Consider the following 56,977-nt stretch of genomic DNA (forward strand, 5'->3'; position numbering starts at 1 on the left):
GGCTGAAGGGATCGGTCTTGAAAACCGACAGGGGTGTTAAAGCCCGCGGGGGTTCGAATCCCTCTTCCTCCGCCATACTATTGTCTATTCAAAGCTTCTTTTGAGAAAAAGAAGCTTTTTTTTATGTTTAAAAGAATAGCGAATGGGAATTAGGTAAATATAAATCATGGATTAGGTACTTTTTATTTGAAAGAGTAGGGTAAATTTGCTAATCTAAACGTATATGGTGCTTTTGCGCCAAAATGCTTACATATTTTGAAGGAGGAATTATTCATGGCTTACAAATTACCAGAACTACCTTATGCATACGATGCACTGGAACCACATATCGACAAAGAAACAATGAATATTCACCACACAAAACATCACAACACATATGTTACAAACCTAAACGCTGCTGTTGAAGGCAAAGCGGATTTAGAAAGCAAAAGTATTGAAGAGTTAATTTCAAACTTAGATGCTGTTCCTGAAGATATCCGTACAGCAGTACGCAATAACGGTGGCGGTCATGCGAACCACTCATTATTTTGGACAATCCTTTGCCCTAACGGCGGCGGTGCTCCAACTGGTGAATTAGCAGACGCTATCGCTAGCAAATTCGGCAGCTTTGATCAATTCAAAGAAGAATTTGCAAATGCAGCTAAAACTCGCTTCGGTTCTGGCTGGGCTTGGTTAGTTGTAAACAACGGCGAATTAGAAGTAACAAGCACACCAAACCAAGATAGCCCATTAATGGAAGGCAAAACGCCAATTCTTGGTCTAGACGTTTGGGAGCACGCTTACTACTTAAATTATCAAAACCGCCGTCCAGATTACATTTCAGCATTCTTTAATGTTGTAAAATGGGACGAAGTTGCTAAGCGTTACGACGCTGCAAAATAAGCTGAAGACGTATTTAAGAGCCAGTAAAGTAATTATTACCTTTACTGGCTTTTTTGTTTTCCAATTCTTTTACATATCTCCTTTTCTTTTTCACACACTAGGTGTAGAAGAGAAAAGGAGTTTTTTGATATGCCTTTATTAAAAAAAGTAGTTGGAGATGTAGAAGTTAGTAAAGATTTACTTTTGCTTTTAATTATAGGCGGTCTTTATGCCTTGGCTATTTCAATTTCCAATTCGTTTGTTAACATTTATCTGTGGAAACAATCAGGCGAATTTTCGGATCTCGCTATTTATAATTTAGCGGTAGTGGTGCTTCAGCCGCTTACGTTTATTTTAGCAGGTAAATGGGCCAAACGAATTGACCGGGTTGTGGTTTTAAGGTTAGGCGTATCTTTTTTAGCTGTTTTTTATATCGCTGTATTGGTCAGTGGAGCTAACGCAGCCGAGTATTTAGTATTGCTTGGTGGACTGCTGGGTATAGGATATGGCTTTTATTGGCTAGCTTTTAATGTGCTAACTTTTGAAATTACAGAACCTGATACAAGAGACTTTTTTAACGGATTTTTAGGGATCTTAAACTCTTTTGCAGGGATGATTGGTCCTTTAGGAGCGGGCTTTGTTATTTCCGCTTTGTATGAATCACTTGGGTATAAAATTGTGTTTGGTGTATCTCTGCTATTGTTTGTCGGTGCCGTTGTGCTTAGTTTTTTTATTACAAGACGCGCAGCTGAAGGAGTATACAAATTTAAAGAAGTGTGGGCTGAACGAAAAGTCAACAAAGACTGGAATCGAATATTACAGGCTCATTTCTTTCAAGGATTGCGTGAAGGTACGTTCATTTTTGTCGTATCCGTTATGGTATTTATTACGACGGGAAGTGAATTAGCTTTAGGAACTTATGGACTGGTGAATTCAGCGGTGGCGTTTGTAGGATACTATGTAGCCTCAAGATTTATTAAGCAAAAAAACCGCCTTCGATTTATTTTCACCGGGGGCCTCCTTCTCTATGGAGCAGTCTTTTTGCTTATCTTTAACTTATCGTATCCAAAGTTAATTATATATGCTGTTTGTATTGCCATTGCCTATCCTATTTTGTTGGTTCCATTCATTTCTCTAACGTACGATGTGATTGGACGAGCAAAGGACGTTGTTTCAAAAAGAATCGAATACATTGTTGTCAGAGAAGTATTTCTGAATATTGGGCGCGTTGTTTCCATATCTTTATTTTTAATAGCCGTACTATTTTTTGATGAAGCAAAAAGTATTCCCATTTTATTAGCTATTGTTGGAGCAGGGCATACGATCATTTATTTTTGTGTAAGACATATCTCACAGCCTCTGCACAAAAAAGAAACGACTGTTACTCCTCCAGTATTAAATGAAGGAGACGGAGAGTCTCCAGCTTAGAGTATTATCAGCTCCTTCATTTGTACTATGGAAAATGCCTCGCTTTTCTTTTAGAATAAATACGTTGTGTAAATAGGCACCTGCCAGGTGTCTATTTATTTGCTAAATGTCTGATTTTATGGTGTTATGGTATATATGTTTTATAAAGTGTAGGTGTTGGTATGAAAAAGAAAAAAAGAAGAAAAAGTCACGTGCCTTTTCGTGTGAACTTACTTTTCTTGACCGTATTTGCCCTATTTTCCGTATTAATTTTGCGGTTGGGACTTGTTCAAATTGTGTACGGTGAGAATTACGAACGAGAAGTCGAAAAAACACAGGACGTTACAGTCAGTACGCCTGTTCCTCGAGGGGAAATGTACGATCGGTATAACCGCGTAATTGTAGATAATACCTCTTTAAATACGATTACATATACTCGTTTTCAAGGAAATACAGCTGAAGAAAGGCTGCGCATCGCTAAAAAGTTAGCCACTATGATCGATGTTCCTTACACCACAAATGTGATTGATATTCCAGAAAATAGAAAGAACAAAGATGCTAAAAACGTGGTAAAAATTACAGAACGCGACATGAAGGATTATTGGATTATGCTTCACCCTAAAGAAGCGGAGCAGAAAATTACGAAAGCTGATCGTAAAAAAGTTCAAGATGGTGAAATGACTGATGACGAACTGTATCAACGTCAGTTAGACCGCATTTCTAAAAAAGATTTAGAAAGTTTAAAGAGTGATTTAGAAGTTCTAGCTATTAAGCGCCAAATGGAGGCAGGGTATTCTAACACCCCGCAAATTGTTAAAAGCGGTGTGACAAATGAAGAGTATGCCGTTGTAAGTGAGCATTTAGATGAACTTCCGGGTGTTGATACAACAACGTATTGGGATCGCTCATACCCAGAAAACAGCACTCTCCGTACTTTGCTTGGAAATGTATCCTCTGCCAACGAGGGTCTGCCCAAAGATAAAGTACAGTATTACTTATCAAGAGGCTATAGTCGAAATGACCAAGTTGGGACGAGCTATTTAGAGAAGCAATACGAAGCTCAGCTCAGCGGTCAAAAAGAAAAAGTCCAGTATGTAACAGATGATAAAGGAAATCTCCTTGATACAATTCAAGTGTCGAAAGGCGAACGCGGCAGTGATTTAGTTTTAACTATTGATATGGAGCTTCAAAAAGCGGTAGAAAAACAAATTACGGACCAGCTTTTAGCCAAAAAGAAAATGAAAGGAACGCAGTTTTTAGACCGTGCTTTTGTGATTATGATGGATCCTCACACAGGAGAAATCTTAACAATGGCAGGTAAAAAATACACCATTGATAAGAAGACTGGGGTACCTAAAATAGAAGATTTTGCATTAGGGAATATTTCAACATCGTATACAATGGGCTCTGTTGTAAAAGGGGCAACGGTTCTAGCTGGCTTAGATTCAGGAGCTATTAAGCCAAACACAGTGTTCGTTGATGAACCGTTAAAAATTAAAGGAACACCAATTAAGAAATCAGCTGAGGCTGAGGGGTTAGGACCCTTAACGTATTCATCCGCGTTAAAATATTCATCCAACGTATTTATGTTTAAAACGGTAATGGCGATGGCTGGATTACAGTACCACAAGAACATGACTTTACCGATTAAACCTGACACATTCAGCGAACTGCGTTCGTACTACAGTCAGTTCGGCTTAGGCGTATCAACAGGCATAAACCTCGATAACGAATCAACAGGTGTACAAGGCGGAAGCAATGTTCCAGGTACAGCGCTTGATTTAGGAATTGGCCAGTATGATACGTACACGCCGCTGCAGCTTGTTCAATATACTTCTGCAATAGCTAATGGAGGGTATCGCATCAAGCCGCAGCTAGTAAAAGAAATCCGAAAGCCAACGATAAAAACCGATGAAATTGGCGGTACGCAGCATTCATTTGAACCTGATGTGTTAAATCGTATCACGATGAAAGAAGAATACATTAAAGATGTTCAAAATGGCTTTAAGCGGGTTACGCAGGAACAAGGCGGTACAGGGTACGCAGCTTTCCATACAGCGAACTATAATCCTGCTGGTAAATCTGGAACGGCACAAGCCTATGAGAAAAACCCAAGCGGAGGGGATCCAATTAAAGTTAATAATTCAAACTTTGTGGCCTTTGCTCCGGCAAATGATCCTGAAATTGCAGTAGCTGTCGTGGTACCATCGGCATTTGTGCCAAGTGCACCAAATACCATTACAAAAGAGCTTGCTCGTTCTGCGCTCGATACGTATTTTGATTTAAAGAAAAAAGGTGAACAAGAAGTAAAAGATCAAGAAGAGAATCAACAGGCTGTCATTGCAAACGACGCCAATTAAAGAGGCTGGGAAAAAGCATATTAGTTGAAGTAAGATCCGAACGACGTTGATTAAGAATCAACGCTGTTCGGATTTTTTTATTGAGAGGGTGAACGTAGATTTCATGTAAGTAGGTGCTTTAAGCGGTTGATTGGAGGGCAGGGCGAAGACTTCTGCCGGAAAAGCGGAAGAAGTGAGACCCCGCAGGAGCGGAAGCGACAACGAGGCTCACCGGCCGACTGCTTGCACGGAAATCAACAGTGGTGTCAGAAGAAGTGATTCGTACTGGCTTATTTATCTAATTTACTTATCTTTATATCAAATTAATTTAGTTATGTCTCAACCTCTTCTTTTTTGTTAGAAATCTTTACATATATGGTTTTTTATTGAATTTAAGGGTCGTAAGAACTAGTTTTTTACCTAAAAAACACGCAGATAGGCCTTCATTTACAAAAGCTTTACATTGAGTTAAAACACAATTAATAGTCGGCTATTATTCTGTAAGTGTAAGGATTAATAGAAATGATCAAAATAAGGGGAAGCGTTCGGCTTCTCGTATGTATTTACACTAATAGTAAACAATAGATATTAAATAGACATAGAGAGACTTTTATTGTGCTCAAAACGGTTAAAGACGATGAAGGAGGATTATCCAATGGCAATAACAATGGAATTGACTAACAAAGAAAAAGTGAATACTCCGCAAACAAAAGAAATTGTATATAAAACAAAAGGTTTGAATTTATGGTATGGCAACACACATGCCTTAAAAAATATTGATTTAGACATTCATGCTAACGAAGTTACCGCGATCATCGGTCCATCGGGCTGCGGAAAATCAACATATATTAAAACGTTAAATCGTATGGTAGAAATGACGCCAATTGTCCGTACATCAGGTGAAATTGAGTATAGAGGAAAAAATATTTTTGATAAATCGTACCATGTGGAAGAGCTGCGCACGCAAGTAGGAATGGTTTTCCAAAAACCAAATCCGTTCCCAAAATCTATTTATGATAATATCGCGTACGGTCCAAGAATTCATGGCGTTCGCAACAAGAAAAAACTAGATGAAATTGTTGAAAAAAGTTTACGAGGAGCAGCTATTTGGGACGAAGTTAAAGATCGTTTGAATCAAAATGCGAATGGGTTGTCAGGTGGACAACAGCAGCGTATCTGTATTGCGCGCTGCTTGGCTATTGAACCCGACGTTATTTTAATGGATGAGCCTACTTCTGCACTCGATCCAATTTCGACATTAAAAGTAGAAGAGTTAGTACAAGAATTAAAGAAAGACTTCAGCATTATTATTGTTACACATAATATGCAGCAAGCGGCACGTATTTCAGATAAAACAGCATTTTTCTTAAATGGAGAAGTGGTAGAGTACGCAGAAACAGATAAAATCTTCTCAATGCCATCTGATAAACGCACAGAAGATTATATTACAGGTCGTTTCGGTTAAGACATACAAGGAGATGGGATGAGTGGTTGTACGCGAAAAGTTTCATGGTGATTTAAAGATATTACGTGAAAAATTATTAGAAATAGGGCGCTTAACGCATGAGGCGTTATCAAAATCAATTGAAGCGTTGCAAACAAGTAACGTTGAGCTGGCGCTAGAAATTATCGACGGTGATTCATACGTGGATGACTTAGAAGAAGAAATTAATGACCTAGCTATCCTACTGATTGCAAAGCAGCAGCCCGTGGCTATTGATTTAAGACGTATTATTGTGGCAATTAAAATTGCTTCGGATGTTGAGCGTATGGCAGATTTTGCCGTTAATGTAGCAAAATCAGCTATACGAATTGGAAACGAAGAATTAATTAAGCCGTTAGAACATGTAAAGAAAATGCACGATATTTCGATTGAAATGCTGAGCCTTTCGTTAAAAGCTTATCACGAAGAAGATCTTGTGTTGGCTAAAAAAGTAGCGGAAATGGACGATCAAGTGGATGAGCTTTACGGAATAACAATTAAAGAACTTTTAAGTCTTGCTAAAGAAAAGCAGGAGGCTATGAATCAAATTACACAGCTTTTATTTGTAGCCCGTTATTTAGAGCGTATGGCTGATCATACCACTAACGTAGCAGAAAGCGTATTTTACCTTGTAAAAGGCAAACGCTACGATTTAAATGAATAGTGGAAAAAGAGGCTGGGACAAAAGTGTTTTAGTTGAAGGAAGATCCGAACGATGAATCGTTCGGATTTTTTTCATTGTATCGAGAAACGTAGGTTTAATGTAGCTGCTTCTAGCTGTTAATGAGAGGGAAGGGCAAAGACTCCTGCAGGAAAAGCGGAAGCGACGAGGAGGCTCATCGCCGCCCTCGGAAAGCGACATTTTGCACGGAAATCAACAGCGGTGTAACAAACGATTCATACAGGCTCATGCATCCAATTTGCTGGCCTGGATTTTTTAACACAAATCGACAAATTGCGTTTATTGTGGCAACTTTTTCTGAATGGTAAGATGTTAATAAGTTTATACGGCATTTATATGTAGAAAAAACAATCTAAGAAACGAAGTGATAAAACAGTGGCTCCTAATCTTATTCAAAACTTAAATGTGTGTATAGCTACTCAGCTTGACTCATCTCGTATTTATGTTCACTGGTCGTTTTCAGAGCATATTCGAGAAATGGTAGAAAGTATGTTTTCGACACGATGGGAAGAATTGAATCTAGCTATGTGTACGTATGATATAACAGGCCTTCATTTTAACGGCCATGAATCAAACCGCTATTATATGAAGGGTCTTACTCCTAAGCAAGACTTCATATTTATGAATAGCTTGGAAAGTGAGCGCACGTATGTAATAGATATTGGTATTCAAGATAAAGAAGGAAGTTTTTTTTCCCTTCTTCGTTCGAATCCGGTTTATTTGATGAAAGAACAGCATGAACAAGTGAATGTAACGTCGTTGAGCTGGATGTACGAACCTGTAAAAGTTCACCAGGGTGTTCAAAATGAATTTAGCACATATTCCTTATATTCAAATGACTTGGAGCAGGTGAAGAAGCAATATGAATAGTGATGACTGTATTCTTTTAACTTATATGCATTATCCGTTGCTACATGTACTTCAAGCAGAGAGTGAGTATCCGCTGTTTGAACAAGTAACGAACGAATTCATCCCTTTTTTAGATCAAATTGAGTCTGAAAAATTGATAGGTGCAACAGCTGTGATGTCTTGTGTATTTTTGAACGTATTAAACGACGAGGAGTTTAATACTCGTTACGCTCAGTATTTACACCAGTTTTCAAGCCGGCAGCATCAGAGAGCACTCACTTTTTTAAAAAAGTGGGACGGGAGCTTGTTCTCAGCCTGCAAATATTTCTTTCAGCATGACATGCTGGAATGTATTCCTACTACCGTAACGAACGCGTTCGTTTCCATCCTTAAAACAGAACAAACATTAAATCTCCAAATTACAGAAGCAATACGTGTTTTTCAACAGTTTTTTGAAAAAAAGCCCGTCGGTTTTTTTATACAGCAAGGAGAGTATACTCATCAAGTAGATATGCTCCTGAAATCTCATGAAATGCGCTATACCTTTGTGAAGTCATCAACAGATGAACTAAAAAAGTCCCCTGCTGGTATTATCTTGTTTCCATATCCTAAGCAAGGAAAACAAGTTGAGGAAGGAACAATGAATAAAGCGAGCGCTGTTTTGGATTTGAAAGCGAAGGACACACTTGGCTTTCAGCGAATGCAAGCAGCAAGCGGTACATTTCAATATCCTTTAGATTACGCGAGGGATATAGAGTTTTATCAAAATGAAACTCTTGCACTCTACGGTGCAACAAAAAGCGCCGAATTTGTCAGTGAGAACAATCAATTGTTTATTTCAACCGTACAGAAGTCAGAGGCGATGCTAGGTGTGATCGATTTTAAACATCCTAGCGTGGTGAATGCCATCTACCGACAGTGGCTCCTTTTAAGTAGCAGCGATTGGCTTTATACTTTTGAAAAAGTCAGGGGTGAATACGAAAGGCAAATAAAGCTGTTTGATTTTCTCTGTCACGAAGAGAATCCAAGGATGGATAGTGAAAACAGTTTTCTTTCAGGAAGTTCTTTTTTATACCCTGTAAAAGAGATAGAGCCGTCGGCTTTATCAGTAAATCAATATAAAGGCGGTCTCTCCATTTTAATGCTTGCATGGGAATTCCCTCCTCTAGTTATCGGAGGACTTGCACGACATGTATTTGATTTATCCAGAGCGTTAGCTAGAGCGGGTCATCACGTTAGTGTATTAACGACGTATGTAGAGGGGCTGCCGGAATATGAACGTTTATACGGTGTTCACGTTTACAGAGTTAAAAGCCTGCAGCCTCATCATCCGGATTTTTTGACATGGGTAAACAGTTTGAACGTGGCTATGGCTCTTAGAGGACTGGAGTTAGGCTACAAGCTGTCTTTTGACGTTATTCATGCTCATGACTGGCTTGTTGCATCCGCAGCAAAATGTTTAGCAGATAAAACGGATAGGCCGCTAATTACGACCATTCATGCGACAGAACATGGGCGCAATAATGGTATTCATAATGACATGCAGCAGAAAATTCACTTGCAAGAAGAGGAGCTGATTCGACAATCAAGCTCAATCATTGTCTGCAGCGACTATATGAAGAAAGAATTAATCACTTTATTTCACGTAGAACAGGATAAAATTGCTATATTTCCAAATGGAATTGACAAGCAGCTGGTAGTCGACGCAGTAAATGAACGGTTAAAAGAAAGTTTACAAAAGAAATATAATTTTAGAAAGGCCCCTATTATTTTTTCAATTGGACGAATTGTATATGAAAAAGGATTTCAGCTATTTATTGAAGCAGCGGAACTATTTAAGAAAAAACAAATAGATGTTCAATTTGTTGTGGCGGGAAAAGGGCCTTTACTTCATGAATTTCGAACACAGGTAAGTGAAAAGCAATTAGACAAATACGTGTATTTTATTGGATACATTACCGATAACGAACGAAATCAACTTCTTCAAGCTTGCAAAATGGTTGTTTTTCCAAGTCTATATGAACCTTTTGGAATTGTGGCTTTAGAGGGGATGGTAGCCAAGAAGCCAACCATCGTTGCCGATACAGGAGGTCTAAGCGATATTGTTTCACATTTCGACACGGGCCTGACGTTTGCCAGAGGAGATACGCTCGAATTAATCAACTGTATTGAATTTTTGTTAAAAAATGAAAAAATAGCTGCGAAAATCAGCGAAAATGGGTATAGAAAAGCAACAACGATGTTTAGCTGGGAGAAAATCGCTATCGATACAAGTAAGCTGTTTCAACATCACATTTGCCAGGATAAAAAAAGGAGGGAGGCAAAAAATTGAAAGCCATTATACTTGCTGGCGGTAAAGGAACAAGACTGCAGCCCTTGACCTACACGATTCCAAAGCCTATGCTGCCGCTTTACGATAAACCTGTGATGGAATATAGCATTGAACTGCTTAAGAAACATGGAATTACAGAGATTGGGATTACGCTGCAGTATAGGCATGAACAAATTATTGAATACTTTGGGGATGGCTCTCAGTGGGGAGTGACGCTTACTTATTTTATCGAAAAAGAGCCTCTTGGAACAGCGGGCGGAATTAAGCGAGCAGAGGCCTTTATTGAGGAAGACTGTATTATTATTAGTGGAGATGCCTTAACAGAAATTAATCTTCAAGACGTTATTCATTTTCATTATGAACAAAAAAGCGAAATGACCATTGTTACAAAAGAAGTAAACGACGTGCGGGGTTATGGAGTGGTGACGATAGATGAAGGGAATCGAGTCACGGGATTTGTAGAGAAACCGACCTACGAACAGGCCAATAGCCGATTGATTAATACGGGAGTGTATGTGATCAAAAAATCCGTTCTTGATTACGTGAATTCTTATGGTCCTACAGATTTTAGCTTTGACATTATCCCGCTTCTTTTGGAATATAATCATACTGTGTGCAGTTTTGTAACAGAGGATTATTGGATTGATATTGGGCAAATCCACCATTATCGTCAAGCACACTATGATCTGTGGAGCAAGTGGTTTGGCGATAGACAGGAAAGTATTGTCTCAGATGACGCGCTTATAGAAGAAGGGGTGACTGTTTACGATCCGGTTTACGTAGGAGAAAATGTGGTGATTAGAAAAGGTGCTTCAATTGGTCCTTACACGATTATCGGAACCAATAGTATCATAGAAGCACATGCTGCAATCGATAAAACGATTTTGCTTCAAAACGTAACGGTGGGGGCAGAATCGTTTTTATACAACGCTACGATAGGTCCGTATGTAAATGTTCAAGCAATGACTACGTATGTCCAAGATACAGTAGCTGAAAATCAAGTGCTACCTCAACTTTCTGTAAAACCAGATGTTTCTATCTTCAAAAACGGTCGCCTGTATGTACATTCATCTGTTGATCGAGAAAGACTATACAATGCGTTATTACTTGTATGCAAACATCAAGGATCGTTCTGTCTAGCAAGCGATGATGAAGGAGAAGCCACTCAACTTCGCAAAGAATGCTTTTCTTTTTTACGGAGTAATCATTCAGCTGTGTATGATATTAAAAAAGAAGCTCTTCCGGTATTTCGATATTACATGATGACTTCACAAGCGAGCATTGGTATTTATATTGGTGTGGATAGCAAAAACAGCGGTCTGTTTTTAGAAATATATGATAATAAAGGACAATTAGTTAATCAGCTTATTGAAAAAAAGATTGAGCGGATGTATCTTCAAGCTAAAAAAGCAAACATAACGACTTCTGTTTCACTTAAAGAAACAAGCATAGGAAATATCAGGGAAGAATATTGTGATGCTTTAGTAAAATCAATTAATCAGCATGTTTTATTAGAAGACAGTACGCGGATTGGTGTGATTTGTTCACCGTTTATACAGGAAGTTGTCGAATTATTATGTAAGCGTCTTCGTATCCATGTGTTATTTTTAAACAAGTGGGAGAAAACAGAAGAAACCAAACGAATAATTAAACGAAATAAGCTGTCTTTTTGTATTCAGATTAAAGAAGATGGAGAAACATTTGCTCTATATGATGAAAAAGGCTGCAGCGTAAATGACTCAGAAATTATGTCGCTTTATATTTATAGCGTATACATGACAAAAAAAGTAGCATTCGTTCCTATTCCTATACACTATTCATCCACATTAGAAACATTTGCTCAATCTCTCAATCAATCATTTATGAGGACAAAAGCAAAAAAACGTGATTTGCTTAGTCTTTTGGGGCCTGTTCAATTTCAGTTAGATGCCATGTACGCTTTATGTCAGCTGATCGAATTAATTATGGTGCAGCAGCGGAAAATTTCTGAAATGATTCAATATGTCCCCCACGCTTATATGAACTGGCGCTATATTTCATGTCCGCTAGAAATTCAAGAACAAGTGATGAAGAAGTTATTAGAAGAAGCAATCGGTAAACAAGTGTATGTCATTGATGGTTTAAAAATTTACCATGATCCTCATGAATGGACGCTTATTTTGCCCGATGGTCACTTGCCTGTATTAAATATTTATTCAGAGGCGTTAAACACTCAGACTGCCAAGAAGCTGTCGGCATATTTTGTAGAAAAAATACAAGAATATCAAAGAGTGTAAATAATGGATTTTATTTAAAAGAAAGGAAGTACGCCTCTCATAAAAAGAGTTCCGCCTATTTTAAGAAACTTCATCTATATATAAGGCGTAGCAGAGAAGGAGCTCAGGACTCTAAGAGGAAAGAAAAAGTGAAGAAATGAAATTAAATGACTTTCTTCAAAAAAACAGACTGGCATTTCCTTTCGAAAAATGATATTATATTAAAGTCTGATTTATGTTTATAATGTTTGGAGGGAAAATAGATGCGCGTAAACGTTACATTAGCTTGCACTGAGACTGGTGACCGTAATTACATTACAACTAAAAACAAGCGTAATAACCCAGATCGTCTTGAGTTAAAAAAATACAGCCCAAGACTTAAAAAAGTTACACTTCATCGTGAAACAAAGTAAGCAGTAGGAGTACAATCCTGCTGTTTTTTTTTATAGGGGGGAATTAAAATGAAATCTCATCTGCGCAAAGAGATGAAGCGCGTTCTTAATTTAATTTCTGAAGAGCAGCACGAGGCACATTCAACGAGCATAGCAAATGCACTGTATGAAACTTGTTTATGGAAAGAGGCTAGAGTCATTGCAGCTACGGTTTCAAGAAATAAAGAAGTTAATACGAAAGCCATCATTGAACGGGCTTGGAAAGATGGAAAGAAAGTAGCTGTTCCAAAATGCAACCCCACAACATCTCAAATGGTTTTCTACGAGATTACGAATTTTTCACAGCTTGAAACAGTGTACTACGGGTTAGCCGAACCAATTGTTGAAGAAACGGTTCCCATTTCAAAATCTTCAATTGATTTACTCCTTGTGCCTGGCGTGGTATATAGCAAGAATGGATATCGTATCGGCTATGGAGGCGGCTATTACGATCGTTATTTAACAGATTATACCGGACAGAAGCTAAGCCTTGCGTTTGATTGTCAAGTCGTTTCAGAGGTTCCATATGAATCTCATGATATTCCCGTTGAATATATTTTGACAGAGAAGGAGCTTATTTGCTGTGAATCCGTTTGATGCTGTCATGATAATCGTGATATTACTCATGGCAGGAGCGGGCTACATAGCAAAAGCACTGACAGTATCGGGAGCCTGCATGTCTTTCATCGTAGGAGCGAGCGTTTATATCGGTTTTTCGCTTCAAGGTTTTTTACTCTTACTCTTATTTTTTAGCACTTCTACGTTGTGTAGTAAGTATAAAAAAGAAAAAAAACGCGCATTAGAAGAAAAGCTAGAGAAGCACGACAGGCGAGATTACATTCAAGTCCTTGCTAATGGAGGTGTAGCTGCTGCTTGCGGTTTGTTATATGCTGCAACAGCTTTGCCTGTTTACATGTGGATGTTTATGATTAGTATCTCAGCTGCTAATGCTGACACATGGGCATCTGAAATAGGGTCTCTTAGAAAGAAGCTGCCGTTTTACATTTGGACGTTAAAGAGAGTAGAAGCGGGTACTTCAGGAGCCGTTTCACTTTTAGGTACAGCAGCCGGAGCAGCCGGAGCTTTTCTTATTGCTGCCGCTTGTTATTTTGCTTTTCCATCCGTATCGCTGAGTAGTATATTGCTAGTTGGGTGCTTTGGTTTTATTGGAAACGCTATAGACACTCTTCTTGGAGCAAGTGTGCAAGTTCGCTTTCGCTGTCAAAGCTGCGGTATTGAAACGGAACGGAAAGATCATTGCGGCAAGCCAACCGTAAAAGAAAAAGGAATAACGTTCTTTAACAATGATGTTGTGAATCTTGCCGCTATTTTGCTTGCTGCTTTTACAGGCGGAATCCTTATCCTGCTTTTACCTATATAAGAGCATAAAATGTTCGTCATAGGAGCAAAGTAAACGTAAGGAGGCTTGAAAATGAGACATATTGTATTAGTACTTACGCTTTTAGTTGTTGGAACGCTGGGCTACCAAATGAGATACCGTGTTTTAAATTCGCTGTTTGGAAATTCATTTATCCGCAGTCTAGCTGTTCGTTCATTTTTTAATTTGCCGTTTGTTCGGGATCGTTTAATGAAGCAGGTCTTCCGCTAAGAGCGAAAGATACATAAAAAACACCTTACAGACATGTAAGGTGTTTTTTCGTAGAAAAAGAAAAAGGGAAAATCGTTGCTTTTTTCCTGGCTTTCTGCCATCTTTACATATAGAGAGTGTGAGGAGGTGACTATTTGTCTAGGCAAGATTTTTATTATTTGCAGGTGGTACAGCAATTGCTTGGCCATTCTTCATATGAGCTGATTTCGATGAAAGCTGATGCTTCAGAGCTATGGTTTCAATCTCACTATCGCAAAGATAAGTCAATAATCCGCATAGTCCGCCGTAATTTCAAATCAGTCGTTGAGCAGCAAAAAGATGTATTGTATGCATTACAAAGAGCTGAGAATGTGCGAAAGCAGAGCGGTAAATCAACGCTTACTCTTAACACAATTTACTTTGCTGATTTTGATCCTTTTTATACAGAGCAGTCCTTAGAAAGTGCGCCGAGTCCTTCTAAAGTGAATAGTTATGTTGAACAACTAACGGCAGAGAAAGCAAGCGCTTATGAACCTCTATTCGAACGGCTGGGTCTTACATTAGAAAGCGCAGACAATTTCTCTTCCGAAGAAGAAGCTCAGCGGATAGAACAGTGGAAACATAAAATTGTGCTTTTTGTGCAGAAAAAACAAAGCGAAGAACAGCAAATAGCTGGATACGGAAAGCCTATTTTTACATATATATTTTTAGCGATGCAAATCTTAATGTTTCTATTTCTGGAGTGGAAAAGCAGTACGCAAAATACGCTCACTCTGATTCAATACGGAGCTAAATATAACCCCTTAATTATAGAAGGCGAATGGTGGCGTTTTTTTACACCTATAATTTTGCATATAGGACTTCTGCATTTGCTTATGAATAGTGTAGCCCTGTATTATTTAGGAACGCTTGTAGAGAGGATATATGGCAGCGGGCGTTTTGTCTTTATTTATATATTTGCCGGGTTTGCAGGATCTCTAGGAAGTTTTATATGGAATACGTCTATTTCCGCAGGAGCCTCAGGGGCCATTTTCGGTTGCTTTGGAGCTTTACTGTTTTTAGCAAGAACAAATCCACGCTTCTTTTTTCGAACAATGGGATCGAGTTTCATTGTCATCATTGTGATTAACTTGATTTTTGGATTTGTTGCGCCGAACGTCGATAATGCAGGGCATATTGGCGGTTTGGTTGGCGGATTTTTAGCTGCAAGCATCGTCAGTTTACCGAAACAAAAAAAGCTGTATATTCAGATTCCGGCTTTCATTTGCACGCTTTTATTAGTAGGAAGTCTGCTTTTTTATGGATATCATGAGCGTTCTGTTTATCAAGATGAGCCATATGCACTCAGCGTAGCGGCTACGTATCTTCAGCAGAAGCAGTATGAAGAAGCAAAAGACGCCATCAAGCTTTTTATTGAAAAAGGGACAAGCAATAGTGACATATATTTTATCAGTGCTAGCGCAGAATTTTATCTTGAAAATTATAAAGAAGCTAAACAGCAATTGAATCAGGCTGTAAAGTATGATTCAACTTTTCATGAGGCGTATTACAATTTAGCTTTGGTGAATATAAAACTGAATGATATTACAGCGGCCACACAAAATATCGACAAAGCAATTGCGCTTGAACCACAAAGTAAAAAATATGAAAAGCTGAAGCGACAGCTAGAAAATTAAAACTGTTGAATGACGAATTTAATATTTTATACTTTACTATTGTGAGAACGTTTACTAGAATATTAATATGTAGACCTAGCAGTGGGCGTTAAATACGGCCGCTGTTTATGACTGAATGACTGTTGAGTTATCTCAAAATAAATGAATCATATCACCTAGAAAATAGGATAAAGGTGACAGAATGAATACGTTATATGATGTACAACAATTATTAAAGTCCTTCGGCATTTTTATATACGTAGGCGATCGTACTGCTGATTTAGAGCTGATGGAAGCGGAAGTAAAAGAATTATATCAGTCTAATTTGATTGATGTACGTGATTACCAAATGGCAATTCTTTTGCTTCGTCGAGAGTTAAAACAACAAAAAGAGAAAAAGGATGAATGAACATGGATGACAAATGGTTAGTTGGAGTTGATTTAGGCGGTACAACAATAAAAATGGCCTTTATTAATCATTATGGAGAAATCATTCACAAGTGGGAAATTAATACGGATGTGAGCGAGCAAGGCCGTAAAATTCCAACAGATATTGCAAAAGCAATTGATAAAAAGTTAAACGATCTTGGAGAAGTAAAGTCAAGGTTGGTGGGAATTGGTATTGGTGCACCGGGGCCTGTCAACTTTGCAAACGGTTCGATTGAAGTAGCTGTCAATTTAGGTTGGGAAAAATTCCCTATCAAAGATATCTTGGAAGTAGAAACTTCCCTTCCTGTTGTAGTAGACAATGATGCAAACATTGCAGCGATTGGAGAAATGTGGAAAGGTGCTGGAGACGGAGCAAAAGATTTGCTGTGCGTTACGCTTGGCACAGGTGTTGGCGGCGGTGTCATTGCCAACGGTGAAATTGTACAAGGCGTAAATGGAGCAGCTGGTGAGATTGGCCACATCACATCTATTCCTGAAGGCGGGGCACCGTGTAACTGCGGCAAAACCGGCTGTTTAGAAACAATTGCTTCAGCAACTGGGATTGTACGTTTAACGATGGAAGAGTTAACGGAAACGGACAAACCAAGTGAGCTTCGCACAGTGTTAGAACAAAACGGACAAGTTACATCTAAAGATGTATTTGATGCAGCTCGTTCAAAAGACGAGTTAGCTATGCATGTTGTAGATAAAGTTGCCTTTCATTTAGGCCTAGCACTAGCAAACTCTGCTAATGCATTAAACCCTGAGAAAATCGTTCTAGGTGGCGGTGTGTCTCGTGCAGGCGAGGTATTACTTGCACCGGTAAGAGATTATTTCAAACGTTTTGCATTTCCTCGCGTAGCGCAAGGTGCTGAGCTAGCAATCGCTACTTTAGGAAACGATGCGGGAATTATTGGAGGAGCTTGGTTAGTTAAATCTTATTTTGAATAATAAGCATGAATCTAACTGAGATAAAAAAGCGCTTTGACTAAATGTCAAAGCGCTTTTTTATCATGCATCTTTTCAATCTTTACATATACATAGTGTAAAGGAGTGAAGATTATGCGAATTATAGATATCCAAAAGCCTTACGATTACAAGCGAACCATAAAAGACATACAAACACTTTTGACTTATTATCCCTATGGTTCTCTTGAATGGATAGGGTGCAGCGTGCTTGGAAAGCCGATTCCTCATATTTTAATTGGAAACGGAAAGAGAAAGGTTCATATCAATGCGTCGTTTCATGCTAATGAATGGATTACGACAAATGTTCTTCTACAGTTTATGGAAGATTATTTAGCTGCTCTTCATTATGATCAGGCGTTGAACGGGCAAGATTCAAGAGCTCTTTTTAATCAAATTACGCTTTCTGCAGTTCCAATTGTTAATCCAGACGGAGTAGATCTGGTCTTAAAAGGTCCTGGTGTAGGCGAACCTTATGCGTCTTTTCTTTCTAAAATAGGGAGAGATTTTCCAGATTTTCAAAGCTGGAAAGCAAATATCCGAGGGGTGGACTTAAACAATCAGTTTCCGGCTTATTGGGAAATCGAAAAAAAGCGTAAAGAACCTAAAGCGCCGCATTATCGAGATTTTCCAGGCTATGAATCTCTCTCTGAACCTGAAGCTCAGGCAATGGTAAAACTCGTTGAGCGTCATGATTTTGATTGTGTGATTGCTTTACATACCCAAGGAGAAGAATTTTATTGGGGGTATATGAATGAAGAGCCTGAGGAAGCAGAGGAAATAGCAAGCTATTTTGAAAGGGTAAGCGGTTATAAAGCTGTCAAAACGATTGATAGTCACGCGGGATTTAAGGATTGGTTTATTTTAGAAAAGAAAAAGCTGGGGTTCACCCTAGAATTGGGAAAAGGGATTAATCCGCTGCCTTTATCTCAAATATCGCGCGTATATAATCCGACTAAAGCTATTTTAGTTGCGGCAATGGATTATCTGTCTATTTAAAAAGCCACGCAAAGCATATGCTTTGCATGGCTTTTTTAATGATGTACCGCCGGATAGCCGTGATGTATGATGGTCATCACGGTAAACCATCCGAATACACCGAATGTTAGTACCGAAAAACCAATGCCTAATATGTTTTTATTTCTCAAAGATGAAATAGCTGCAAATACGCCTAGCAATGTTGTTAGTGCAAAAATAATCATAAGACCCACTCGAAGAAACCTCCTTTAGGTAACTTAAAATTAAAGCGCTATCATTAGCTTATCCCTTCAATTGTAAAACTTTTCTAACCGTTTGTCGAGATGAAAACCAATCTTTCTTTTGCTTCTTTGGCTTAGAAAGGTCCTTACTTTCATTTATAAGATGATGTGTGTATGATAATGCATATAACGGAAATAAATTTACACAAGGAGGACACATTATGAACTATCATCGTATACCGCTAGGACCTATTCAAACGAATTGTTATGTCGTTGCTAACGAAAAAAAAGAATGTTTAATTTTTGATCCGGGAGCTCAGGGAAAACAGCTCGTTGAATTTCTCGAAAAACAAACGTATAAACCATTAGCTATTTTGCTGACACACGCTCATTTCGATCACATTGGAGGAGTAGATGAGGTGATGAATCACTACTCTATCCCGCTTTATGTACATAAAAACGAAAAAGAATGGCTTCATAATAGTGACTTAAACGGGTCGAAATTTTTTGACCTAGGAGAAATTACAGCTCCAGATGCAACCGATATTATTTCATCAGAAGGCAATTTAACAATCGGTTCATTCCAATTTGAGGTGTATGAAACGCCTGGTCATTCTCCTGGCAGCGTTTCATATTATTTCAAACCGGGTAACTTTGTAGTATCTGGTGACGCGCTTTTTGCAGGCGGCATCGGGCGCACAGATTTACCTGGAGGTAATCAAGCTCAGCTGTTAGAAAGCATCGAATCGAAATTGCTGTCCCTTCCAGAAGATACGCTTGTACTAAGCGGTCACGGACCTGAAACAACTGTGGGACACGAAATGGATCAAAATCCTTTTCTAAATGGGTTTTAAGAATACAAAAAGCGATGGAAGCCCATCGCTTTTCTCTTTACTGTCCTGGTGTCATCATAAAAGTTGACCAGTACGTGAACCCCACAAAAAAGACGGTCAAATATGCTCCAAAAACGTAAATGTACATTCTTTCAGACAGCTTTAAATAACTAAGAATTACAAAAAAGCCTGTTTGAGCTAAAAAGAGTAAAGAAGTCTTATGCATGTGACCGAGGTAAAACATTACAGTGAAAATTGCTGTCCAGAACCCCATTACACGGTACATTCGTTCCACGTCCATTTCCTCCTTTATCAAACTTAGTTAGTGTCATGATGAATGTCATCGCTGTGTAAGCACTAGAAAGCACTTATGAAACTATATCGATACTTTTCCATTATAATACATCCTTTCTTTCCTGAAAACGCTATCTTTTCCTTGAAATACGACAGAAGAAAAAAAGTTATACAAAATGTATGCAAAATACTATACAAAGGTTATACAAAACGTGTACAATGTATATAAACAATCTATAACTAAAAAACGGGAGGGTTTCATATGGAAGAAATTAAATTTTATACGTACCCGAGCTGTACATCATGTCGTAAAACGAAAAAGTGGCTAGTGAAGGAAGATGTAAATTTTAAAGAGCGTCATTTATTTAGAGAAACACCTACTCATAAAGAAATGCTTGAACTTCTTTCTATGACAACAGAAGGGATGGATGAACTTCTTGCTAAAAGAAGTCAGGAATATAAAAAGTTAAATGTTGATGTGGACAGCATGACGTTATCACAAGTAGTCAATCTATTAATTGAACATCCTCGTTTGCTTCGCCGCCCCATTTTAACGGATGGCAAAAAGCTTGTAGTAGGTTATAACGAATCTGCACTTAAAAATTTGGTCAAGAAAAAAACAAGTCTTGCGTCTCTAGTTGTGTAAGCATACATGATGAAGAAGCTCAATTCAGTAAATAACGAATAAAACGACAGCGTAGAGTTTTACATCACGTTGTCTTTTTTTATGTAATCGTTTAGAGGTGTACAGAAGTTGTACATCGTGTACAAGGACTGAAGCGAAGAAAAGAAGCGTATACGAAAAAAATTATAAAAATAAAAAAAGAAGGAGGAAAATCTCGAAAAAGGTCGAAATTACTGTTTCTAGGTGTTTTAAGAATCATCTTCATTACAAATAAAGGAGTGATGATCGTTTGACCGAAATTGAACAGTTTGCTACTTACGTTATACGAGATGCATGTGAGTGTCGAAGTTCTGATGTGCATATTGTGCCCCGAAAGAAAGATGCTGTGATTCAGCTGCGAATTGACCAGGAGCTTATTTTAAAGAGGGTTATTTCAAAGGAAATGTCTGAACGGCTCATTTCGCATTTTAAATTTTTAGGGGGAATGGATATTGGGGAGCGCAGAAAACCTCAAAATGGTGCATTGACCACTTCCGTTGATCACTATCAAGTAAATTTGCGTTTATCAACTCTTCCTACTTCTCATGATGAAAGTCTTGTTATTCGGCTTTTGCCTCATCAACAATCTACCTCTCTCAAACATTTATCTCTTTTTCCTGAACATACTAAAAAGCTTATTTCTCTCTTGAAATTCTCTCATGGATTAATTATTTTTACCGGTCCTACAGGATCAGGTAAAACCACTACTCTATATACTCTTTTACACGAAGTAAAGCACCTTTTTAATCGAAATGTTATTACACTAGAAGATCCTATTGAAAAACCGAGTGAAACCGTGCTTCAAGTGCAGGTAAATGAACGCGCAGGGATTACGTATACGACTGGTTTAAAAGCTATATTGCGCCATGATCCAGACATTATCATGGTGGGAGAAATAAGAGATAGTGAGACCGCCAAAATTGCTGTGAGAGCAGCGCTTACCGGACACTTGGTTTTGACAACGATGCATACTAAAGATACAAAAGGATCTTTGTACAGGCTGCTTGAGTTTGGCGTTAGCTTTCAAGAAATGGAGCAGACTCTCGTAGCAGTAGCTGCACAGCGTCTTGTAGAAATTCGCTGTCCGCTGTGTTCGGGAAAATGCCACCCTGCTTGTAAAAAAATGAGGAAGCATCGTCAGTCCAGCATATACGAATTGCTTTATGGCAAGGAGCTTAGCGCAGTGATGAGAGAAGTGAAAGGAGAAAATGCGGATTATGATTATAAGACGCTCCGAGATGTTATTCTAAAAGGAATCGCGCTAGGCTATTTATATCCGCATTCGCTAGACGGATGGGGGTAAAGACAAATAGACAAAAAAGGTGGTCTCTCGCTCAGCAAGCAAAAATTCTTAAGCAGGTCTCCAAGCTCTTAGAAAAAGGCTACACTCTTTCTCAAGCTCTTTCATTTTTGACGTTTCAAGTATCTAACAAAGAAAAAACGGATATTGAAAAATGTCTTGAGCAGTTAAAACGAGGAGAATCTTTGCACGATGCTTTTGTTAAACTTCAGTTTCACCGTGATATTTTAAGCTATTTATATTTTGCGGAACAGCATGGAAACCTTCAATTTGCTTTAAAAGAAAGTAGCTCAACGATTGAAGAAAAAGTAAGGCATCGTAAAAAATTTCAAAAGCTTGTTCAATATCCCGTATTGCTGCTTCTGTTTATTCTTTCCATTTTATTTGTTTTAAGTACGGTTTTACTTCCACAGTTTGAAGCTCTGTACTTATCCTTTGGAAACAAGCAGTCTTCGTTTATCCTCTTATTTATGCAGGCGATGTCGTTCTTTCCTTTTGTGTTACCTGCAGTCATCAGTATGCCAATCATCCTTTATTTGTTTTATGTGATTTACATTAAAAAATTGCCTCCCGTAGTTCAAATGCAGCTTTTTATGAGAGTTCCCGTTATCCGAACGTTCACACGGCTATTTAACTCCTACTTTTTTTCTGTTCATATGAGCAATTTATTAAACGGTGGTTTATCTATTTATGAATGTTTTGCTCTTTTTCAAAAGCAGGAGCATCATCCGTTCTTTCAAGTGGAAGCTTTTGCTTTTACAGATCAACTTTCCTCAGGAATGCGATTAGATCATATCGTTTCAGCTAAATCTCATTATGAAAAAGACTTGGCTCATGTTATTGTGCATGGCCAGCAGAACGGTGAGCTTTCTCAAGAGCTGTATGATTACAGTCTATTTATGATGGAAAGAATGGAACAATTTATTTTTCGTATTTTAAAATATGTACAGCCGCTTACATTTTTGTTCATCGGAATTGTCATTCTGCTTATGTATATGTCCGTTATGCTTCCGATGTTAGAAGTGATGTCGAGCTTGTAGAAGGGTGAAAGAATATGATTCTAAAAGGTAATAAAGGGTTTACCCTTATTGAAATGTTAATCGTTATGCTCGTTATTACCGTGCTTTTGCTCATTATGATTCCAAATGTATTAAAGCATAATACGGTTATTAATAACAAAGGCTGCTCAGCTCTTGTCAAAACCGTAGAGGCTGAGGTACAAGTATATGAGCTTGAAAACGGCGAAAAACCAAGTCTAGAAGAGCTTGAAGCAGGAGGCTACTTAAAAGAAGGCACCGTGTGTCCAAACGGTCAAGCTATTCAAATTGACGGTACCGGAAAGGTTACGGCTAGTGGTTCTTCTTAAGCAAAGAGGATTTACCCTCATTGAGATGCTGATGGTTTTATTTATTGTGCAAGTGATGATGTTTTCCATTATCGTAACCATTCGGCCGCTTGTGGAATATTACAAAATCACATTATTCTTGCGACAGCTGCAAAGCGACACGTTTTATGTGCAGCAGACAGCCATGAACCGAGAATCTCCAATTAAAATTAACTTCGCACCGAAGGGAACAGAATATATTGTTTCTGATTCTCGTGCCGTTCTTTATAAGCGCGCCTATGACTCCACCATTCATATCACGTTTGGAAGCGGCAATTCCACGATACAATACAACAAAAACGGCAATATTTCTCAAGCAAAGACCATTTTTATCAGCAGTCAAAAGTTTAAATACAAAGTTACTTTTCAAATAGGTAGAGGGCGTTTTTATGTGGACAAGATGTAAGGGTCAGCAGGGCTATACCTTGTTAGAAATGCTTGTTTCATTTAGCATGCTTTTACTCCTAACCGGTACAATTATTCCTTTGTATGTTCAGATGAAGGAAGAAGAAAAGAAGCAATATGTTTCGTATCAAGCTGATGCTATCTTACACGAAGAACTATTGAAATATAAATATGAAGCAGGATATAAACGGCGAGAAAAAATCGTAAAAGAAAACGTTGTGTTTTATCTGAAGTGGAACGGAGAAAGTGCTCAAAAGCTTTGTGTAGAATGGACAGATTCCGCTGATAAAATGAAAAAGAAGTGTGATGTGATGTTGAAGTGAAAAGTGAAAAAGGCTTTACGCTTGTAGAGATGTTAGTCAGTTTTGCTCTTTTTTTGATCATTGTTTCATTTTTCCCCATTATCATTCCGCTAGCTAAGCAAACATATAATCCAGACTTTAGTATGAATGAAATGGAGTGGGAAATTTTTGTGAATCAACTTGCTATGGAATATCGAGAAGCAAAAGAAGTGAGAATTCATGCGACTACGCTTACGTTGAAAATGGAAAATAATCAGATCATCACTTATGAACGATACGAAGACAAGATAAGAAGACGAGTGGATGAAAGTGGTCATGAAGTTGTGCTGCAGCATATTAAGAATATCATGTATGAACAGCAAAAAGAAAGGCTGCTGATTCGTTCAACAGACGGTGTTAACAAAGTTAGAGAAGAAACCATTACGACGTTTTTGATGCTTGCTTATGAAACATAATGAGCAAGGGTTTATTCTCCCGGTTGTGTTGGCATTTTGTGCGCTTTTTCTTCTGTTAGTAGCTCAGCAAACTACTTATTTTGTGACGAAAAGTTCATTTTATCAAGAAGTAGAGCAGAAAAATCGTCTGCAGCATCTTTTAGAAAACGCGGTTGTACATGTAAAAAAAGAAATAAAAGAACATAATAAATCTCCATCTGCACCCTTAGTGTTAGAAACGGGTACGGTTTCATACGACGTAGTAAGTGAAGATGAACAGATGATTATCCTAAAAATAAAGTGTCAAACACTGCAAGGAAGAGCATTGACAGAAACCGCATATATTCAAAAAAAGGACCAGCACATTGTGAAGTGGACGGATTAAGTCTCTTTCTCTCCGGATATAATAGTGCTGAGGAGATGATTATATGAAAACGAATGATTATGTAAAATATATGACTCAGCAATTTGTACAATATATGGATCAGCCAAAAGAAGAGAGGAAAACGAAAAAGATTCAAAAAAAAGAAGAGCGAGCACCTTTTGCGAACAGATGGTTTGGAATGATTCCGCTGTCGTTTATGCTGTGGTACCGAAAGAAAAAAGAAAGATGAGCATATCATATGCTCATCTTTTTTTAACCGGCTTGTGTTTTATTAAATTGACGTGACATCGTTTCTGGCGATATGTAAAATAAGCCACCGTTTATAAACTTAAATAAGATCGTCGGCTCGTATAGCTCTTGAAGCGCTGTTTTTTCGGTCATATATATTTCTGGCAGCTCTTCTGCTGTTTCGTAAAAATGATCAAGAAGCGCTAAGTCTTCGTACCATCTTTCCTGCGCTTTTTCTGCCCATTCAGTCGGTTGAGTTTTAACGTAGTCAGTCACGTATGATGTGAGTCGTGCAATCGCACTTTTCGGCTTAATAAAAGGTGAAAGAGTAAAGCAATAGTCCGAGATTTTAGATGATAAATTTTGATTAATGATTGATTCATGAAATGATTCAACGATTTGTCCGTTAATTAAATTAATGCCAAGCGACAAGAGCTCATCCTTTTTACGGTCGCATTTGTATGAGACTTTAATATTTAACGCAAGCCAAGGGTGTAAAGGCTGATTTGTTGGCTGAGCTGATGAAACTTGTTCATACAGATGAATAAACCCGCCTAGCTTTTGAGTAGAAGCGAAAATTTGATGCAGCCTAGGTGAGCCAAAATGAATTCGTTCTCCTTGAACAGAATCGTCTTCAAACGCGGGATCTGTAATGAAAGTGAGTGAAGCAGGATTTGCTTCTCCGCCTGTCTTTTCAACATAATGCCAATAAAATGGACGATTCATCAACTCTTTGTCAAGTTCGATTGTTAATTGAACCTTTAGATAAGATGGTGTTTCTGTGACAATAGAACAATTATTAGCTAGAAAGTAACGCTTTAAAAATTGATGAATATCAGTTTGCTGCATGCTGATCCTCCTCGCTGTCTTCGTATTGAATAATAGACGTCAAGTTCTCCATTTTGATTTTTATTTCTCCTTCACTCCGTGAATGAAATAAAATATCTTGAATATGCTCTTCGATATTTTTTAAATCAAGCTTTGTTAAAATATCATCTAACTCTCCAACAACTCGTTCAAAAAGGTTTATTTTTTCGTATAACAATTTTAAAATATGTTCTTCGACCGTATGTTGAATCGCTAAATTGTAAATGTGAACATCATGCTTTTGACCTAAACGATGTACCCTTCCAATTCGCTGTTCTAGACGCATTGGATTCCACGGTAGATCATAGTTAATAATATGATGACAAAACTGAAGGTTGATTCCTTCTCCGCCCGCTTCAGTGGCAATAAATACTTGCGCGTGGCTTTCAAAAAGCTGCTTCATCCAGTCTTTTTTACCTCGCTTAAATCCTCCTCTAAACGGTACAGAGGTAATTCCATGCTGTTTTAAATACCACTGTAAGTACAGTTGAGTTGCTCTGTACTCAGTGAAAATAATAACTTTGTCATCAATTTTTTGAACGAGCTCCAGAACTTTTTCTGCTTTTGCATTTTGCGGCACTTGCTGAAGTAGTTGCATTAACGGAGTAATCATATGTTCCGTTAATGCGCTGTTTTGATCTTCCTGACGTTCCAGCATGTTTTTTAATGTCATATACACCGCTTCACGGCTGCTGCAGGCCTCTCGCTGCAGGGTTAAAATTGAAAAAGCACTTGAAGGGTGCAGTCCGTTTCCTTTAAAAGACGTAATCGCATCGTATAGCTCGCGTTCTTTCGGTGAAAATTCAACAGGAATGGTTTGAACAATTCGCTTCGTCCATTCGATACCAGTATCATGGCGGCGATTTCGAATCATAACTTTGTTAACAAGCTCTTTTAAGTGCTCATCGTTTTGCAAAGAGCGTTTTTTAGCAGAAAATAATTCTTCGAAATAGTCTTTATTGCCGAGATGGCCAGGCTTTAAAAGAGAGACTAAGTTGAAAATTTCTTCAATTCGATTTTGAATCGGTGTTGCGGTTAGCAACAGACAAAATTTCTTTTTCAGGCTTTGAACAAATTCATAGTTTTTTGTTTTGTTGTTTTTAAGTTTATGAGCTTCATCAATGATGATGAGGTCGTAGTCTTGTTCTAGCACAATTTCTCGATGAGGGGAACGTTTTGCTGTATCAATTGAAGATACAACGATGTCACACTGATCCCACACATATGATTTTCTTTGAGGGACCGCGGGAATATAAAATTTTTGATTCAATTCCATAGCCCACTGTGAAACAAGCGAAGCTGGAACTAAAATGAGAACTTTTTTAACAAGCCCGCGAATCATATATTCCTTCAAAATTAACCCTGCTTCAATCGTTTTCCCTAGTCCTACTTCATCTGCTAAAATGGCTTTCCCATTCATTGTTTCGACTACTTGTTTGGCTACTTCGAGTTGATGAGGAAGCGGCGTTAAATCGGCTAAATGTTTTGGGCTTTGTAGCCCTTCAAATTCTGAGATAAGCGTTTGGTCTTCTATTTCATAGGCAAGTTTATACAAATCCCATGCAGACCAAGGGCCGTCTTGCTCCAATTTAGTTGAGAAGGCTGCTTCCCATGTTTCATCGATGTTTAATTTCACTTTCATGATAAAAATGCTCCTTTGTAAAAAATTTTTATTGAACAAATGATAAGAATCAGGTAGGATAAAAATATATTTAGAAAATTTGAAAAAGAAAATAGATTAGCACTTTACAAATGATTGTGTGAATAAAGAAAGATACATCTTTCAGTAGTATGCCCAACTTTACCAACTTTATAGAAGCGAATGACGACACGGGGAGAGACTACTTGAATGTAGCGCCGAAGGAGCAAGCAATAAAATTGTGAATCTCTCAGGCAAAAAGACTCTTGTTTGACGCAGCTCTGGAGAGTGTCTATGCGTTTATAGACCACCCACGAGGCAAACCTATTCGTTTATAGGTAAACTTTCAGGTGAAAAGGACAGAGACTTCCTACTAAATACAGTAGGGGGTTTTCTGTCCTTTTTTGTTTGGATACATAGTGATCCCCACACTATTTGAAAACTCCCCGTTATGAAAAGTTTCACGTGAAAAAGAGGAGGACATAAATATGACAACAGAATTACACAAAACGCCGCTTTATGATACCTATCAAAAATATGGTGCCAAAACAATTGATTTTGGAGGATGGGCTCTTCCCGTTCAATTTTCTTCTATTAAAGAAGAGCATGAAGCTGTACGTACAAAGGCAGGTCTTTTTGATGTCTCTCATATGGGAGAAATTCTTGTGACAGGAGCTGATAGCTTAGCTTTTCTTCAGCATACGATGACAAATGACGTTTCTACCCTTGTAGATGGAAAAGCGCAGTATACGGCTATGTGTTATGAAGACGGAGGCACGGTAGATGATTTGCTGATTTACAAAAAAGCAGATCAAGAGTATTTGCTGGTCGTAAACGCTGCTAATATTCAAAAAGACTATGAGTGGCTTGTGTCTCACAAACAAGGAGATGTAACGCTCGTTAATCAATCTGATGAAACTGCGCAGCTAGCATTACAAGGTCCTTTAGCAGAAAAAGTTTTACAAACGTTAACGAATGAAAATTTAGCTTCATTAAAGCCATTTACATTTGCTGATGATGTAGAAGTAGCGAATGTAAATGCTCTCGTTTCACGTACTGGATATACCGGAGAAGATGGTTTTGAAATTTATTGTTCTTCAGCTGACGCCTCTCACTTGTGGACGGCTATTTTAGAAGCAGGAAGTGAGGACGGTGTGTTGCCTTGCGGACTAGGAGCTCGCGATACGCTTCGTTTTGAAGCTACTTTGGCTTTATATGGCCAAGAGCTTTCAAAAGATATTACGCCCATTGAAGCTCGAATTGGATTTGCAGTAAAGACGAACAAAGACAGCTTTATTGGAAAAGAAGTGTTAAAAGAACAGCGTGAAAGCGGGGCACCTCGTAAGCTGGTAGGAATTGAAATGATTGATAAAGGTATACCAAGACACGGTTACGAAGTATTTGCAGATGAAGAACAAATTGGATTTGTGACAACAGGTACACAGTCACCGACATTAAAGAAAAACATCGGTTTAGCGCTATTATCAGCAGAGTATACAGAGCTTGGTCAAGAAGTGGAAGTGCAGGTTCGGAAAAAACGCTTAAAAGCAAAAGTGGTTTCAACACCTTTTTATAAACGTTCAAAGTAAGCTTTGGGGAGGAATTTAACATGTTACATCGCTATTTACCAATGACAGAACAAGATCAGCAGCAAATGTTAGCAGCAATTGGTGTTTCATCTGTTGATGATTTATTTTCAGATATTCCGCAGCGCGTTCGTTTTCAAGGAGAATACAATATTAAAAAAGCGGCTTCAGAGCCTCAGTTGTTAAAAGAATTAAATAATATGGCTGCTAAAAATGCTCATTTAAAAGACTATGCTTCTTTTTTAGGAGCAGGAGTTTACGATCATTACATGCCGGTTATTGTTGATCATGTTATTTCTCGTTCAGAATTTTATACGGCCTATACTCCGTATCAACCGGAAATTTCTCAAGGAGAACTTCAGGCCATCTTTGAATTTCAAACAATGATTTGTGAGTTAACGGGGATGGACGTGGCCAATTCTTCTATGTATGACGGAGGAACTGCTTTAGCAGAAGCCGCTATGCTCAGTGCGGGTCAAACGAAAAAGAAAAAAGTACTTGTCTCTGCGGCCGTTCACCCTGAGTCAAAAGATGTGTTAAAAACGTATGCGAAGGGTCAATACATTGAAGTGGTAGAAATCCCTGCAGCAGACGGCGTAACAGATATGATTGCATTAGAAAAAGAGATGGGAAGTGACGTGGCAGCTGTTATTGTCCAGTATCCAAATTTCTACGGACAAATCGAGCCGTTAAAAGAAATTGAAGAAATTACTCATCAAGAAAAATGTATGTTTGTGGTTTCAAGCAATCCTTTATCATTAGGTTTACTTACGCCTCCTGGAGAATTTGGAGCTGATATTGTCATTGGAGATGCACAGCCATTTGGTATTCCAAGTCAATTTGGAGGCCCGCACTGCGGATACTTTGCAACTACGTCTAAGCTTATGCGGAAAATTCCAGGACGATTAGTAGGGCAAACGGTGGATGAAAACGGTAAGCGAGGGTTTGTTTTAACCCTTCAAGCTCGTGAGCAGCATATACGCCGTGATAAAGCGACGTCTAACATTTGTTCAAATCAAGCGTTAAATGCTTTAGCGGCATCAGTTGCCATGACAGCTTTAGGCAAGCAAGGTGTAAAAGAAATGGCGCTGCAAAACTTATCAAAAACGCATTATGCATATGAAGCGTTAAAGGCAAAAGGGGTAAATGTAGCATTTGAAGGACCGTTTTTTAACGAATTAGTCGTGAAGCTTCCTGTTTCGGTAACAGAAGCAAACAATCATTTATTAGCATCAAAAATAATTGGCGGTTATGATCTTAGCCGTGATAACCAAGCGCTTGAAAATCACATGCTGCTTGCTTTTACAGAACTCCGTACAAAAGAGGAAATTGACCAACTTGTAAATGAATTGGGGGATCTTCATGCTTAATCAAAATCAATCACTTATTTTTGAAAGCAGTAAAGAAGGGCGAATCGGCTATTCATTGCCGGAGTTAGATGTTCCGCAAGTAAATGCTGAAGAGCTGCTTGGAAAAGCGTATGTCCGTACCGAAGCTCCTGAGCTTCCTGAAGTATCAGAACTCGATATTATGCGTCATTACACCGCGCTTTCAAAACGAAATCACGGAGTGGACTCAGGGTTTTATCCGCTTGGTTCATGCACGATGAAATATAATCCAAAAGTGAATGAACAAGCAGCACGGATTGCTGGGCTAGCGCATATTCATCCGCTTCAAGATGAGCAAACGGTTCAAGGTGCTCTCGAACTTTTATATGATTTACAAGAGCATTTAACAGAAATTACGGGAATGGATGAAGTAACACTTCAGCCAGCAGCGGGTGCTCATGGCGAGTGGACCGGGCTTATGATGATTCGTGCCTATCATGAAGCAAATGGTGAGACGCAGCGAACAAAAGTCATTGTTCCAGACTCAGCTCACGGAACGAACCCTGCTTCGGCAACAGTTGCGGGATTTGAAACGGTAACGGTAAAATCAAATGAACATGGTTTAGTGGACTTAGAGGATTTACGCCGCGTAGTGGGAGAAGATACAGCCGCTTTAATGTTAACAAACCCAAATACGCTAGGGTTATTTGAAGAAGATATTTTAGAAATGGCTGAAATTGTTCACGCAGCAGGTGGAAAGCTTTATTATGACGGTGCAAATTTAAACGCAGTATTAAGTAAAGCCCGTCCTGGAGATATGGGGTTTGACGTGGTTCATTTAAACCTTCATAAAACGTTTACAGGCCCTCATGGAGGAGGCGGTCCTGGTTCTGGTCCGGTAGGGGTAAAAGCAGATTTAATTCCTTATTTGCCTAAACCAGTGCTTGTGAAAACAGAACAAGGCTATCACTTTGACTATAACCGTCCTCAGTCAATTGGACGCGTAAAGCCGTTTTACGGAAACTTCGGCATCAACGTTCGCGCTTATACGTATATTCGTTCAATGGGTCCAGACGGCTTAAAAGCCGTAACAGAAAATGCTGTGTTAAATGCCAACTATATGATGCGTCGTTTAGCAGAGCACTATGAGCTGCCGTTTGACCGTCACTGTAAGCACGAATTTGTTTTATCAGGAAAACGTCAGAAAAAGCTTGGTGTGCGCACATTGGATATCGCGAAACGACTGCTTGATTTTGGCTATCATCCGCCGACGATCTACTTCCCTCTTATCGTAGAAGAGTGCATGATGATCGAACCAACGGAAACAGAGTCGAAAGAAACGCTAGATGCGTTTATCGATGCGATGATTCAAATTGCAAAAGAAGCAGAAGAAACGCCTGAAGTCGTACAGGAAGCTCCTCATACAACGGTTGTGAAGCGCCTTGACGAAACGCTGGCAGCTAGAAAGCCAGTGCTTCGCTATCAGAAAGAACAGGCTGTTCAAAACGTCTAACAAAAAACCTCGCCCAAAGGCGAGGTTTTTCTATATACATACCATTATTTTTTCTTTTTCACTTTACCGTTCCACATTTTGAAGCCGCCTTTTAAATCATAGATTTCTTTAACACCGTGGCGACGAAGCATTTGTGCTGCGCGTCCTGTGCGCATTCCGCTTTGACAATAGATGTAGACAGGCTGATCTGAACGAAATTCTTTAATGCGCATACGGAACTGTGACAGCGGAATATTTCGTGCGCCTAAAATATGTCCGTTTTCGAATTCATTCGGTTCACGAATATCAACTAGCTGTGCCTTGCGGTAGCCGCTGCGGAATTCTTCTTCAGTTAACGTTTTCATAATGCGACGTTGGATAAAGAACATAACGACAGAGTATATGATGATTACTCCAAGTAAAATGAGTACTGCTGTAATTGCTGACATGCTGATTCTTCCTTTCTTCGACAAAATCCATACTCTTATTATATAAGTGAATGAAATTAGAAGTAAAGCGATTTTGCCTTGAATCTAGCGGATTTCTTCCCGAAAATGAAAAAACTACCACATTTGAATTCGCAGTTTTATGTTGCTCTTTGCTTTTCCTTAGCTCAATCTTTTGGTAGACTAAAAAACGGATTTATTTTTTATATTACATATAGCTGAGGATGAGGTAGATGAAAGCAAAGTGGAGATTTATTGATTCCAACAACCGTTCGCCTTATTACAATATGGCGTTAGATGAAGCGTTATTAGAATGGCATAGTAAAGGGGAAATTCCACCTACGATTCGTTTTTACGGATGGAACCCTCCAACGCTGTCGATCGGTTATTTTCAAAAAGCTGAAAAAGAAATTAACTTTGATAAAGTAAAAGAATTAGGATTAGGCTTTGTGAGACGTCCAACGGGCGGCAGGGGCGTGCTTCATGATGAAGAGCTTACTTACAGCGTCATTGTATCTGAAGAGTATCCTAATATGCCTAAGACAGTTACAGAGGCATATCGCGTCATCTCTGAAGGTTTACTGGAAGGATTTCGTTCGTTAGGGCTCGAGGCTTATTTTGCTATTCCTCGTTCAGAAGAAGAAAAAAATAGCTTAAAAAACCCTCGTTCGTCCGTGTGCTTTGATGCTCCTTCTTGGTATGAACTTGTTGTAGAGGGCCGCAAAATTGCTGGAAGTGCCCAAACTAGACAAAAAGGAGTTATTCTACAGCACGGCTCTATTCTGTTAGAGATTGATGAAGATAAATTATTCAGCGTGTTTAATTATCCAAATGACCGCGTGAAAGAAAGAATGCAGCGCGCATTTCGTTCTAAAGCCGTAGCGATCAATGCAATTGCGGGCCGCAAAATTTCTATCGAAGAAGCAAAAGAAGCGTTTTATAAAGGATTTGCTTCTGCTCTTGATATCGATTTAGAACCGTATACACTGTCTGAAGAAGAGGAAGCATATGTAGAAGAACTAGCGCGCACAAAGTACGGATCGGATGAATGGAACTTTAAGCGCTAAACGAATGCGGATGGTAAATAGATAAAAGTGCAACTTCTTATAAGTTGCACTTTTTATTGGAATTTTTAGAAACAATGCTTGGCTAATAGAATATATAGGGAAGAAAAGTCAAACACTTTTTTTACGAAAAAAAAAATATTTCACTTGACACCCTTCTATATGTAGATGTTTGGAGAAGTGTCAAATACTATATATTGAATTCGTCCAAGCCGTGTGGTAAGTTATTGATAGTTGATTGAAAAACTCTATTTCCTTTAAAAGGAAATAGAGTTAATAAATTTATAGATGTTCGATAGGTAAGGAGTTGTGAGAATGACTGTTTTGTTAAATCAAAAAGTGAATATGAATGTTGAAAAGCTCAATTCAGATATTGAACGCTTTCCGCAAGTACATCCGATTACACCGGATATGAAGTTAACTCATAAAGGTGTTTCAAGATTGGTAATGTTAGACCGCTATGCGTTTAAAGATACGGAAAAATTAACGTTATCAGAAGGAGATTTTGTTGTTCTAACTGTAAAAGAAGACCCAAAATTTCCAGCACGAGGACTTGGCTATGTGGAAAGCATTAATTTTGAGCAAAAAACCGCTGTTGTCAAGGTAGAAGATGAGTTTAGAGGAGCTTTATCACCTGAAGAAGCAGAAAATGGGTTAATTACTCGTTCTTTAGATGTTATTGAAAAACCTCTAGAGGTCTTCTATGAGCAAATTGCAAAACGTAATGCAACAGGCTTAGCTTCTGTGGAAAAAACAGAAGAAAAGCGCAAAGAGTGGTTTGAAAAGTTCTATCAAGAGCTTGTTCAGCTAAACTTTGTACCAGCTGGCCGCGTTCTTTACGGTGCAGGTGCTGACACGGACGTAACGTACTTTAACTGTTACGTAATGCCTTATGTAAAAGATTCACGTGAAGGTATTTCAGAACACCGCAAACAAGTAATGGAAATCATGAGCCGCGGAGGCGGTGTTGGAACGAATGGTTCAACTCTTCGCCCGCGCAACACGCTGGCTCGCGGTGTAAACGGCAAATCATCTGGTTCGGTTTCATGGTTAGATGATATTGCTAAACTGACGCATCTTGTTGAGCAAGGTGGGTCACGTCGTGGGGCTCAAATGATCATGCTTGCCGACTGGCATCCTGACATTGTAGAGTTTATTATTTCTAAAATGCAAAACCCTCGCATTTTACGTTTCTTAATTGAAAACACAAATGACGAAATGATTAAAAAGCACGCGCAAGATAAATTGAAGTTCACGCCGCTAACAGAGTCTGAAGAAGCAATGTACCAAGGAATCATTAACTATAAACAAATTCCTGGTCTTGGTGGATTTAATGAAAAAATCATTAAAGATGCAGAAGAAAAGCTGCAAACTGGCGGAACGTACAGCGTTCATAACTCAGAGTTTTTAACAGGAGCAAACATTTCTGTATGCTTAACAAAAGATTTTATGGATGCTGTTGAAAACGACGGTGAATACGAACTTCGCTTCCCAGACGTAGAAAGCTATTCAAAAGAAGAAATGGCTAACTACAATGAAAACTGGCACGAAGTAGGCGACGTGCGCGAGTGGGCAAAACAAGGAAACAAAGTTCGTACGTACCGTACTATCCGTGCAAAAGAGCTATGGAACTTAATTAATATTTGTGCAACGTACTCAGCTGAACCAGGCATTTTCTTCTTCGACAATGCCAATGACATGACAAATGCTCAAGCATATGGTCAGCACGTTGTTGCAACGAATCCATGTGGTGAACAACCACTTGCACCATTCTCTGTTTGTAACTTAGCTGCTGTTAACTTAGCGCAAATGGCAGATAAAGAAACAAAAACAGTTAACTTTGAAAAGCTACGTCAAACGGTTGAAACGGGCGTTAGAATGCAAGATAACGTTATTGATGCAACTCCTTATTTCTTAGAAGAAAACCAAAAGCAAGCGCTTGGCGAACGCCGCGTTGGTCTTGGTGTAATGGGTCTTCACGATCTTCTTATTTATTGTGAAACAGAATACGGCTCTGACAAAGGCAATGAGTTAGTAGATAAAGTGTTTGAAACAATTGCCACGACGGCTTACCGCGCGTCTGTAGAGCTTGGAAAAGAAAAAGGAAGCTTCCCGTTCTTAGTGGGCGAAACAGATGCTGAAACGGCTTCTTTACGTGAAGCATTCACAAATACAGGCTTCATGAAAAAAATGCCTGAAGATATTCGTGAAAACATTAAAGAGCACGGTATCCGAAACTCTCATTTATTAACAGTAGCGCCAACAGGCAGTACTGGAACGATGGTTGGAGTATCAACGGGTCTTGAACCTTATTTCTCATTCTCATACTTCCGAAGCGGTCGTTTAGGTAAGTTTATTGAAGTGAAAGCTGATATCGTTCAAGAGTATTTAGATCAGCATCCAGAAGCAGATCCAAACAATCTTCCTGAATGGTTCATTTCAGCTATGGAACTTGCACCACAAGCTCACGCGGACGTGCAATGTGTGATTCAGCGCTGGATTGATAGCTCAATTAGTAAAACAGTAAACGCTCCTCGTGGTTACACGGTAGAGCAAGTTCAAAAAGTGTACGAGCGTCTGTATAAAGGCGGAGCAAAAGGCGGTACGGTGTACGTAGACGGAAGCCGTGATGCACAAGTCTTAACGCTAAAAGCAGAAGAAAATACATTTGATGAAGAAATTGAAGCGCCAAAAGAAGAAACAAAACCACACGTTGTGTTAGTTGATACAATTAATGAAATTCGTTCAACTGATGTAACAATCGGTTCTGAAGTAGGTAATACGTGTCCGGTTTGCCGTCAAGGAACGGTAGAGGAAATGGGCGGATGCAACACATGTACAAACTGTGGTGCACAGCTGAAATGCGGCCTTTAATTTTTAATCATGATTGACTAGTAAAAGCTGACTCAAGTGAGTCGGCTTTTATTATGTATGAAAATGGGGCATAAATAAGAAGCGGGAGAGAACGGTTCTTGTATTTGAATAAGCATTGTAGTATGATTTTAATTGAATGTCTTTTATCCAGTTTTATCTTATGACATCGCTTTATTTACACGTTTTTTTCACATAGATTATCAAACATGAACACGATATCACTATAAGAAACAGACATTTATGACTTATTATTAGCAATACATAATATTAATTGGGGGAGATTTCATGCCTACACCGAGTATGGAAGATTATATTGAACAAATATATATGCTAATTGAAGATAAAGGATACGCTCGAGTGTCTGATATTGCTGATGCATTGGCGGTTCACCCCTCATCTGTAACAAAGATGGTTCAAAAACTAGACAAAGATGAGTACTTAATTTATGAAAAATATCGAGGCCTTGTTTTAACAGCTAAGGGACAGAAGATTGGAAAACGTCTTGTTTATCGCCACGAGCTCTTAGAGCAGCTATTGCGAATCATTGGCGTGGATGAGAAGAATATTTATGATGACGTAGAAGGAATTGAACATCATTTAAGCTGGAATTCCATTGATCGAATTGGGGACTTGGTTCAATACTTTGAAGAAAATCATAACCGTATTCAAGATCTTCGCAATGTACAGAAACGAAATGAAGAAGAGCAAAAATTATAAGGGAAAAGCAGCGGCCAATAGCGTCACTGCTTTTTTTCTTTTTATCATAACTTGTTGCTGAGTCGACTACAAATGTAGAGTAGGTAGTTTGGAGGAGAGGCTGTGTACGTCGACGGAGTATTTTCAGGTGGCGGTATTAAAGGGCTTGCACTGATTGGTGCGTTACAAGCTTTAGAAGAAAAAGGCTTTATTTTTCGGCGGTTAGCGGGAACGAGTGCGGGTTCCATTATTTGTGCATTTGTAGCAGCTGGTTATACAAGTGAAGAAATCGTTGAAATGATGAATGAAATTGAGTTATCTTCTTTCCTAGATCAAAGAATGTCCTTTTTACCATCGAGCTTGACAAAATGGCTGTTTTTATATTGGAAAATGGGATTATATAAAGGAGAAAGGCTTGAAAAGTGGATTGCTGAGAAGTTGCGGAGCAGAGGAATTCGTACATTTGCTGATTTGCCTGATCAGTCGCTGCGTATTATTGCGTCAGATTTGACCAACAGTACGATGCTTGTTCTTCCAGATGATTTGCCTAAATATCACATTGATCCGAATCGTTTTTCTGTAGCAAGAGCCGTTCGGATGAGCTGCAGCATTCCATATTTTTTTGAGCCGGTTAAATTAAAATCTACTCCAAGCAGTTTAATAGTCGACGGGGGAGTGTTAAGCAACTTTCCAATTTTTTTATTTGATGATGATAAAAGTTTGAAGAAACGACCGGTAATTGGTGTGAAGCTGAGTCCGAAGGACGAAGAGAGAGAACGGAATAAAATTAAAAATGCCGTTGGTTTATTCAGTGCGCTTTTTGAGACGATGAAAGATGCGCACGATGCAAGACATATTTCAAAACGTCACGAAAAAAATATTATCTTTTTACCTGTTAATCAAGTTTTTGCGACAGAATTTACCCTCACAGAAGAACGGAAGGAAGAGCTGATTGCGTTTGGCAAAAAGCGTACAAGGGCATTTTTGAAAAAATGGTGCTATTAAAAAAACAAGGAGGCTTTTCTCCTTGTTTTTTTAAAAGAATGCTCTATTTTTCTTTTTTCCTTTTTTACCTTCGATGACGGTCAAGTGTGAGTTGTTTTTCTTTTTCTTTAGCGGTTTCGTTGATTTGGATACCGGGCGCTTATTTGAGCTTCGGTACGTATGCATATCAACTTTGTTGCTTCCTCGCTCTTTTTCTTTTTGACGCAGTTTCGATTGCTTTACTGCGCGCACATAGCCTCTATCTTGACCTTTTGTCTGAGAAGGGCGGAGAATAAACCGATAAACTAAGTAAAACAAAATGATAAACAGAAAAATATAACCTGCTTGACGTAATAAAACAGCTGGATCTGTAATCAACGTAAATGCAAAGCCAATGACTCCTAACCCGATTAGACCATATACAAGTGGTTTCACGAATGGACGTCTCATTTTGTTCACCTCCTAAAATAGTAAAAAAAGAAAGCAAAACGGTGTGGATTAGACAACTTGTTCGTCAGTGGTAGAAGAAAGTTCATTTTCAACGCGTAAAAGTTCTTTAAATGAAGCAATCGCAACTTCAACTTGATCATCTTTTGGTTCTTTGGTTGTTAAAAGCTGAAGCCATAAACCGGGATAACCTAAAAAGCGAAGAAGAGGGACATGACGAACTTTATTGGTTAACTGTAACACTTCAAATGATAAACCAAGGACAACTGGAATTAATGCAAGGCGATCCACAATTCGTAACCAAAGAGGATCCGTTGGAACTAGTAGGTAGACAAACATTCCTACAACTACGGTAAAGAGGATAAAGCTACTTCCGCAGCGATAATGAAGTCGAGATTGTGCTTGAACGGCTTCTACCGTAAGTTCAGCATTGTTTTCATATGCATTAATGACCTTGTGTTCTGCTCCATGATATTGAAACACCCGTTTAATAAGTGGCGTTTGTGAAATCACATAAATATAGCCAAGGAGCAATAATAGTTTAAATACTCCTTCAATAAAAACTTGAGCTACACTTGAAGTGAAAACAGGACGTGTCAATTGTGCTAAAAACACAGGAATCAATGTAAATAGTACTTTCCCGAAAAGAAAGGATATTACACCAATAGTTGCAACGCCAAATATTAAAGATAGTTTTGATTCTTTTTTCTCTTTTTGTTGTTCTGCTGCTACTTGAGCATCATCTTCTGGATTCACGTCATAGCGTTCAGAGGAAAAGTTCAAGTGCTGCGTACCGTTTGCACTGGCTTCAACAATAGCAGCAATTCCTCGTAAAAAAGGAATTTTTTTTAAAGCAGTGAGTACGGAATTTGATTTTCTTTTTGAATGAAAATAATCAATAGATTGATCTTTGCGGCGAATAGCCGTCACCATCATACGTTTGCCACCGAACATGACACCTTCTATAACGGCTTGACCACCATACGCAGGTTTTTGTAATTTAGACATTTCAGGCACCAACCTAACTTAACTAGACTAGACTTCTTAGTATTTTATATTCTACAGCAAAATCAAATAAACCTCTAGGCGGATGCATGTTATCTAGTTTAGCCAATATTTTTCATCTCCACACCCTTCATATGAATTTTTTTCCTTTCATTTATAAAATTTGTTTATGAAACTCTGTGCGAAGTAGTTTTAAAATGTCTCTGCGATATCAGGCGCCCTTCTTGCGTATAGGAAGAGTAATAAACGTAAAAACTTAGAAATGAGTCGGTAGGAAATGAGAAAAAAGTTCATACTACATCAAGAGGTGATTAATATGTCAGAACCTAAAGAACAGCATGAAAAAAAACAGGATAACCAACCTACGCATAAACAGGAAATATCTTTTTTATTTAAAGCCATCTTTATTTCCTTTTTTGGAGGGGTTTTCTGGAGCTTTATTGGCTATTTAAATTATCTGTTTAGCTTTAGTGTTATCAATCCAAATATGCTTTTAGATCCATGGGCATTAGGTGATTGGAAGGATAAAGGAATAGGTGTTATCGTCAGTATTTTTCTCATAGGGGTATTATCTATTGTTGTCGGGTTGTTATACTACGTCCTATTAAAGAAGTTTAAAACAATTTGGATAGGTTTTGCTTACGGATTATTATGGTGGGCAATCGTATTCGTTGTTTTGAATCCGCTCTTTCCTAACTTGAAAACAATTGGAGAGCTTCCAGCTAACACAATTATTTCATCCCTCTGTATTTATATTTTATATGGTGTATTCATCGGATATTCCATTTCTTTTGAAGCGGCAGAGCTTCAAACAAAAGATGAATCTACAGATTTTCAAACGGCGAATAAGTAGTGTGAATGTTCCAACGTATGCTAATATATTCTATATAATGATTTAAAAAGAAAAATAAAGTGTAAATTCACACAAGTGAGCTGCATAAAGGGTTCGTAGTAGGGGAGAGTGTTGAAATAAGATGAATAAGATTTTAGTAATAAACGGTCCTAATTTAAACCGTTTAGGCGTACGCGAACCAGCGGTATATGGGACAGATAATCTTCAAAATCTTGAAGAGAAGCTTCAGCGAGCAGGCAGAGACCATGGGGTAGAAGTTGAGTGCGTACAGTCTAATCACGAAGGTGTAATTATCGACTGGATTCACGAAGCGGATGAGAAGTTTGATGGGATTATGATCAATCCTGGTGCTTTTACTCACTACAGTTATGCCATTCGAGATGCGATTGCCAGTATATCTGTTCCTGTTATTGAAGTGCATATTTCGAACGTACATAAGCGTGAAGAGTTTCGCCACCATTCGGTGACGGCACCTGTTACGCATGGTCAAATTGTCGGGTTAGGTTTATACGGATACGAGCTTGCTCTGCAGGCACTTTTACAATTAAGGGGGAAATAAAATGAAAATCGAAAAACTACGCGAACAGTTTTCAAAGTTGAATGTAGACGGTGTTGTCGTTACAAGTGAATATAACAGACGCTATATGACCAATTTTACAGGATCTGCTGGTGTCGTTATCATTTCTGAAGACAAAGCGGCATTTGTAACAGATTTTCGTTATGTTGAACAAGCAACTAGTCAAACAGAAGGTTTTGATATCGTTCAGCACAAGGGTCCTATTGTAGAAGAAGTAGCGAATGTAGTGAAACAATTTGGAATTAAAAAGCTTGGTTTTGAACAGAATTATGTTACATATGGACAGCATCAATTATTTGATAAGCATATCGGCGCGGAACTTGTTCCAATCTCGCACGCAATCGAAAACTTACGCTTGATAAAGAGTGACTCAGAGATTAAGATATTAAAGGAAGCTGCAAAAATAGCAGATGCAGCATATGAACATATTTTAACCTTTGTTCGTCCTGGTTTAACAGAGCTTCAAGTATCGAATGAACTGGAGTTCTTTATGAGAAAACAAGGCGCAACATCTTCATCTTTTGATACAATTGTTGCTTCAGGGCATCGCGGGGCTTTACCGCATGGTGTTGCTTCTGACAAAGTAATTGAAAAAGGCGAACTTGTAACGCTTGATTTTGGCGCATACTATAATGGTTACTGTTCAGATATCACACGAACATTTGCCGTCGGTGAAGTAAGTGATAAGCTAAAAGAAATTTATAATGTCGTACTGCAAGCAGAGCTTAACGGAATGAACGGTATCAAAGCAGGTATGACGGGTAAAGAAGCAGATGCGCTAACGCGTGATTATATTACAGAACACGGATACGGCCAGTATTTTGGACATTCGACCGGTCACGGCGTAGGGTTAGAAGTACACGAAGGCCCATCGCTTTCTGTGAAATCTACAGATGTACTGCAGCCAGGTATGATTGTAACCGTTGAACCAGGTATTTACATACCAGACTTAGGGGGCGTTCGTATTGAAGATGATACGGTCGTCACAGCAGAAGGTAATGAGGCATTATCGCACTCATCAAAAGAGTTCATTATTTTATAAAATGTAGGAGGATTTCTTCATGATTTCAGTAAATGATTTTCGTACAGGTTTGACAGTAGAAGTAGACGGGGGTATTTGGCGTGTAATGGATTTCCAACACGTAAAGCCTGGTAAAGGCGCTGCATTCGTTCGCTCAAAACTACGTAACCTTCGTACAGGAGCTGTGCAAGAAAAAACGTTCCGTGCAGGTGAAAAGGTAGGAAAAGCTCAAATTGATAATCGTAAAATGCAATATCTATATGCAAGCGGCGATCAGCACGTATTCATGGACAACCAGTCTTATGAGCAATTAGAGCTTCCGGCGAGTGCAATTGAATATGAGCTAAAATTCTTAAAAGAAAATATGGAAGTCGCAATTATGATGTATCAAGGTGAGACATTAGGTGTTGAACTTCCAAACACAGTTGAGCTTAAAGTAACAGAAACTGAACCTGGTATTAAAGGTGACACAGCTTCTGGCGGTACAAAACCAGCAACTGTTGAAACTGGTTTAACAGTAAACGTTCCTTTCTTCGTAAATGAAGGCGACGTATTAATTATTAACACAACAGACAGCAGCTACGTATCACGCGCGTAATTCGGTCGTGTAAGCAAGCTGCAAACACACGAAAAAGGCAGAGAATGATTCTCTGCCTTTTTTGTGTGTTTTTTTGTGCTAACCCTTCCTTATTTTGCATAGGTTGTACTAAACAACGCAGAGATATAGGAGGGGCTTATGAAGCAGTGGTTGGATCATTTAAACGGTACGGTATTAACGATGGCGTGCCTTCGATTTATTTCTTCATTTATTGAGTTTATTGCCGCTATTTTAATTGTCACAAACAATGATGTGAAAAAAGCGTTAATGATTAATGGAATGCTAGCGCTTGTTGGTCCGATTGTAATGGTGAGTTCTTTCACCATTGGTTTAGTGTCCGTAGCAGATCAATTATCTTTTGGAAAATTAATCATGATTGTAATAGGAGTGCTCTTCATTTTAATCGGTGTTTTTAAATAAAAGGTAGGCATAAAATGGTCAAGCTCATAATACATTGAAGTGAGTTCAAATATGAGGGGATGAATATGTTAAACGAAATACTTGCAATTTTTCCGCCTAATTTAAAAAAGACTGTTGAATTTTATGTCACAAACCATTCTCATGTGCTAGAAGAAATTCGAGTGCGCATAGGAAGACCTGTCGAATTTACAATCAACAATCAGCCTTATTTCGAATCGTATCTTCCAAGTGCAGAAGATGCTTTATTTATCTTAAATAAACTAAGCCAGTTTTCGATTTATATGATTGAAGAAGAATTAAAAAAAGGATATGTCACCATTGAAGGCGGACACCGGGTTGGACTAGCGGGAAAAGTTGTAACGGAAAATGGACAGGTTCGTGTGATTCGTGATGTATCATCCTTTAATATCCGGATTGCTAAACAAAAGATTGGCATTTCGAATCAGCTTATTCCTTTTTTATACAATCGCTATTGGCAAAGTACGGTCATTATAGGACCTCCTCAAACAGGAAAAACAACCATGATTCGTGATTTAGCCAGAGTAATAAGCACTGGCATAGAGCGCTCTAAGATTCCTCCGTTTAAAGTAGGGATTGTAGATGAACGATCAGAAATTGCTGGGGCTGTTAAAGGGGTTCCTCAGCATACATTCGGATCTAGAATGGATTTATTAGATAGCTGTCCGAAAGCTGAAGGCATGATGATGATGATTCGCTCCATGAGTCCCGATGTACTGATCGTGGATGAAGTTGGAAGTGAAGAAGATTGTAAGGCCGTACTTGAAGCCGTTAATGCTGGTGTTCGTGTCATTATGACTGTTCATGGGTATGACATTGACGATTTAATGAAGCGTCCCACTTTGCAAGCTTTAATGAAACTTCACGTATTTAAAAAGTATGTTGTGCTATCGAACAGCCGAGGTCCTGGAACACTTCAGGCTATCTATGATGAGCATTATAACTCCATGAAATTGACCGCTGAAAAGTCGCTTATTGAAAATAGTAAAGGGTGATGGTGTATGAAACTGTTTGGTGCCATCTTTATCTTATTTGCTTCCACTTACACAGGATTTGAGTTTGCAAAGCAGCTTAGCGAAAGACCTAGGCAGCTCAGGCAATTAAAAACGGCTCTTCGGTCGTTAGAAGCGGAAATTATGTATAGCAACCGGCCTCTTCAAGAAGTTGCTCATTTGTTATCTCTACAGCTTCCTAACCCTTTAGCTTCTTTATTTAGTGAGTTTTCAATGAAATTAAAAGAAGGTACTGAAAGTGTCAAGGAAGCTTGGGAAAAGACGTTGGACCAATTTTGGAAACAAACCGCACTTAAAACAGGAGAACTGGAAATCTTAAAACAATTTGGTGAAACGCTTGGTCAGCATGATCGTTATTCGCAGCAAAAGCATATTTTGCTGACGCTGAACCATCTCGAACGCGAAGAACAAGATGCAGTTGATAAGCAGAATCGCTATGAAAAAATGGTTAAAAGTTTAGGCTTTCTATCTGGATTGCTACTGGTCATCCTATTGATGTAGCGATGGAGGAGGATTGAATGTGGGAATTGATATGAACACCATTTTTCAGATTGCTGGGATTGGTATCGTCGTAGCTTTTTTAGTCACCGTACTCGAACAGATGGGAAAAAAAGATTACGCGAATTGGGTTACCCTCATCGGTTTTATTTATATTTTATTTATGGTTGCTTCGATTGTGGAGGACTTATTTCAAAAAATCAAATCGGTTTTTTTATTTCAAGGGTAGAGGGGTGATTTGCCATTGAAATGCTTCAAATTGTGGGCTTAGGATTAGTAGCGACATTTTTGGCACTCATTTTAAAAGAACATAAATCACCTATTGCTTTTTTACTTGTCGTATTCGTGGGATCCGTGATCTTTCTTTTTTTAATTGATCAAATCTACGAGATTATTAAGATGGTCGAGCGGCTGTCGATCAATGCTCACGTTAACATGATTTATGTGGAAACCATTTTGAAAATCATTGGTATTGCCTATATCGCCGAATTTGGTGCTCAAATTACGAAAGATGCAGGACAAGGTGCCATTGCTTCTAAAATTGAATTAGGTGGAAAAGTGCTGATTCTCTCCATGGCAATTCCTATTTTGACGGTCATTATTGAAACGATTATTTCAATGCTGCCCAATTAATTTTACTTAATATGAGGTGACGAAATGAAGCGGTGGACGTTTAAAGTGAATATACTCGCTCTTCTTTTGTTCCTCTTTTTTTTCTTTCCAGAAAATGTACAAGCTTCCGAACCCCCGAAGCAGCAAGAACTTGTCAATGAACAAATTGATAAGCTCGGTATCGATGAAGTCAAACAGTTTTGGGACGATATTATTACCCAATACGGCGGCTTTTTACCCGAGAGTCAGAAGGGAAGTTTAGTCGATTTTTTAAAAGGAGAAAAAGAGTTCTCTCTTAAAGAATGGCTAGGAGGTCTTGTAAAGTTTTTATTTCACGAAGTATTAGCGAATGGAAAGCTCCTCGGTACACTCATTATGCTAACGGTTTTTAGCGTGTTTTTGCAAACGCTCCAAAGTGCGTTTAATCAGCAAACCGTAAGTAAAGTAGCGTATGCGCTTGTATATATGGTTTTGATCATCATTGCTCTTAATAGTTTTCAAATTGCTATTTCTTATGCAACAGGAGCGATTGAGACCATGACCAAATTCATTTTAGCTCTGGTGCCGCTGCTGCTTGCCTTAATGGCATCATCAGGAGGAGTTGTATCGGCAGCCTTTTTTCATCCGATGATTTTGTTTTTAATGAACACCAGCGGTTTGCTTATTCAATACGTAGTGATGCCGCTGCTTTTTCTTTCAGCACTGCTTAGCATTGTGAGTACGATTTCAGATGAGCATAAGGTTACACAGCTTGCTCAGCTGTTGAGAAATATAAGCATTGGCGTGCTTGGAATATTCCTAACTGTTTTTTTAGGTGTGCTATCCGTCCAAGGTGCCACATCAGCTGTTGCTGACGGTATTACGATTCGAACGGCAAAGTTCGTCACAGGGAACTTTATACCTGTTGTAGGGCGTGTGTTCACAGATGCGGCTGATACAGTCATCAGTGCCTCGCTTCTATTAAAGAATTCAGTAGGGATTGCTGGAGTAGCAGTCTTACTGTTAATCGTCGCATTTCCGGCTATTAAAGTGTTAACGCTCGCTTTTATCTATAAGCTAGCAGCAGCTCTTCTTCAACCCATTGGAGGAGGACCGGTTATTTCCTGCTTGAGCATTATCAGCAAAAGCGTCATCTATATTTTTGCGGCGCTTGCTGTTGTCTCGCTTATGTTTTTCTTATGTTTAACGGTCATCATTACAGCGAGCAACGTCACAATGATGGTGAGGTGAAGAAATTGCAGGCCTTAACGACGTGGATTACGAATATCGTTCTTTTTATCTTATTAGCTACCATTATTAATTTACTGTTGCCCAATTCTAGTTTTCAAAAGTATACGAAGCTGGTGGTTGGACTTCTTTTGATGCTGATTATTATTACACCCGTTTTTCAAATTTTTAAAGTGGATGTTAATCAAATGCTGAAATCACTTAGCTTATCATCTATTCGATCCGATCAACAGGTAGAAAATTCAATGGAAAATCAGAAAAAAGAAATACAAGCTTCACAACGTGCATATATTTTAGAACAAATGGCTGTCCAAATGGAGGCAGATGTAAAAGAGGAGTTGATGGATCAGTATGGTGTAGCAATTGATCGAATTCACATTGAAACAAAAAAGCCGAACGACGAACCTACCGCTGATAATATTAAATCCATTTCAGTTGCCGTAAGTAAAAAAGCATCGGGTGATTCCGAGGTTGTTTCAGCTGTGAAAGTTATTTCTATTGATACCTCCACACCGATCGAAACAAACAAACCAACAGAATCCAAGAAATTATCCAACTATTTAGCAGCAAAATGGGATGTAAAACAAGGCCAAGTTGTTGTGAATATGGAGGAGGGAGACACGAAATGAGTCAAAAGCCAGAAAAAGGTGACCCATCATTTTTTCAGCGGTTCTTTTCACTTAAACAGTCATCAACTACGAAGAAACCTTCAAAGTTAATGTATATAGGTATTTTACTAGCTGCAGGCGTTATCTTTATGGTATTTAGCAACTCACTCACAACATCTATGAATTCAGGCGGATTATTAAAGAGTGCAAGCAAAGAAACCAGCGCACCACCGGTATCACAGGATATTCCCGCTTTTAGCTCCAAAAAGACAACAACGATGACAGGTTATGAAGAGCGGTATGAGGAAGAATTGAAAGATATTTTAGATCAAGTTAGAGGCGTAAGTAAGGTAAAAGTAATTGTGAACCTAGATGCAACAGAATCCAAAATATATGAAAAAAACAGCGTGACAAAATCGCAAACGACCAACGAGACGGACCGTGAAGGAGGGACTCGTAAAGTTGAAGATTCCTCAACAGATGAACAGCTGGTCATTGTAAGAAGCGGAGAACAAGAAAAGCCTGTTGTAGTCAAAACCGAAAAGCCAAAAGTCAGAGGTGTGTTAGTTGTCGCTAAAGGAGCTGATAATATCGAGGTAAAGAAATCTATTATTGAAGCCGTGACAAGAGCGCTCGATATACCAAGTCATAGAGTAGCAGTATTAGCGAAAAAAGGATGAGGGGGAAATGAATATGTTATTAAAAAAGCAAACGGTTTGGTTATTAACAATGTTAAGTTTAGTTGTTGTGTTATCGGTGTACTATATGACAACGCCAGAAAATCCTCAGAGTAATGTTGCGCTAGTAGACAATGAAAAACAAAGCGAAAAACAGGCTGATGACAAGGCTCCTGCAGAAGATACAAAACAACAGGCAGATGAGAAATCAGGAACAAAAGAAGGTTCAAAAACCGAAGGCTCAGCAGAAGATGTAAAAAAGGAAACGGCTAAAAATGCAAAAGAATCAGCGGTTGTATCAAGCACAGATAGCGACGAGCTATTTACGGCGCTCCGCTTGGAATTAAATGATGAAAGAAGTCAGCTGAAAGAAGAGTATCAGGAAGTAGCGGCATCAAAAAATGTAACGCCTGCAGAAGTAAGCAAAGCGATGGATAAAATCGATGAATTATCAAAGCTCGGGGAAAAAGAAGCAACGCTGGAAACATTAATTAAAGCAAAAGGATACAGCGACGCGCTAGTAAGAGCAGATGGAAAACAAGTGCAAATTACCGTTAAGACAGAAAAACACTCAAAAACAAAAGCCAATCAAATCATTCAGCTAGTCAAAAAAGAAATGGGTCCAAAAGAAGTAGCGGTAGAGTTTCAGCCAACTAAATAAAGGGAATAAAAGAAGTGTAAAACAGCCGCAAATTGGGGTTGTTTACACTTCTTTTTTTATGAAATGACTAAAATCTAAGCGAGACGGGAAAAATTTTAACATGGCTTTCTTTTTTTACTTCGGTTATAATAGGTTTCATAATCTTATATTAGTACTAGGTGACAAATGTTTTCATAAGTATTGTCATCTGTAAAGCTATGTTTCCATTTATAAAACAATAACGCTAAAAAGTTATTATAGAGTAAGTGGAACTTCTTTTTAATGTTTGCCAAACGAATTGAATGGCTGTAGCCATTTATCGTATTATTAACATTGTAGAGAATTCTATTTTCATGAGGTAGGAGTGTTCAATATGTTAAAAATTCAAGAGATCCGTGAGATCATTAAACTAGTTGATCAATCATCAATCGAGGAGTTCACCTATGAGCACGAAGGCTCCAAAATCAAGATGAAGAAAAAAGACGCAATTGTTTCCAAACAAGCGCAGCAAGTAGTGGTTTCGGCACCTGAACAAGCAGCAGCACCTGCACCGCAGGCAGCAGCGGCTCCAGCGCCAGCCCCAGCAGCACAGTCTGCTCAACCAAAAGAAGAACAAGCGGCCCCAGCGGTTGATGAAAGCTTACATAAAATTACATCTCCGATGGTAGGGACATTCTATGCGTCATCATCGCCAGAATCAGATGTATACGTAACGCCTGGAGATAAAGTACAAAAAGATTCGGTTGTATGTATCGTAGAAGCAATGAAATTATTTAATGAAATCGAAGCAGAAGTTAAAGGTGAAATCGTTGACGTATTAGTTGAAAATGGACAACTTGTAGAATACGGTCAACCTCTTTTCTTAGTAAAGCCTGAATAAGGAGCGGTAAATATGATTAAAAAGCTATTAATTGCGAATCGAGGAGAAATTGCGGTTCGAATTATTCGAGCGTGTAAAGAGTTAGGTGTAGAATCAGTAGCTGTTCATTCTCAAGCTGATCGCGACTCTTTGCATGTACAATTAGCAGACGAAGCGTATTGTATTGGACCAACGTCATCTAAAGACAGCTATTTAAACTTTACAAATATTATGAGCGTTGCGATGCTAACGGGCTGTGACGCCATTCACCCTGGATACGGCTTTTTAGCTGAAAACGCTGATTTTGCAGAGCTATGCAGAGAGTGTAACGTTACATTTGTAGGACCAAGTCCGGAGGCCATTAACAAAATGGGAACAAAAGACGTAGCGAGGGAAACGATGCGTGAAGCCGGTGTCCCAATTGTTCCTGGTTCCACTGGAATTGTAGAGTCAGTGGAAGACGGTATGTCAATTGCTAATGATATTGGCTATCCTGTTATTATTAAAGCAACGGCAGGAGGCGGAGGAAAAGGAATCCGCGTTGCGAAAAATGAACAAGAGCTTATTAAAGGTATTACAATTACGCAGCAAGAAGCTGCTACAGCTTTCGGTAACCCTGGTGTGTACATTGAAAAGTTCATTGAGGATTTCCGTCACGTTGAGATCCAAGTGTTGGCTGATTCTCATGGAAACACTGTACATTTAGGAGAGCGTGATTGCTCGATTCAACGCCGTCTTCAAAAATTAATTGAAGAAACGCCTTCTCCAGCGTTGGACGAAAAAACGCGTGAATTAATGGGCGACGCTGCTGTTAAAGCCGCTCAAGCCGTTAATTACACAGGAGCCGGAACCGTGGAATTCATTTATGATTATCGTGAAAACAAATTTTACTTCATGGAAATGAATACGCGTATCCAAGTAGAACATCCTGTTACAGAAATGGTGACAGGAGTTGACTTAATTAAAGAACAAATCAACGTGGCAAATGGTGAAACTTTACCGTTTACGCAAGAAGAAGTGACGTTTAACGGATGGGCAATTGAGTGCCGAATCAACGCAGAAAACCCAGAGAAAAACTTTATGCCATCACCAGGTACGATTCAAATGTACTTGCCGCCAGGTGGCTACGGAGTGCGCGTAGACTCTGCTGCATACCCGGGCTATGCAATCCCACCTTACTATGATTCAATGGTGGCTAAATTGATTGTTCATGCGCCAACTCGTGAGGAAGCTATTGAACGAATGAAGCGCGCGTTAGATGAATTTGTTATCGATGGCGTTGCGACCACTATTCCTTTTCACCAAAAGCTATTAAATCATGAAAAATTTGTTAGCGGTGAATTCAACACGAAGTTTCTTGAGCTATATGACGTAATGAATTCTTAGTATAATATAAACTATAGGAGGTGCTGTACATGAATGAAAATCATGTATTAGAAATGGAAGAACACCCAAATTCTCTTGGCAAAGTAGAAATTGCTCCTGAGGTTATTGAAGTCATTGCGGGTATTGCTGCTTCTGAAGTAGAAGGCGTTTCTGCAATGAGAGGAAATTTTGCAGCTGGCGTTGTGGAGAAACTAGGAAAGAAAAACCACGGTAAAGGTGTAAAAGTGGACTTAACAGAAAACGGGATAAAAGTAGACGTGTTTTGTATGATGAAGTTTGGTGTATCTATTCCAAACGTAGCGCAGCAAGTACAAGATAACATTCGTCAAGCCCTTAAAAATATGACAGCTATTGATCTCGATGAAGTAAACATTCATATCGTAGGGATTCAGTTTGATACGCAAAAAACTGATATTGAAGAAGTTGAATAAAACAAACGTTTACCTAACGGCTGTTGCTAAAATGGAATAACGTATGATTACTTGTTCCTTTTCAACACAAGCTATGGTAAAGTGAAAAAGACTGTCTCGTCATAAAGACGGTCTTTTTCGTGTTCTACAAACTTCGTATAAGAACAATCAAGTATCGTTTCATAAACTATGCTATTATCTAGGTATACTAGTTGAAGAAGATAAATAAAGGAGCAAAAATAATGAAAAGACATACAGCACGCCAAAAAGCATTACAAGCACTATTTCAGCATGATTTAGGGCAAACCGAGCCAATGGAGGCAATCGGAAATGTTGTACAAAACGAAAAGTCTGATCAATTTTTAGAAAGTCTTGTGCTAGGTGTAGTTGAGCATCAGCAAGAAATTGATGAACTTTTACGCAATCATTTAGAAAAATGGACGTTAGACCGCGTAGCTACTGTAGACCGCGTAATCCTGCGTATTGCCGTATACGAAATGAAGTATGAAGAAGAAATTCCTACGAGCGTTACGTTAAATGAAGCGATTGAATTAGCAAAAACATTTGGCGATGATCAATCAAGCAAGTTTATCAACGGCGTATTGTCTAAAGTGTTAACAACTTTATCTAAATAAACGTTCATCTTGCCAAATCAAGTGACTAAAATGCTTCTCTCCTTTATATAAAGGGGAGAGGGTGACTGCAAAGGAGGCAAAATGATGAGTGAAGTGCGTTATCTAACCGTTACGGCTCTTACACGATACATCAAGCGCAAGTTTGACGTAGACCCTCACATGCAAGATGTATGGATTAAAGGAGAAATTTCTAACTTTAAACGTCATAGTCGAGGACATATGTATTTCACCTTAAAAGATCAAAATGCTCGTATCGCAGCCGTTATGTTTGCTGGGCATAACCGTCAGCTTAATTTTCAGCCTGAAGAAGGAATGAATGTACTGATTCGAGCTGAAATTTCGGTTTATGAACCAAGCGGAAATTATCAAATGTACGTAAAAGAAATGCAGCCTGACGGCGTTGGAAACTTATACTTGGCCTACGAACAGCTGAAAAAAAAGCTGGAAAAAGAAGGCTTGTTTGATCATGCTAGAAAACGAAAACTTCCGAAGTATCCAACAACAATAGGTGTGATTACATCTCCTACTGGAGCCGCCGTACGTGATATTATTACGACATTAAAGCGCAGATATAACGCGAACATTATTGTTATGCCCGCTCTTGTTCAAGGAGTGAATGCGGCACCGTCTATCATCAAGGCAATTGAAGAAGCAAACCGTCGTAAAGAAGCAGACGTATTAATTGTCGGCCGCGGCGGCGGGTCAATTGAAGAGCTTTGGGCGTTTAACGAAGAAAGCGTAGCTCGTGCAATTTTCACTTCTACTATTCCCGTTATTTCAGCGGTTGGACATGAAACCGATTTTACAATTGCAGACTTTGTAGCAGATTTGCGAGCCCCTACTCCAACGGGTGCTGCGGAGCTGGCCGTACCTCATATCAGTGAAATTACAGAAAGATTGACTCAGCGAAATATCCGTCTTCTTCGTTCGATGAAAGAGATGCTTCAGTCTAGTAGCCGCAGGCTTGAACGATCTCAGAAATCATATGCTTTTCGTTACCCTCAAAAGTTGGTCGAGCAAAAAGAGCAGCAGTTAGATCAGCTGATGGAGCGTTTTTATCGTGAAGGTAGAAGGTACATTGAGCATAAACGGACGAACTACGAGCAGCTAACAGCCGCTTTGTTGCGCAATCACCCCGAGCATCAGTTAACGAAAGCGGCAGACCGTCAACAGCAGCTGACGAAAATGCTGACAAAAGAGATGCAGCAGCTGCTAAAGCAAAAACAGCTTTTATTTGCCACGGCAACGTCAAAATTACATACGCTTAGTCCATTAAAAACAATGGAAAGAGGCTACAGCTTAGTATACGATAAAGAAAAAGAGTTAATTAAATCAACCAAACAAGTATCCAAAGGTGATGTGGTAAACGTTCGTTTGACCGATGGACAGTTGCAGTGTGAAGTTTCGAAAATAGAGGAGCGATGAAAAATGGCGACAAATAAAGAGTATACGTTTGAAGAGGCGATGGAGCAGTTAGAAACCATCGTAAACAAGCTAGAAGAAGGCGACGTGCCTTTAGAAGAAGCAATTCAACAATTCCAAGAAGGAATGACTCTTTCAAAATTCTGTCACGATCGTCTTCAGCATATTGAAAAGCAAATGGAAACTATTTTACGTGAAGACGGAACGCTTGAGCCATTCTCGGTACAGGAGGAAGAGTGATGGTGAATGAAATGAATTTAAAAGAGTATATTTCTTTTACAAAAGATCGAGTAGAAACACGCTTGCCTGAAGTGGTAAAGGCATTACATGCTCCGGTTAACTTAAAGGAATCCATGCTTTACTCGCTTACGGCAGGAGGAAAGCGACTTCGCCCAGTGCTGTTGTTTGCAACGCTACATGCATTTGGAAAAGACGAGAGCATGGGATTAGAAACAGCCTGTGCAGTGGAAATGATTCATACATATTCGCTCATTCATGATGATTTACCTAGTATGGATGATGACGACTTAAGAAGAGGTAAACCGACAAATCACAAGGTGTACGGCGAAGCAACGGCTATATTAGCTGGAGATGCTCTTTTAACAAATAGCTTTCAGCTCATTTCTGAAGCGGTACATCCTGAAATTACATCACATATGAAACTTCAGCTCATTACAGAACTGGTAAAAGCAAGCGGAACAGAAGGTATGATCAGCGGACAGGTTGCAGATATGGAAGGTGAAAAAAAGCAGCTCACGCTAGATGAGCTTGAATATATTCATCTTCATAAAACGGGGAAGCTGCTAGGATTCTGTGTAAAAGCAGGAGCAATTCTTGCAAAAGCTACGCCTCTACAGCAAGAATTATTAGAAGAATTCAGTAAGCATGTAGGGTTAGCGTTTCAAATTCAAGATGATATCTTGGATGTGGAAGGGTCTGAAGAAAAGTTAGGAAAGCCAATTGGCAGTGATACAGAAAATGAAAAAACGACATATCCTTCTTTATTAGGTATGGAAGCGGCCAAAGAAAAGTTACAGTATCATGTTGAACAAGCACTTCTCTCGTTACGTCAAGCTCAAATTAAGCACGGATTACTAGAAGAAATTTGTTTATATATAGCAAAACGTGATAGTTAATGACGATTTCTGTCAGGTTTTTTGAGTGATACAGTAAAATAAGATTGAGTCCCAATAGGGGCTATGCTATAATGGTTTTACTACTGTATAAAAGCGTAGTGCATAGGTTTGAAAGACATATACAATATCTTGGTGGCCGTTATCACATTTGTGTTAGCGGCTATTTTTTCACTATTTTCCTTTGAATATCACTGGTTTACTGATAGAATATCAAAGGTATTGTAAGTAATAAGGAAATACTAAAAATTGACTATACGTATAAAACAATAGACAATGTATTAAGGTAACTTTATAACAAGTACGAAAGTGAGTGATCCACCTTGGATCTTACAACGATAAAAAATCCTGAGTTTTTAAAGAAAATGTCAGTAACACAATTAGAAGAACTAAGTGAAGAGATTCGTCGTTTTTTAATTACAAAGCTTTCTGCAACTGGTGGTCATATAGGGCCAAATTTAGGGGTTGTTGAGTTAACGCTTGCACTCCATAAAGTGTTCGACAGTCCAAAAGATAAATTTTTATGGGACGTCGGGCATCAGTCGTATGTCCATAAAATTTTAACAGGACGAGCGGGAGAGTTTGATACAATCCGTCAATATAAAGGATTATGCGGTTTTCCAAAGCGAGATGAAAGTGAGCATGATGTATGGGAAACGGGACATAGTTCTACATCTCTTTCAGCCGCAATGGGAATGGCTGCTGCAAGAGATTTGCAAAAAACAAAAGCTCACATTGTTCCTATCATTGGTGACGGAGCTTTAACAGGTGGTATGGCTCTTGAAGCGCTTAACCACATCGGGCACGAGCAAACGGATATGACCGTTATTTTAAATGACAATGAAATGTCTATCGCTCCTAACGTCGGGGCTGTACACAGCATTCTGGGGCGTTTGCGCACGGCGGGCAAATACAACTGGGTAAAAGATGAGCTTGAAGTTCTACTGAAAAAAGTGCCTGCGGTAGGCGGTAAGCTCGCGGCAACGGCAGAACGTGTAAAAGATGGCCTAAAGTACATGGTTGTGTCAGGCATGTTCTTTGAAGATCTTGGCTTTACGTATTTAGGACCGGTTGACGGCCATAGCTATGACGATTTATTGGAAACGTTACAATATGCAAAGAAAACAAAAGGACCGGTACTTATTCATGTGATTACGAAAAAAGGGAAAGGGTACTTGCCAGCGGAAAGCGATAAAAGCGGAGCGTGGCATGGTACAGGCCCTTACAAAATTGAGTCCGGTGACTTTATTAAAGACAAAAATGTTCCGATTGCTTGGAGTAAATTAGTAAGTGATACGGTATTGAAAATGGCTAGAGAAGATGAGCGTATCGTAGCAGTAACGCCAGCAATGCCTGTAGGTTCAAAACTTGAAGCGTTTCAAAAAGAGTTTCCGCATCGCATGTTTGATGTTGGGATTGCAGAGCAGCATGCAACAACAATGGCCGCTGGTCTTGCAACTCAAAATATGAAGCCCTTTTTAGCTATTTATTCGACGTTTTTACAGCGTGCATACGATCAAGTGGTTCATGATATTTGCCGTCAGAAGCTAAATGTATTTATTGGGATTGATCGAGCTGGACTAGTAGGTGCTGATGGTGAAACGCACCAAGGTGTATTTGACATTGCGTTTTTACGTCATTTGCCTAACCTTGTTATTATGATGCCAAAAGACGAAAATGAAGGTCAGCACATGGTTCACACTGCTTTGACTTATGAAGAAGGTCCGATTGCGATGCGCTATGCGAGAGGAAACGGATTAGGTGTTGAACTAGATTCAGAACTGAAAAACATTCCGATCGGTACATGGGACGTATTAAAAGAAGGTTCGGATACAACCATTTTAACGTTTGGTACAACGATTTCAATGGCGATGGATGCAGCAGCAGAACTTGAGAAGCAAGGAATCAGCGTCAAAGTGGTCAATGCTCGTTTTATTAAACCGCTGGATGAAAAAATGCTTCACGAGATTTTCCAAACGAATAAGCCTGTGATTACGGTGGAAGAAGCGGTACTTCAAGGCGGTTTTGGAAGTGCGGTGTTAGAGTTTGCATCAGAGCACGGCTATTATAATACTCGCGTTGAACGTATGGGTATTCCTGATCGCTTTATCGAGCACGGCAGCGTAACAAAACTTTTAGAAGAAATTGGCTTAACCAAAGAAGAGATTATAAATCGAGTTAAAAAACTCGTAACACCAACACAAAAGAGGCTTGAAGTTAAGTGACAAAAAAAGAACGAGTAGATGTATTATTAGTAGAACGAGGTTTGATTGAAACAAGAGAAAAAGCAAAGCGTACAGTGATGGCAGGACTTGTTTATGCGAATGAAGTCCGTTTGGATAAGCCGGGAGAGAAAATTGAACGCGATACGCCGCTGACAATTAAAGGTGCAGTGATGCCTTACGTCAGCAGAGGCGGCTTTAAGCTTGAAAAAGCGATTAAAGAATTTAATGTCCATGTAGCGGATAAAATCATGATTGATATTGGTTCTTCTACTGGAGGCTTTACCGATTGTGCGCTTCAAAATGGAGCGAAGATGTCCTATGCGCTAGACGTAGGCTATAATCAGCTAGCTTGGAAGCTTCGTCAAGATGAGCGAGTAGAAGTAATGGAACGAACAAATTTCCGTTATGTGACACCAGCTGATTTATCAAGAGGCTTGCCTGAATTCGCTTCTATTGATGTATCGTTTATTTCCTTAAGACTCATTCTCCCTGTGTTAAAAACACTTCTTGTTCCATACAGCGATGTTGTTGCACTTGTTAAGCCACAGTTTGAGGCTGGAAGAGAGCAAGTTGGGAAAAAAGGAATCGTGCGTGACTCAAAAGTGCATGAAGAAGTCCTTCAAGGAATGGTGGATTTCTCCCTTCGTCAAGGATACGATGTATATAACATGTCGTATTCACCGATAACAGGAGGAGATGGAAATATCGAATTTCTTCTTCATCTGAGCTGGAAAGGCGAGCGTGAACTTGGTGAAAATCAAGCTCCGCTTACTGTGCGTGAAGTGGTCGAAGAAGCACATAAGACGTTAAAAGAGAAAAAGTAATAATGGCCAATGTTAAGCAAAAACTTAGCATTGGCGATTTGATTATGACTCTTTATACAAAAGGTGCATAATCAAGTTGAACACATTATGATACTTAATTAGTGAAAGACTTATAAACAACAAAACAAAAAGAAGATTACATATTAATGTGAGGTGCCAACATGAATAAAGGGCAAAGACATATTAAA

The 56,977-nt window shown here is 38.9% G+C and carries 65 protein-coding genes and 1 riboswitch (1 of these 66 cut by a window edge); of the genes, 58 read left to right on the top strand and 7 right to left on the bottom strand.

The features are described from left to right. Window positions 1–273 precede the first annotated feature (273 nt). The 18 genes from sodA to ACRPLQ_RS00090 all read left to right on the top strand — a co-directional run bounded on the left by sodA (window position 274) and on the right by ACRPLQ_RS00090 (window position 18,276). Entirely contained in the window at window positions 274–882 is a 609-nt protein-coding gene (sodA, locus tag ACRPLQ_RS00005) for a superoxide dismutase SodA (RefSeq protein WP_013059198.1), read from the top strand. Between the two features lie 129 nt (window positions 883–1,011). Further along, window positions 1,012–2,289 carry an MFS transporter gene (locus ACRPLQ_RS00010; RefSeq protein ID WP_047749833.1) on the top strand — a complete coding sequence of 426 codons (1,278 nt, stop codon included), beginning with the start codon at window positions 1,012–1,014 and terminating at the stop codon, window positions 2,287–2,289. 161 nt (window positions 2,290–2,450) lie between these two features. Then, entirely contained in the window at window positions 2,451–4,628 is a 2,178-nt protein-coding gene (locus ACRPLQ_RS00015) for a peptidoglycan D,D-transpeptidase FtsI family protein (RefSeq protein ID WP_432235628.1), read from the top strand. A gap of 126 nt (window positions 4,629–4,754) precedes the next feature. Further along, complete coding sequence (locus ACRPLQ_RS00020; protein WP_321201870.1) at window positions 4,755–4,886, top strand: hypothetical protein; 132 nt, start codon at window positions 4,755–4,757, stop codon at window positions 4,884–4,886. A gap of 388 nt (window positions 4,887–5,274) precedes the next feature. Beyond that, complete coding sequence (gene pstB, locus ACRPLQ_RS00025; RefSeq protein ID WP_370506071.1) at window positions 5,275–6,072, top strand: phosphate ABC transporter ATP-binding protein PstB; 798 nt, start codon at window positions 5,275–5,277, stop codon at window positions 6,070–6,072. Window positions 6,073–6,094: 22 nt separating this feature from the next. Further along, window positions 6,095–6,754 carry a phosphate signaling complex protein PhoU gene (gene phoU / locus ACRPLQ_RS00030; protein ID WP_013059193.1) on the top strand — a complete coding sequence of 220 codons (660 nt, stop codon included), beginning with the start codon at window positions 6,095–6,097 and terminating at the stop codon, window positions 6,752–6,754. A 119-nt stretch (window positions 6,755–6,873) separates the two neighbouring features. Then, the gene (locus ACRPLQ_RS00035; protein WP_165635141.1) at window positions 6,874–7,080 is read left to right on the top strand and encodes a hypothetical protein; all 207 of its coding nucleotides are present in this window, start codon (window positions 6,874–6,876) and stop codon (window positions 7,078–7,080) included. 67 nt (window positions 7,081–7,147) lie between these two features. Then, the gene (locus ACRPLQ_RS00040; RefSeq protein WP_034271122.1) at window positions 7,148–7,642 is read left to right on the top strand and encodes a DUF4912 domain-containing protein; all 495 of its coding nucleotides are present in this window, start codon (window positions 7,148–7,150) and stop codon (window positions 7,640–7,642) included. Then, entirely contained in the window at window positions 7,635–9,953 is a 2,319-nt protein-coding gene (locus tag ACRPLQ_RS00045; protein ID WP_165635142.1) for a glycosyltransferase, read from the top strand. The genes ACRPLQ_RS00040 and ACRPLQ_RS00045 overlap by 8 nt, the downstream gene beginning before the upstream one ends. Next, a complete protein-coding gene (locus tag ACRPLQ_RS00050; RefSeq protein WP_049166203.1) occupies window positions 9,950–12,229 on the top strand; it encodes a sugar phosphate nucleotidyltransferase in 2,280 nt (759 codons plus the stop codon). The genes ACRPLQ_RS00045 and ACRPLQ_RS00050 overlap by 4 nt, the downstream gene beginning before the upstream one ends. A 242-nt stretch (window positions 12,230–12,471) precedes the next feature. Further along, window positions 12,472–12,621 carry a 50S ribosomal protein L33 gene (gene rpmG / locus ACRPLQ_RS00055; protein WP_013059189.1) on the top strand — a complete coding sequence of 50 codons (150 nt, stop codon included), beginning with the start codon at window positions 12,472–12,474 and terminating at the stop codon, window positions 12,619–12,621. 48 nt (window positions 12,622–12,669) lie between these two features. After that, window positions 12,670–13,236, top strand: a complete 567-nt coding sequence (locus ACRPLQ_RS00060; protein WP_049166202.1) for a 5-formyltetrahydrofolate cyclo-ligase — start codon at window positions 12,670–12,672, stop codon at window positions 13,234–13,236. Continuing rightward, entirely contained in the window at window positions 13,223–14,020 is a 798-nt protein-coding gene (locus tag ACRPLQ_RS00065) for a DUF92 domain-containing protein (protein ID WP_432235629.1), read from the top strand. The genes ACRPLQ_RS00060 and ACRPLQ_RS00065 overlap by 14 nt, the downstream gene beginning before the upstream one ends. 51 nt (window positions 14,021–14,071) lie before the next feature. Beyond that, window positions 14,072–14,248, top strand: a complete 177-nt coding sequence (locus ACRPLQ_RS00070) for a hypothetical protein (RefSeq protein ID WP_013059186.1) — start codon at window positions 14,072–14,074, stop codon at window positions 14,246–14,248. A gap of 134 nt (window positions 14,249–14,382) precedes the next feature. Then, window positions 14,383–15,903 carry a rhomboid family intramembrane serine protease gene (locus ACRPLQ_RS00075; RefSeq protein ID WP_165635144.1) on the top strand — a complete coding sequence of 507 codons (1,521 nt, stop codon included), beginning with the start codon at window positions 14,383–14,385 and terminating at the stop codon, window positions 15,901–15,903. A 181-nt stretch (window positions 15,904–16,084) separates the two neighbouring features. After that, a complete protein-coding gene (locus ACRPLQ_RS00080) occupies window positions 16,085–16,291 on the top strand; it encodes a YqgQ family protein (protein WP_028411617.1) in 207 nt (68 codons plus the stop codon). A 2-nt stretch (window positions 16,292–16,293) separates the two neighbouring features. After that, the gene (locus ACRPLQ_RS00085) at window positions 16,294–17,262 is read left to right on the top strand and encodes an ROK family glucokinase (protein WP_013059183.1); all 969 of its coding nucleotides are present in this window, start codon (window positions 16,294–16,296) and stop codon (window positions 17,260–17,262) included. Between the two features lie 111 nt (window positions 17,263–17,373). After that, window positions 17,374–18,276, top strand: a complete 903-nt coding sequence (locus ACRPLQ_RS00090; RefSeq protein ID WP_028411615.1) for a M14 family metallopeptidase — start codon at window positions 17,374–17,376, stop codon at window positions 18,274–18,276. 35 nt (window positions 18,277–18,311) lie between these two features. Here ACRPLQ_RS00090 and ACRPLQ_RS00095 read toward each other — a convergent pair whose 3' ends face one another. Further along, the gene (locus ACRPLQ_RS00095; RefSeq protein WP_028411614.1) at window positions 18,312–18,488 is read right to left on the bottom strand and encodes a DUF2759 domain-containing protein; all 177 of its coding nucleotides are present in this window, start codon (window positions 18,486–18,488) and stop codon (window positions 18,312–18,314) included. Window positions 18,489–18,697: 209 nt separating this feature from the next. Between ACRPLQ_RS00095 and ACRPLQ_RS00100 the strand changes: the two genes are divergently transcribed. After that, window positions 18,698–19,330, top strand: coding sequence for an MBL fold metallo-hydrolase (locus tag ACRPLQ_RS00100; RefSeq protein WP_028411613.1), 633 nt, complete (start codon window positions 18,698–18,700; stop codon window positions 19,328–19,330). Window positions 19,331–19,367: 37 nt separating this feature from the next. Here the strand turns inward: ACRPLQ_RS00100 and ACRPLQ_RS00105 are convergent, their stop codons facing one another. After that, on the bottom strand, window positions 19,368–19,604 hold the full coding sequence (locus tag ACRPLQ_RS00105; protein WP_013059179.1) for a DUF2626 domain-containing protein: 237 nt from the start codon (window positions 19,602–19,604) through the stop codon (window positions 19,368–19,370). A gap of 261 nt (window positions 19,605–19,865) precedes the next feature. On the opposite strand from ACRPLQ_RS00105, the gene ACRPLQ_RS00110 reads away from it, so the two are divergent. The 9 genes from ACRPLQ_RS00110 (at window position 19,866) to ACRPLQ_RS00150 (ending at window position 24,706) form a co-directional block, all read left to right on the top strand. After that, entirely contained in the window at window positions 19,866–20,249 is a 384-nt protein-coding gene (locus tag ACRPLQ_RS00110; RefSeq protein ID WP_028411612.1) for a Spx/MgsR family RNA polymerase-binding regulatory protein, read from the top strand. Between the two features lie 268 nt (window positions 20,250–20,517). After that, window positions 20,518–21,570, top strand: a complete 1,053-nt coding sequence (gene comGA / locus ACRPLQ_RS00115) for a competence type IV pilus ATPase ComGA (RefSeq protein WP_028411611.1) — start codon at window positions 20,518–20,520, stop codon at window positions 21,568–21,570. After that, a complete protein-coding gene (gene comGB / locus ACRPLQ_RS00120; RefSeq protein WP_432235630.1) occupies window positions 21,561–22,607 on the top strand; it encodes a competence type IV pilus assembly protein ComGB in 1,047 nt (348 codons plus the stop codon). Before comGA ends, comGB begins: the two co-directional genes overlap by 10 nt. A 14-nt stretch (window positions 22,608–22,621) precedes the next feature. Then, window positions 22,622–22,933 carry a competence type IV pilus major pilin ComGC gene (gene comGC / locus ACRPLQ_RS00125; RefSeq protein ID WP_016765560.1) on the top strand — a complete coding sequence of 104 codons (312 nt, stop codon included), beginning with the start codon at window positions 22,622–22,624 and terminating at the stop codon, window positions 22,931–22,933. Continuing rightward, window positions 22,920–23,357, top strand: coding sequence for a competence type IV pilus minor pilin ComGD (gene comGD / locus ACRPLQ_RS00130; protein WP_033579697.1), 438 nt, complete (start codon window positions 22,920–22,922; stop codon window positions 23,355–23,357). Before comGC ends, comGD begins: the two co-directional genes overlap by 14 nt. Then, on the top strand, window positions 23,341–23,679 hold the full coding sequence (locus ACRPLQ_RS00135) for a type II secretion system protein (protein ID WP_049166199.1): 339 nt from the start codon (window positions 23,341–23,343) through the stop codon (window positions 23,677–23,679). Before comGD ends, ACRPLQ_RS00135 begins: the two co-directional genes overlap by 17 nt. Further along, the gene (comGF, locus tag ACRPLQ_RS00140) at window positions 23,676–24,113 is read left to right on the top strand and encodes a competence type IV pilus minor pilin ComGF (RefSeq protein ID WP_033579699.1); all 438 of its coding nucleotides are present in this window, start codon (window positions 23,676–23,678) and stop codon (window positions 24,111–24,113) included. The genes ACRPLQ_RS00135 and comGF overlap by 4 nt, the downstream gene beginning before the upstream one ends. After that, complete coding sequence (gene comGG, locus ACRPLQ_RS00145) at window positions 24,103–24,477, top strand: competence type IV pilus minor pilin ComGG (protein ID WP_033579700.1); 375 nt, start codon at window positions 24,103–24,105, stop codon at window positions 24,475–24,477. Before comGF ends, comGG begins: the two co-directional genes overlap by 11 nt. Window positions 24,478–24,520: 43 nt before the next feature. After that, entirely contained in the window at window positions 24,521–24,706 is a 186-nt protein-coding gene (locus tag ACRPLQ_RS00150) for a YqzE family protein (protein ID WP_013059170.1), read from the top strand. Between the two features lie 23 nt (window positions 24,707–24,729). Here ACRPLQ_RS00150 and ACRPLQ_RS00155 read toward each other — a convergent pair whose 3' ends face one another. Both ACRPLQ_RS00155 and ACRPLQ_RS00160 read right to left on the bottom strand, forming a co-directional pair. Continuing rightward, window positions 24,730–25,554 carry a YqhG family protein gene (locus ACRPLQ_RS00155; RefSeq protein ID WP_033579701.1) on the bottom strand — a complete coding sequence of 275 codons (825 nt, stop codon included), beginning with the start codon at window positions 25,552–25,554 and terminating at the stop codon, window positions 24,730–24,732. After that, entirely contained in the window at window positions 25,541–27,214 is a 1,674-nt protein-coding gene (locus tag ACRPLQ_RS00160; protein ID WP_033579702.1) for a DEAD/DEAH box helicase, read from the bottom strand. Before ACRPLQ_RS00160 ends, ACRPLQ_RS00155 begins: the two co-directional genes overlap by 14 nt. Window positions 27,215–27,394: 180 nt before the next feature. Then, window positions 27,395–27,487: riboswitch (glycine riboswitch) on the top strand. Window positions 27,488–27,699: 212 nt separating this feature from the next. On the opposite strand from ACRPLQ_RS00160, the gene gcvT reads away from it, so the two are divergent. The 3 genes from gcvT to gcvPB are packed head-to-tail and all read left to right on the top strand — an operon-like array spanning window position 27,700 to window position 31,638. Beyond that, a complete protein-coding gene (gcvT, locus tag ACRPLQ_RS00165) occupies window positions 27,700–28,800 on the top strand; it encodes a glycine cleavage system aminomethyltransferase GcvT (RefSeq protein WP_098112942.1) in 1,101 nt (366 codons plus the stop codon). A 20-nt stretch (window positions 28,801–28,820) separates the two neighbouring features. Continuing rightward, a complete protein-coding gene (gene gcvPA, locus ACRPLQ_RS00170) occupies window positions 28,821–30,167 on the top strand; it encodes an aminomethyl-transferring glycine dehydrogenase subunit GcvPA (protein ID WP_034271036.1) in 1,347 nt (448 codons plus the stop codon). Further along, on the top strand, window positions 30,160–31,638 hold the full coding sequence (gene gcvPB, locus ACRPLQ_RS00175; RefSeq protein ID WP_328132614.1) for an aminomethyl-transferring glycine dehydrogenase subunit GcvPB: 1,479 nt from the start codon (window positions 30,160–30,162) through the stop codon (window positions 31,636–31,638). The genes gcvPA and gcvPB overlap by 8 nt, the downstream gene beginning before the upstream one ends. A 44-nt stretch (window positions 31,639–31,682) precedes the next feature. On the opposite strand, the gene ACRPLQ_RS00180 is transcribed toward gcvPB, so the two are convergent. After that, window positions 31,683–32,066, bottom strand: a complete 384-nt coding sequence (locus ACRPLQ_RS00180; protein ID WP_034271027.1) for a rhodanese-like domain-containing protein — start codon at window positions 32,064–32,066, stop codon at window positions 31,683–31,685. Between the two features lie 230 nt (window positions 32,067–32,296). Here ACRPLQ_RS00180 and ACRPLQ_RS00185 point away from each other — a divergent pair, with 230 nt between their 5' ends. The 4 genes from ACRPLQ_RS00185 to ACRPLQ_RS00200 all read left to right on the top strand — a co-directional run bounded on the left by ACRPLQ_RS00185 (window position 32,297) and on the right by ACRPLQ_RS00200 (window position 37,702). Further along, window positions 32,297–33,130, top strand: coding sequence for a lipoate--protein ligase family protein (locus ACRPLQ_RS00185; RefSeq protein WP_013085005.1), 834 nt, complete (start codon window positions 32,297–32,299; stop codon window positions 33,128–33,130). A gap of 312 nt (window positions 33,131–33,442) precedes the next feature. Then, a complete protein-coding gene (locus tag ACRPLQ_RS00190; protein WP_034271024.1) occupies window positions 33,443–36,001 on the top strand; it encodes a vitamin B12-dependent ribonucleotide reductase in 2,559 nt (852 codons plus the stop codon). 285 nt (window positions 36,002–36,286) lie between these two features. After that, window positions 36,287–36,718 carry a transcriptional regulator MntR gene (gene mntR / locus ACRPLQ_RS00195; RefSeq protein WP_013085004.1) on the top strand — a complete coding sequence of 144 codons (432 nt, stop codon included), beginning with the start codon at window positions 36,287–36,289 and terminating at the stop codon, window positions 36,716–36,718. Window positions 36,719–36,820: 102 nt separating this feature from the next. Further along, window positions 36,821–37,702, top strand: a complete 882-nt coding sequence (locus ACRPLQ_RS00200; RefSeq protein WP_028411603.1) for a patatin-like phospholipase family protein — start codon at window positions 36,821–36,823, stop codon at window positions 37,700–37,702. Between the two features lie 30 nt (window positions 37,703–37,732). On the opposite strand, the gene ACRPLQ_RS00205 is transcribed toward ACRPLQ_RS00200, so the two are convergent. Then, window positions 37,733–38,131: an SA1362 family protein gene (locus ACRPLQ_RS00205; protein ID WP_013059160.1), complete on the bottom strand. Its 399-nt coding sequence runs from the start codon at window positions 38,129–38,131 to the stop codon at window positions 37,733–37,735. Between the two features lie 48 nt (window positions 38,132–38,179). Beyond that, window positions 38,180–39,136 (bottom strand): DUF1385 domain-containing protein, encoded by a 957-nt coding sequence (locus ACRPLQ_RS00210; protein WP_014458240.1) that lies wholly within the window; start codon window positions 39,134–39,136, stop codon window positions 38,180–38,182. Window positions 39,137–39,449: 313 nt separating this feature from the next. On the opposite strand from ACRPLQ_RS00210, the gene ACRPLQ_RS00215 reads away from it, so the two are divergent. From ACRPLQ_RS00215 to ahrC, 23 genes are all read left to right on the top strand, one after another. Next, entirely contained in the window at window positions 39,450–39,986 is a 537-nt protein-coding gene (locus ACRPLQ_RS00215) for a YqhR family membrane protein (protein ID WP_028411601.1), read from the top strand. Window positions 39,987–40,107: 121 nt separating this feature from the next. After that, complete coding sequence (aroQ, locus tag ACRPLQ_RS00220; protein WP_013059157.1) at window positions 40,108–40,545, top strand: type II 3-dehydroquinate dehydratase; 438 nt, start codon at window positions 40,108–40,110, stop codon at window positions 40,543–40,545. Window position 40,546: 1 nt separating this feature from the next. Beyond that, window positions 40,547–41,605 carry a M24 family metallopeptidase gene (locus ACRPLQ_RS00225; RefSeq protein ID WP_033579709.1) on the top strand — a complete coding sequence of 353 codons (1,059 nt, stop codon included), beginning with the start codon at window positions 40,547–40,549 and terminating at the stop codon, window positions 41,603–41,605. A gap of 19 nt (window positions 41,606–41,624) precedes the next feature. Next, window positions 41,625–42,182, top strand: a complete 558-nt coding sequence (efp, locus tag ACRPLQ_RS00230; RefSeq protein WP_013059155.1) for an elongation factor P — start codon at window positions 41,625–41,627, stop codon at window positions 42,180–42,182. Between the two features lie 138 nt (window positions 42,183–42,320). Next, window positions 42,321–42,602, top strand: a complete 282-nt coding sequence (locus tag ACRPLQ_RS00235; protein ID WP_028411599.1) for a YqhV family protein — start codon at window positions 42,321–42,323, stop codon at window positions 42,600–42,602. 65 nt (window positions 42,603–42,667) lie between these two features. After that, entirely contained in the window at window positions 42,668–43,615 is a 948-nt protein-coding gene (gene spoIIIAA, locus ACRPLQ_RS00240) for a stage III sporulation protein AA (protein ID WP_028411598.1), read from the top strand. A gap of 6 nt (window positions 43,616–43,621) precedes the next feature. Beyond that, the gene (spoIIIAB, locus tag ACRPLQ_RS00245) at window positions 43,622–44,134 is read left to right on the top strand and encodes a stage III sporulation protein SpoIIIAB (RefSeq protein ID WP_028411597.1); all 513 of its coding nucleotides are present in this window, start codon (window positions 43,622–43,624) and stop codon (window positions 44,132–44,134) included. Between the two features lie 19 nt (window positions 44,135–44,153). Next, window positions 44,154–44,360 carry a stage III sporulation protein AC gene (gene spoIIIAC / locus ACRPLQ_RS00250; protein WP_013059151.1) on the top strand — a complete coding sequence of 69 codons (207 nt, stop codon included), beginning with the start codon at window positions 44,154–44,156 and terminating at the stop codon, window positions 44,358–44,360. Between the two features lie 20 nt (window positions 44,361–44,380). Further along, on the top strand, window positions 44,381–44,764 hold the full coding sequence (spoIIIAD, locus tag ACRPLQ_RS00255; RefSeq protein WP_013059150.1) for a stage III sporulation protein AD: 384 nt from the start codon (window positions 44,381–44,383) through the stop codon (window positions 44,762–44,764). A 24-nt stretch (window positions 44,765–44,788) separates the two neighbouring features. Further along, window positions 44,789–45,973 carry a stage III sporulation protein AE gene (gene spoIIIAE, locus ACRPLQ_RS00260; protein ID WP_013059149.1) on the top strand — a complete coding sequence of 395 codons (1,185 nt, stop codon included), beginning with the start codon at window positions 44,789–44,791 and terminating at the stop codon, window positions 45,971–45,973. Continuing rightward, window positions 45,970–46,599 carry a stage III sporulation protein AF gene (spoIIIAF, locus tag ACRPLQ_RS00265; RefSeq protein ID WP_275210710.1) on the top strand — a complete coding sequence of 210 codons (630 nt, stop codon included), beginning with the start codon at window positions 45,970–45,972 and terminating at the stop codon, window positions 46,597–46,599. The genes spoIIIAE and spoIIIAF overlap by 4 nt, the downstream gene beginning before the upstream one ends. Next, window positions 46,596–47,258: a stage III sporulation protein AG gene (gene spoIIIAG / locus ACRPLQ_RS00270; protein ID WP_028411595.1), complete on the top strand. Its 663-nt coding sequence runs from the start codon at window positions 46,596–46,598 to the stop codon at window positions 47,256–47,258. Before spoIIIAF ends, spoIIIAG begins: the two co-directional genes overlap by 4 nt. A gap of 7 nt (window positions 47,259–47,265) precedes the next feature. Continuing rightward, a complete protein-coding gene (locus ACRPLQ_RS00275) occupies window positions 47,266–47,916 on the top strand; it encodes a SpoIIIAH-like family protein (RefSeq protein WP_230683451.1) in 651 nt (216 codons plus the stop codon). A 352-nt stretch (window positions 47,917–48,268) separates the two neighbouring features. Beyond that, window positions 48,269–48,775 (top strand): acetyl-CoA carboxylase biotin carboxyl carrier protein, encoded by a 507-nt coding sequence (gene accB / locus ACRPLQ_RS00280; protein ID WP_013059145.1) that lies wholly within the window; start codon window positions 48,269–48,271, stop codon window positions 48,773–48,775. A 12-nt stretch (window positions 48,776–48,787) separates the two neighbouring features. Further along, complete coding sequence (accC, locus tag ACRPLQ_RS00285; RefSeq protein WP_028411593.1) at window positions 48,788–50,140, top strand: acetyl-CoA carboxylase biotin carboxylase subunit; 1,353 nt, start codon at window positions 48,788–48,790, stop codon at window positions 50,138–50,140. A gap of 29 nt (window positions 50,141–50,169) precedes the next feature. Beyond that, window positions 50,170–50,571, top strand: coding sequence for an Asp23/Gls24 family envelope stress response protein (locus ACRPLQ_RS00290; protein WP_013059143.1), 402 nt, complete (start codon window positions 50,170–50,172; stop codon window positions 50,569–50,571). 221 nt (window positions 50,572–50,792) lie between these two features. Next, window positions 50,793–51,185, top strand: a complete 393-nt coding sequence (gene nusB, locus ACRPLQ_RS00295) for a transcription antitermination factor NusB (protein WP_013059142.1) — start codon at window positions 50,793–50,795, stop codon at window positions 51,183–51,185. Window positions 51,186–51,269: 84 nt separating this feature from the next. Then, on the top strand, window positions 51,270–52,610 hold the full coding sequence (gene xseA, locus ACRPLQ_RS00300; RefSeq protein ID WP_034271010.1) for an exodeoxyribonuclease VII large subunit: 1,341 nt from the start codon (window positions 51,270–51,272) through the stop codon (window positions 52,608–52,610). Window positions 52,611–52,613: 3 nt separating this feature from the next. Next, complete coding sequence (locus ACRPLQ_RS00305) at window positions 52,614–52,847, top strand: exodeoxyribonuclease VII small subunit (protein WP_013059140.1); 234 nt, start codon at window positions 52,614–52,616, stop codon at window positions 52,845–52,847. Continuing rightward, window positions 52,847–53,743, top strand: coding sequence for a polyprenyl synthetase family protein (locus tag ACRPLQ_RS00310; RefSeq protein WP_033579711.1), 897 nt, complete (start codon window positions 52,847–52,849; stop codon window positions 53,741–53,743). Before ACRPLQ_RS00305 ends, ACRPLQ_RS00310 begins: the two co-directional genes overlap by 1 nt. 320 nt (window positions 53,744–54,063) lie before the next feature. Continuing rightward, window positions 54,064–55,965, top strand: a complete 1,902-nt coding sequence (gene dxs / locus ACRPLQ_RS00315; protein WP_028411590.1) for a 1-deoxy-D-xylulose-5-phosphate synthase — start codon at window positions 54,064–54,066, stop codon at window positions 55,963–55,965. After that, a complete protein-coding gene (locus tag ACRPLQ_RS00320; RefSeq protein WP_028411589.1) occupies window positions 55,962–56,789 on the top strand; it encodes a TlyA family RNA methyltransferase in 828 nt (275 codons plus the stop codon). Before dxs ends, ACRPLQ_RS00320 begins: the two co-directional genes overlap by 4 nt. Window positions 56,790–56,950: 161 nt before the next feature. Beyond that, a protein-coding gene (ahrC, locus tag ACRPLQ_RS00325) for a transcriptional regulator AhrC/ArgR (protein ID WP_013059136.1) crosses the window boundary here: on the top strand, window positions 56,951–56,977 show its beginning. 423 nt of this gene lie beyond the right edge of the window; only the first 27 of its 450 coding nucleotides appear in the window; it begins with the start codon at window positions 56,951–56,953; its stop codon lies off the right edge, out of view.

The organism is Priestia sp. TRN 1309 (assembly GCF_050846875.1).
Classification (GTDB): Bacteria; Bacillota; Bacilli; order Bacillales; family Bacillaceae_H; genus Priestia; species Priestia zanthoxyli.

Bases quoted from the DNA above. Each gene is read 5' to 3' on its own strand.
- sodA (WP_013059198.1), top strand. From the start codon at position 274: ATGGCTTACAAATTACCAGAACTACCTTATGCATACGATGCACTGGAA.
- ACRPLQ_RS00010 (WP_047749833.1), top strand. From the start codon at position 1,012: ATGCCTTTATTAAAAAAAGTAGTTGGAGATGTAGAAGTTAGTAAAGAT.
- ACRPLQ_RS00015 (WP_432235628.1), top strand. From the start codon at position 2,451: ATGAAAAAGAAAAAAAGAAGAAAAAGTCACGTGCCTTTTCGTGTGAAC.
- pstB (WP_370506071.1), top strand. From the start codon at position 5,275: ATGGAATTGACTAACAAAGAAAAAGTGAATACTCCGCAAACAAAAGAA.
- ACRPLQ_RS00035 (WP_165635141.1), top strand. From the start codon at position 6,874: ATGAGAGGGAAGGGCAAAGACTCCTGCAGGAAAAGCGGAAGCGACGAG.
- ACRPLQ_RS00045 (WP_165635142.1), top strand. From the start codon at position 7,635: ATGAATAGTGATGACTGTATTCTTTTAACTTATATGCATTATCCGTTG.
- rpmG (WP_013059189.1), top strand. From the start codon at position 12,472: ATGCGCGTAAACGTTACATTAGCTTGCACTGAGACTGGTGACCGTAAT.
- ACRPLQ_RS00060 (WP_049166202.1), top strand. From the start codon at position 12,670: ATGAAATCTCATCTGCGCAAAGAGATGAAGCGCGTTCTTAATTTAATT.
- ACRPLQ_RS00070 (WP_013059186.1), top strand. From the start codon at position 14,072: ATGAGACATATTGTATTAGTACTTACGCTTTTAGTTGTTGGAACGCTG.
- ACRPLQ_RS00080 (WP_028411617.1), top strand. From the start codon at position 16,085: ATGAATACGTTATATGATGTACAACAATTATTAAAGTCCTTCGGCATT.
- ACRPLQ_RS00085 (WP_013059183.1), top strand. From the start codon at position 16,294: ATGGATGACAAATGGTTAGTTGGAGTTGATTTAGGCGGTACAACAATA.
- ACRPLQ_RS00090 (WP_028411615.1), top strand. From the start codon at position 17,374: ATGCGAATTATAGATATCCAAAAGCCTTACGATTACAAGCGAACCATA.
- ACRPLQ_RS00100 (WP_028411613.1), top strand. From the start codon at position 18,698: ATGAACTATCATCGTATACCGCTAGGACCTATTCAAACGAATTGTTAT.
- ACRPLQ_RS00110 (WP_028411612.1), top strand. From the start codon at position 19,866: ATGGAAGAAATTAAATTTTATACGTACCCGAGCTGTACATCATGTCGT.
- comGB (WP_432235630.1), top strand. From the start codon at position 21,561: ATGGGGGTAAAGACAAATAGACAAAAAAGGTGGTCTCTCGCTCAGCAA.
- comGC (WP_016765560.1), top strand. From the start codon at position 22,622: ATGATTCTAAAAGGTAATAAAGGGTTTACCCTTATTGAAATGTTAATC.
- ACRPLQ_RS00135 (WP_049166199.1), top strand. From the start codon at position 23,341: ATGTGGACAAGATGTAAGGGTCAGCAGGGCTATACCTTGTTAGAAATG.
- comGG (WP_033579700.1), top strand. From the start codon at position 24,103: ATGAAACATAATGAGCAAGGGTTTATTCTCCCGGTTGTGTTGGCATTT.
- ACRPLQ_RS00150 (WP_013059170.1), top strand. From the start codon at position 24,521: ATGAAAACGAATGATTATGTAAAATATATGACTCAGCAATTTGTACAA.
- ACRPLQ_RS00155 (WP_033579701.1), bottom strand. From the start codon at position 25,554: ATGCAGCAAACTGATATTCATCAATTTTTAAAGCGTTACTTTCTAGCT.
- ACRPLQ_RS00160 (WP_033579702.1), bottom strand. From the start codon at position 27,214: ATGAAAGTGAAATTAAACATCGATGAAACATGGGAAGCAGCCTTCTCA.
- gcvT (WP_098112942.1), top strand. From the start codon at position 27,700: ATGACAACAGAATTACACAAAACGCCGCTTTATGATACCTATCAAAAA.
- gcvPA (WP_034271036.1), top strand. From the start codon at position 28,821: ATGTTACATCGCTATTTACCAATGACAGAACAAGATCAGCAGCAAATG.
- gcvPB (WP_328132614.1), top strand. From the start codon at position 30,160: ATGCTTAATCAAAATCAATCACTTATTTTTGAAAGCAGTAAAGAAGGG.
- ACRPLQ_RS00180 (WP_034271027.1), bottom strand. From the start codon at position 32,066: ATGTCAGCAATTACAGCAGTACTCATTTTACTTGGAGTAATCATCATA.
- ACRPLQ_RS00185 (WP_013085005.1), top strand. From the start codon at position 32,297: ATGAAAGCAAAGTGGAGATTTATTGATTCCAACAACCGTTCGCCTTAT.
- ACRPLQ_RS00190 (WP_034271024.1), top strand. From the start codon at position 33,443: ATGACTGTTTTGTTAAATCAAAAAGTGAATATGAATGTTGAAAAGCTC.
- mntR (WP_013085004.1), top strand. From the start codon at position 36,287: ATGCCTACACCGAGTATGGAAGATTATATTGAACAAATATATATGCTA.
- ACRPLQ_RS00205 (WP_013059160.1), bottom strand. From the start codon at position 38,131: ATGAGACGTCCATTCGTGAAACCACTTGTATATGGTCTAATCGGGTTA.
- ACRPLQ_RS00210 (WP_014458240.1), bottom strand. From the start codon at position 39,136: ATGTCTAAATTACAAAAACCTGCGTATGGTGGTCAAGCCGTTATAGAA.
- ACRPLQ_RS00215 (WP_028411601.1), top strand. From the start codon at position 39,450: ATGTCAGAACCTAAAGAACAGCATGAAAAAAAACAGGATAACCAACCT.
- aroQ (WP_013059157.1), top strand. From the start codon at position 40,108: ATGAATAAGATTTTAGTAATAAACGGTCCTAATTTAAACCGTTTAGGC.
- ACRPLQ_RS00225 (WP_033579709.1), top strand. From the start codon at position 40,547: ATGAAAATCGAAAAACTACGCGAACAGTTTTCAAAGTTGAATGTAGAC.
- efp (WP_013059155.1), top strand. From the start codon at position 41,625: ATGATTTCAGTAAATGATTTTCGTACAGGTTTGACAGTAGAAGTAGAC.
- ACRPLQ_RS00235 (WP_028411599.1), top strand. From the start codon at position 42,321: ATGAAGCAGTGGTTGGATCATTTAAACGGTACGGTATTAACGATGGCG.
- spoIIIAA (WP_028411598.1), top strand. From the start codon at position 42,668: ATGTTAAACGAAATACTTGCAATTTTTCCGCCTAATTTAAAAAAGACT.
- spoIIIAB (WP_028411597.1), top strand. From the start codon at position 43,622: ATGAAACTGTTTGGTGCCATCTTTATCTTATTTGCTTCCACTTACACA.
- spoIIIAD (WP_013059150.1), top strand. From the start codon at position 44,381: ATGCTTCAAATTGTGGGCTTAGGATTAGTAGCGACATTTTTGGCACTC.
- spoIIIAE (WP_013059149.1), top strand. From the start codon at position 44,789: ATGAAGCGGTGGACGTTTAAAGTGAATATACTCGCTCTTCTTTTGTTC.
- spoIIIAG (WP_028411595.1), top strand. From the start codon at position 46,596: ATGAGTCAAAAGCCAGAAAAAGGTGACCCATCATTTTTTCAGCGGTTC.
- ACRPLQ_RS00275 (WP_230683451.1), top strand. From the start codon at position 47,266: ATGAATATGTTATTAAAAAAGCAAACGGTTTGGTTATTAACAATGTTA.
- accB (WP_013059145.1), top strand. From the start codon at position 48,269: ATGTTAAAAATTCAAGAGATCCGTGAGATCATTAAACTAGTTGATCAA.
- accC (WP_028411593.1), top strand. From the start codon at position 48,788: ATGATTAAAAAGCTATTAATTGCGAATCGAGGAGAAATTGCGGTTCGA.
- ACRPLQ_RS00290 (WP_013059143.1), top strand. From the start codon at position 50,170: ATGAATGAAAATCATGTATTAGAAATGGAAGAACACCCAAATTCTCTT.
- nusB (WP_013059142.1), top strand. From the start codon at position 50,793: ATGAAAAGACATACAGCACGCCAAAAAGCATTACAAGCACTATTTCAG.
- xseA (WP_034271010.1), top strand. From the start codon at position 51,270: ATGAGTGAAGTGCGTTATCTAACCGTTACGGCTCTTACACGATACATC.
- ACRPLQ_RS00305 (WP_013059140.1), top strand. From the start codon at position 52,614: ATGGCGACAAATAAAGAGTATACGTTTGAAGAGGCGATGGAGCAGTTA.
- ACRPLQ_RS00310 (WP_033579711.1), top strand. From the start codon at position 52,847: ATGGTGAATGAAATGAATTTAAAAGAGTATATTTCTTTTACAAAAGAT.